Origin of the sequence: Aureimonas sp. AU22 (assembly GCF_001463745.1) — a bacterium.
Taxonomy (GTDB): Bacteria; Pseudomonadota; Alphaproteobacteria; order Rhizobiales; family Rhizobiaceae; genus Aureimonas.
This window is the reverse complement of sequence record NZ_BBWJ01000026.1, coordinates 57,672-113,146: the sequence shown is the minus strand read 5'-3', so window position 1 is coordinate 113,146 and position 55,475 is coordinate 57,672. Positions and strand designations below refer to the sequence as shown.

Genomic DNA, 55,475 nt, shown 5'->3' with positions numbered 1-55,475 from the left:
CCGGGAATGATGCCCTCGGCGATGATCGCGGCGACGCACGCCCCCGCCTGTTCCGAGGTCGGGAAGCCGATCAGAACGGCGCGCGCCGTCTCGGGCTTCTGCAGGATGCGCACCGTCACCTCCGTGACGACGCCGAGCAGCCCCTCCGAGCCGGTCAGGAGGCCGAGAAGATCGTAGCCCTCGGAATCCAGATGCTTGCCGCCGAGGCGGATCACCTCGCCCTCGATCGTGACGAACTCGACGCCGAGGACGTTGTTCGCTGTCAGCCCGTATTTCAGGCAGTGGACGCCGCCGGAATTCTCCGCGACGTTGCCGCCGATCGAGCAGGCGATCTGCGAGGACGGATCGGGCGCATAGTAGAAGCCCTCGTGCTCCACCGCCTTGGTGATGCCGAGGTTGGTCACGCCCGGTTGCACCACGGCGCAGCGGTTGTCGAAGTCGATCTCGAGGATGCGGTTGAAGCGCGACAGAACGAGGAGCACCCCGTCGGCCAGCGGCAGCGAGCCGCCCGACAGCGACGTGCCAGCCCCGCGCGGCACGACGGGCACCTCGTTCGCGTGGCAGTAGCGGAGGATCGCCGCCACCTGCGGCACCGTCTCGGGCAGCACCACGACAAGCGGCATCTGGCGATAGGCGGTGAGCGCGTCGGTCTCGAAGACGCGCATCTCGACGCCCGAATCGACGACGCCCTCGCCCGGCACGATCGCCCGCATCGCCGCGACGATGGCGGCGCGGCGCGCGAGGATCCCCGGGTCCGGCTTCGGCATCGCGATGGTCATCGGCGCCTTCCCTTCTTATGTGTCTTCTCGTTCTTGGGCTCAGATTAGAGCAAACCTAAGCCGCACCGAAACCCGGCAATCGCGAAATGCGAACCGTCGGGCGGCCGAGGAGGACGAGATGACGCAGATCGAAAGAGGCGGCGCCACGATCGAGGTCGTGTGCGGCGACATCACGGAACTGGCGCTCGACGCGATCGTCAACGCGGCCAATTCGAGCCTTCTCGGCGGCGGCGGCGTCGACGGGGCGATCCACCGGGCGGCGGGGCCCGAGCTTCTGGAGGAATGCCGCACGATCGGCGGCTGCCCGGCGGGCGAAGCGCGCATCACGTTCGGCTACCGGCTGCCCGCACCCCGCGTGATCCACACGGTCGGCCCCGTCTGGCACGGGGGCGCGCGGGGCGAGGACGAGGTCCTCGGCCAAGCCTACCGCTCGTCCTTCGTCCTGGCTCGCGACAACGGGGTGCGGTCGATCGCCTTTCCCGCGATCTCGACCGGCGTCTACGGCTTTCCCAAATGCCGGGCGGCCCATATCGCCGCGCGCGAAGCGCTGGCGGCGGCGGACACCGGCGCGTTCCGCCGCATCGTCCTCTGCTGTTTCTCCGAAGGCGACAGGGCGACCTACCGCCGGGCGCTGGAAACCGCCGCGGCAGGAGGCGGAACGGATCACCCGGGCCGAACGCGCTGCCGGACGGCGCAGACCGGCTAGAGGATTTCCAGCGGAAGCCGATCCGGCTTTCGCGTGCGGACAATGCGACGAACAAAGGAACGAGAGCACGGCCGGTGAAACGGAGGTGCTCTAGTTCTGCACCGCCTGCACGGAGCCGCCGTCGACGCGCACGTTCGCGCCGTTGACGAAGGACGCGCGCTCGGAGACGAGAAGCGCGATCACCGCCGCGACCTCCTCGGCCTCGCCGCGCCGCCGCTGGACGATGCCGGGACGCTCTTCCTCGAGGAAGCTTTCGATCGCTTCGTCGAACGACACGCCCTTCTCCGCCGCGCGCTTTTTCATCATCTCGTCGGTCATCGGCGTCGCGATGAAGGCCGGCGCCACCGTGTTGACGAGAACGCCGTCGGCCGCCGCCTTGTAGGACAGGCCCTTCATGAAGGCGGCGAGCGCGGCCTTCGCGGTGTTGTATGTCGCCTCCTCCCAGTAGGGCTGCACGGCGTTCTCGGAGGTCACGCAGACGAAGCGTCCCCAGCCGCCCCGCTTCATGACCGGGATCGCCGCGCGGGCGATGCGCACGGCCGACAGGAAATCGGTCCGATAGGCTTCCTCGTAATCCTCGTCCGTCATCTCCAGCGGATCGCCTTTGGCCCCGGTGATGCCGGCCGTGTGGACCACGATGTCCACCGTGCCGAAATGCTCGACCGCTCGGGCCACGAGCGCATCGACATCCGCCTGCCGGGTCATGTCGGCCTTCACGGCGATGGCACGGTTCCCGAGTTCGGCCGCCTCGCGCTCCAGCGTCTCGGTTTTCACGTCGCTGAGAACCAGGCGGACGCCCTCCTCGGCGAGGATCCTGGCGGTGGCCCAGCCCATTCCGTCGCTGGCGCCGGTGATGATCGCGACGCGTCCGCCGATCTTGAGGTCCATGCGGGGGTCTCCGTGTTGGTTTTTCCCCGCAAGCCGAAACCGGGGCGGGTGGAAATCGGGGTGCCGGTCGCTACAACGACATGAGAACGAGCCGGCCCGTTCGGGTCACAGCCAACTATCGGCAGGCCGTTTGGCTCCGCACGCGCCGTCGAGGAACTGGATGCCCGACTACGATTTTTCTGCTCCGCGCCTCTTTCTCGACTCGGCCCTCGAGCCGGACCGCGCCGTGGAGGCCGACGGTCCCCAGGCGAACTACCTCCTCAACGTCCTGCGCCTCGGCGACGGAGCGAGCGTCCTCGCCTTCAACGGGCGGGACGGCGAATGGGCGGCGCGGCTGCGGCGCGAGGGCAAGAAGCGCCTGTTCCTGGTGCCGGAGGCCCGCCTGCGCGAGCAGACGCCCCCTTCCGACCTTCATTACTGCTTCGCGCCCTTGAAAGCCGCGCGGCTCGACTACACCGTCCAGAAGGCGGTGGAGATGGGGGCGGGCGTCCTCCAGCCGGTGCTGACGCAGCACGTCCAGGCGCCGCGCGTGAACCGCGAGCGCATGCGCGCCAACGCCGTCGAGGCGGCCGAGCAGTGCGGCATCCTGTCCGTGCCCGAATGCCGCGAGGCGCTGCGTTTCGACCGGTTCCTCGCCGAGCGCGAGCCCGAGCGCGTGCTGATCTTCTGCGACGAGCGCGCCGACGCGGCGAGCCCTCTCGACGTCCTCGCACCCCTGCGCGGCCGTCCGCTCGCCGTCCTGATCGGCCCGGAAGGCGGGTTTTCCGCGGACGAGCGCCGCAGTCTCCTCGCCTTGCCCGGGGTCGTGCGCATCTCGCTCGGGCCGCGCATCCTGCGGGCGGACACGGCGGCGGTGGCGGCGCTCGCGCTGATCCAGGCGAGCGCGGGCGACTGGACGACCGGCTGAGGCGTCCGCACCGTTCACGCAAAAGCCCTTGCTTGGCCGAGCGAAAGCGGACAGACACCCGTTCACTGCGCCCGCCTCCCGGGAGGGCCTGCAGCGATCCCGACTTACCGCCGGAGCTTTCGATGGCGCGCGATACCACCGACCTGACCCCCATCCGCTCCGCCGAGGAACTCACCGCCCATATCGCCGAGGGCGAGAAGCCGGCCGAGGCGTTCCGCATCGGCACGGAGCACGAGAAGTTCGGCTTCCACGCGGCGGATCTCTCGCCCGTACCCTACGAGGGGACACGCGGCATCCGCCGCATCCTCGAGGACATGGCCGCCCAGTCCGGCTGGGAGCCGATCCTCGACGAGGGCCGCATCATCGGGCTTGCCGGCGCCGGTGGTCAGGGCGCCATCTCGCTGGAGCCGGGCGGCCAGTTCGAGCTGTCAGGCGCGCCGCTGGAAACCCTGCATCAGACCTGCCGCGAGACCGGCCGTCACCTCGCCGACGTCCGTCAGATCGCCGACCCGCTCGGCATCCGCTTCCTCGGGATCGGGTCGAGCCCGGTCTGGTCGCTTGCCGAAACCCCGGTGATGCCGAAGTCGCGCTACGAGATCATGGCGCGCTACATGCCGAAGGTCGGCACGCGCGGCCTCGACATGATGTTCCGCACCGCCACGATCCAGGTGAACCTCGACTTCTCGTCGCAGGCCGACATGCGGCGCAAGATGCAGGTCGGCATGCGCCTCCAGGCCGTCGCCTCGGCGCTCTTCGCCAACTCGCCCTTCACGGAAGGGCGGCCGAACGGCCTCCTGTCCTGGCGCTCGGACGTCTGGTCCGACGTCGACAACCGGCGCTCCGGCCTTCTGCCCTTCGTGTTCGAGGAGGACTTCGGCTACCGCGACTACGTGGAATGGGCGCTCGACGTGCCGATGTATTTCGTGATGCGCGAGGGGCGTTACTTCGATGCCACCGACATCACCTTCCGCCAGTTCCTGGACGGGGCGCTGCGCGGCCGGATCGCATCGCCCGAGCCCAACATGGGCGACTGGGCCAACCACCTGTCGACGCTGTTCCCCGACGTCCGGCTGAAGCGCTTCATCGAGATGCGCGGCGCGGACGGCGGCCCCTGGCGCGGCATCTGCGCGCTGCCGGCCTACTGGACGGGCCTCCTCTACGACGCGGACGCGCTCGACGAGGTCGAGGCGCTGACCCGCGACATCGATTTCGCCGAGGCCTCGCGCCTGCGCGCCGCCGTTCCCAAGTCCGGCCTCGCCACGCCCTTCCGGGACGGCACGGTGCTGGACCTCGCTCGCCGGACGCTCGACATCTCCCGCCGGGGGCTCGAGGCACGCGCGCGCCTCAACGAGGACGGGCACGACGAGACGATCTTCCTGTCGCCGCTCGAGGACATCCTGGCGCGTGGGGAAACCGCGGCCGAGGAACTCTTGCGTCTGTATCGCAATGCCTGGGACGAACGGCTGGAGCCCCTGTTCGAGCACCTCGCCTACTGAACCGGAAAGGGCGCCCGGCGCGCTTTCTCGGCGGACGGCTTGGCAGCGCCGCGCCGTCGCGTCATGCTGCCCGCCGCGCCCGTGCGGCTGCCGCACGGAACACGGGGGGCCCCTGAATGACCGATTACTTCGACTGGCTCACCGCGACCGACGCGGGCGTCCTCGCCGACCGGCTGGCGAACCAGTTCCGGCTCAGCCAGGAGGAGATGCGGCGCACCACGGATGCGCTGGTGCCCGCCTTCATGCTGGGGTTCCAGCGCTCGATGCTGGACCCGGACGCCTGGGGCCGGCTGCTGCGCGGCTTCGCTCCGGCGCTTCCCTTCGGCCCGTCCGCGAGCCTTCCGCCGCACGAGGCGGGCGAGGCCTTCGTGCGCACCCTGTTCGGCCCGGAACTCGCCGGTGCGGTGGTGCGCCAGGCCTCGCTCCTCAGCGGCCAGGCACCCGACGTCATCGAGAAGATGATGCCGGCGCTCGGCCTCCTGTCGTTCCAGTCCATGCTCCAGACCATGGCGGCCTTCACCCGTCAGGCGCCCGGCGCCTATCCCAGCGATCCCGCCGGTCAGGCCATGGCCGAGGCGATGCGCCGGTCGGCCAACGCGCTCGAAGCCTTCAGCCGTCCGGCCGATGCGCCGCGCTCCTCCACGCAGGCGATGACCGACCTCTTTGCCGGTGCGCTTCGCGGCTGGCCCTGGATGAACGGCCCGGCGGCGACCGCCGTGGACCCGATGGCGCTGATGACGGCCTGGACGACCGGCTGGATGCGATCGGCGACGCCCGCCCCCGCGCCGCAACGCGCGCCGGAGCCGGCACCGGCCGGCCGCGACGCCCAGCCGCCCGCCCCCTTCGCCTTTGCCGGCATGCTGGCCAACGCCCAGTCGCTGCAGGCCGAGTACATGCGCGAGATGCTGAGCGTCTTCGAGCGGCACGGCGCGGGCCCCCGTTCCCCCAAGGCATAGGGACGCCGCGACACGCGGGACGCCCGTAAAGCTCAACGAAACCGGCCGCCCAAGTTTGCACGCGAACGCTATTGGAAGAGCGGGGGCTTGCCGCCTATAATCGCGGCTATCGTCAACAGAGGGACACGCGCTCCCTCACGGATACCGGATGCTAGTCGCAAACCTTCTGATCGTCGTCTTTCTGATTCTTCTCAACGGCTTTTTTGCGATGTCGGAACTGGCGGTGGTCTCATCCCGCCGCGCCCGTCTCCAACAAATGGCACAGAACGGAAAGAGAGGGGCGGAAGGGGCGATCAAGCTGATCGACGACCCGACGAGCTTCCTGTCCACCGTGCAGATCGGCATCACCCTCGTCGGCATCTTCGCCGGTGCCTACGGCGGCTCCGTGTTCGCCGAGCCTCTGGCCCAGTTCCTGGCGCCCCTGCCGGTGATCGGCGCCTATGCGCAAGGGTTCGCCTTCGGTCTCGTCGTCGTCCTCATCACCTACTTCTCGCTGATCCTCGGCGAGTTGGTCCCGAAGCGTTTCGCGCTCGCCAACCCGGAGGCGATCGCCTGCTTCGTGTCCTCGCCGATGCGGGCGCTCGCCAAGATCGGCGCGCCCATCGTCTGGTTCCTGCGCGTGTCCACAGAGACGGTGGGCAAGCTCGTCGGCGCCAACGAGAAGGGCGAGAACGCCGTGACCGAGGAAGAGGTCAAGGCGATGATCGCGGAAGGCACCGAATCGGGCGTCTTCGAGGAGAAGGAGCGCGAGATGATCGAGGGGGTGCTGCGCATCGCCGATCGCAACGTGCGCTCCATCATGGTGCCGCGCCCCGACGTCGCCTGGATCTCGCTCGCCGATACGCCGGACGCGATCCTCGACGAGATCCATTCCTCGGGCCACTCGCGCTTCCCCGTGGCCTCCGAGGACGTCGACGATCTCGTGGGCGTCGTCCAGGCCAAGGAACTTCTCGAGCAGTACCGCAAGACTGGCTCGATCGACGTCAGGGAAGCGGTGCGCGAGCCGCTCTACGTCAACGAGACCATGCCGGTGCTCAAGCTTCTCGACCGGTTCCGCGCGGTCAACATCCACATGGCGATCGTGCTCGACGAGTACGGATCGTTCGAGGGCGTTGTGACGCCGACCGATATCCTGGCCGCCATCGCCGGCTCGCTGCCGGAAGGGGCGGAAGACGACTATTCGGCCGTGCGCCGCGACGACGGCTCCTACCTCATCGACGCCGGCATGCCGATCGACGACGTGGAGCGAACGCTCGGCACCGCCCAGCTGCCGCGCGAGCGCGACTACGAGACGCTCGCCGGCTTCATCCTCGACCAGTTCGGCCATATCCCCGAGGTCGGCGAAGCGATCCAGTACGGCGGCTGGCGCTTCGAGGTCGTCGACCTCGATGGGCGTCGCGTCGATAAGATCCTCGCCGTGCAGACGGGCGAACTCGTGGGGGCCGTGCGCGAGGACGCCTGATCCCCGCCGCGCTCGCCGGAACGAACGAAAAGGGCCGCCGCGATCCGTCGCGGCGGCCCTTTTGCCGGGGAAAGTATCGCGTCGTCAGTCGCGCCAGGGCTGGACACGCCCGCGCCGTCGCGCGGCGGCCAGCGCCAGCTTGAAGGTCGGATCCTCGCGCCAGTCGGCATGCAGCGCCTCGTGCACGTCGTCGCGCTTCAGCCCGATATCCTTGAGAAGGTAGTCGGGAAGCTCGGACACGCGATAGGCGGCGCGGCGATTGAGGAGGGTGCGGACGATCGCGCGAAGGGCGGGAAAGACCAGGCCGTGGGTGGGGCTGAGCATTTCCGTCGCGCGGAAACCGGGCGTCTTCGTAGCGAGCGTCATGGCGGGATCTCCTTTCGAGGGCCATACGGTGGTGTGTCGGACAAGGCGGGGCCGTTCCGGCGGACGGGGTGTCCGGCGGTTTCAATCGGTCTTCGCGGTGTTGACGAGACAGGAGATAGTCCCGCTTGACGGATCAGGCCAACGAATGTTCCTTATGAGCCGCATCATCAAACGTGATGGATCGCCGCCATGGCTTCGCCCCTCGATCTCGACCAGCTTCGCACCTTCGTCGCCATCGTCGACACCGGCAGCTTCACCCGCGCGGCGGAGGAGGTCTTCAAGACCCAGTCGGCCGTCTCCATGCAGGTGCGGCGTCTGGAGGAGCGGCTGGGGGCCGATCTCTTCGAGCGCAACGGACGGACGGTGAAGCTCACCGACGACGGCGCGCGTCTGCTCACCTATGCGCGGCGGATGCTCTCGCTCAGCCAGGAAACGCTGTCGGCCTTCGACGAGGACACGATCGAGGGCCACGTGCGGATCGGCCTGCCCGACGACTATGCCGAACGCTTCCTGCCGGAGATCATGGCCCGCTTCGTGCGCTCCAACCCGCGGGTCGAGCTGCAGATCGCCTGCGAGACGACGTCGAGCCTCATCGAGCATGTCGAGAAGAACCATCTCGACGTCGCTCTCGTCTGCCCGACAAAGACCCATGCCTGGTCCGAAATCGTGCGCACCGAACCCCTGCACTTCGTCACGTCGGCCTCCCATTCCGTCCACCAGGAACCGGTCCTGCCGCTCGCGATCGGCCGGCAGGACTGCGCCTGGCGCCAGCAGGGCATCGAGGCGCTGCGGCGCGTCGGGCGCGAGCACCGCATCCTCTTCACCTCGTGGTCGGCGCAGATCGTCACCTCAGCGGTCCTGGCCGGGCTTGCGGTCAGCGTCCTGCCCGAATGCGCCCTGAGGCCGGGCATGCGCGTCCTCTCCGAAGGCGAGGGGTTCCCGCGCCTTCCCGATGCGCAGATCGCCCTCATGCGCGGGCGCAACGCCCAGTCCTCGGCCGTCACCGCCCTCGTCCAGCACATCCGCGAAAGCCTGCAGAACCTGCCGAGCGCTCCGGTTGCCGCGATCAGCGCACGGATCCCCGAAACGCGCATGATCCGCTCGCAGCGGCTGCGGCCGGGCGTCGGGCTCGCCGGATGGTGAAGCGCGCACGGGCCGCCGTCATGCCTGCCGAGCCGGCGGCGGATCTCGAACCCCAGAGCAACGTCGCCGAATATTCGGTGTCGGAGATCTCCGGCGCGCTCAAGCGCACCGTGGAAGACACGTTCGGCCACGTGCGCGTGCGCGGCGAGATCTCGGGCTATCGCGGGCCGCATTCCTCGGGCCACGCCTATTTCGCGTTGAAGGACGAGCGCTCGCGGCTTGAAGCCGTGGTCTGGCGCACGACCTTCTCCAAGCTCGCCTTCAAGCCGGAAGAAGGGCTGGAGGTCGTCGTCACCGGCAAGCTGACGACCTTCCCCGGCTCCTCGAAGTACCAGATCGTGGTGGAGGCGATGCAGCCGGCGGGTGCCGGCGCGCTGATGGCGCTTCTCAACGAGCGCAAACTCAAGCTGGAAGCGGAAGGCCTGTTCGCCGCGGAGCGAAAGCGCCCGCTCCCGTTCATGCCCCGCGTCGTCGGCGTCGTCACCTCGCCGACGGGCGCGGTGATCCGCGACATCCGCCATCGCATCGCCGACCGCTTTCCGCTGCATGTCCTCGTCTGGCCGGTGCGCGTGCAGGGCGAAACCTGCGGAGAGGAGGTGGCCGCGGCGATCGACGGCTTCAACGCGATCGAGCCCGGCGGCCCCCTGCCCCGGCCGGACGTCCTCATCGTCGCGCGCGGCGGCGGAAGCCTCGAGGACCTCTGGGGTTTCAACGACGAGGGCGTGGTGCGCGCGGCCGCCCGGTCCGCCATCCCGCTGATCTCGGCCGTCGGCCACGAGACGGACTGGACGCTGATCGACCACGCCGCCGACCGGCGCGCCCCGACGCCGACGGGCGCGGCGGAGATGGCGGTGCCCGTTCGCGCCGACCTCGTGGCGGCGCTGGCGGCGCTCGATGCGCGCGCCTCGGCCGCCGTCTCGCGCACGCTGCAGGCCGAGCGGCGGGCCGTCGCGAACCTCGCGCGCGCCCTCCCCTCGCCCGACATCCTCCTCTCGCTGCCGCGCCGCCGGCTGGACGAGGCGGAGACGGCTCTCGGGCGGGCCCTGCGCTTCTACGCCGGCGAACGACGGCGCATGCTCGGCGAGACCGGCGCGCTCCTGTCGCCCGCCCGTCTCGAGTCGGCGATCCGCGACCGGCGCGCCGATCTGCGCCATGCCGAGGGCGCCATCGTGCACGCGCTGTCCACCGCGCTCGCCCGCCACCGCCACCGGCTCGAGCGCCTCGACGCGTCGCTGCGCCCCCACATCGTCTCCGCGCGCTCCGATCAGGCCCGCCTGCGCCTCGCCCAGGCGGGCGAGCGCATGGACCGCGCCTTCCGGGACCTCACCACGCGCCGCCGGACGGCGCTCTCGGGCGCCTGGCGCGTGGCCGCCAGTCTCGATCCGCGCCAGGTCCTGGAACGCGGCTACGCGATCGTGCGCGGGGCGGGCGACGTCCCGATCACGCGGGCGGAGGACCTGAAGCCCGGCACCGCCTTCGAGCTGGAATTCGCGCGCGGCCACCGGCGTGCCGCCATCGCCACGGCGGGCGAAGACGAGGCGCCCCGCGCGGCCAAACCGTCGCGGCGCAAGGCGTCTCCGCTCCAGGCGGACGTGCAGGGCGATCTGTTCTAGGGACGTCGCTCGGCGACGAGCGCCGATCCCGATTCTGGCAGACGGGGTGCCCGTCTCCCGCATCGCCTGCACGGATGGCAGGCAACCCGAGTTGCGCGCAAGGTTTCATCAACAATTCTTGCTGACGCGAATTGCCCTTGCGTCACTCGCCATCCACGCGTGCGATTATATCTCCAGTGCCCATGATCGGGCGCGAGGTTGCGATGCTGGCAGGAACCCTGGTTTGGGAGTTGGGACGCGACACGCTCTCCCTGTCGCCCGAACTTGTCGAACGGCTCGGCTTGATGACGTCCGACCCCGACGCGGTGCATGTTTCGGCCTATCGGGACAGGATCGTCGCGCCCGACGTCGACGGGATCTACGAGCGGCTGGCGCGCAGCTTCCTGCATTCCGAACCGCTGACGAACTTCTACGCCTTGCGTCTTGCCGACGGCACGACGATCAAGGTGCGCAGCAGCAGCCGGTGGGAGCTCGTCGGATCCGACAAGCCGACGCGGCTGATTTCCGTCATCAGCGAGGTCGACGGCGCGATCCATTCCGAGATCGAGGACGAGTTCATCGAGCGCCTGATCGAACTGCGCTTCCTGGCCGAGAAACTGCCCGACAAAAGCTACCGGGCCCTGGTCGACGAACTCCTGGAAGAAGTCTGGAAGCGCCGCCGCCCGGCCTGAGCCGGACGGCGACGGATCGGTCTCAGGCGGCCGTCTTCAGCGTCGCCATGTCGATCACGAAGCGGTACTTCACGTCGCTCTTCAGCATGCGCGCATAGGCCGCCTCGATGTCCTCGATGGCGATCATCTCGATGTCGGAGGTGATGCCGTGCTCGGCGCAGAAGTCGAGCATCTCCTGCGTTTCCGCGATGCCGCCGATCAGCGAACCGGCGAAGGAGCGGCGCTTCCAGATCACCGAGAAGGCCGCGACGGAGAGCGGCTTTTCCGGCGCGCCGACCTGGCACATCGTCCCGTCGCGCTTCAGGAGGTTGAGGTAGGCGTTGACGTCGTGGTCGGCGGCCACGCAATCGAGGATGAAGTCGAAGGAGGTCGCATGCGCCTCCATCTGGGCCGGGTCGGTCGAGACGATCACCTCGTCGGCGCCGAGGCGCTTGGCGTCGGCGGCCTTGTTCGGCGAAGTGGTGAACAGGACGACGTGCGCGCCCATCGCGTGGGCGAGCTTGACGCCCATGTGGCCGAGGCCGCCGAGGCCCACGATGCCGACCTTCTGGCCAGGGCCGACGTTCCAGCGCCGTAGCGGCGAGTAGGTGGTGATCCCCGCGCACAGGAGCGGAGCGACGGCGGCGAGTTCCAGGTTTTCCGGCACCCGCAGCACGAAGCCCTCGTCCACCACCACGGCTTCCGAATAGCCGCCCATGGTGACCTTGCCGGTCTCCTTCTCGATGCCGTTGTAGGTGCCCACGAATCCGTTGTCGCAATACTGCTCGAGGCCGTCCGCGCAGTTCGGGCAGTTCTGGCACGAGCCGACCATGCAGCCGACGCCGGCCAGATCCCCGACCTTGAACTTGGAAACGGCCGAGCCCACCGCCGACACCCGGCCGACGATCTCGTGGCCCGGCAGGCAGGGATACATCGTGTTGTGCCACTCGTTGCGCGCCTGGTGCAGGTCGGAGTGGCAGACGCCGCAGAACAGGATGTCGATCTTGACGTCCCGCTCGCCGACGTCGCGGCGCTCGAAGGAATAGCGCGACAGCGGCTGGTCGGCGGACTCCGTGGCGAAGCCTTCGCAAGCGAACATGGGCATATCTCCATTGGTGATTCGCGATCGAACCTAGCGCCGGATCGACCGCGCGCAAAGGCTCTCCGGTGGATTGCACGAGGTGCCGGAGCTCGATGTCGCCGGGATGACGGGGCGACAGTTTGCAGCAGCCCCTCGCGGAACCGCTTGGCCGGCCAAACTTTAGACAGGCTCGAAATCGGAACGTCTCGCGGAGCCCATGTCCCCAGTTCTCCCGGTACCGGATCGTCCGGCGCTCGTCTTCCTCCATGCCCTCGGTTCGAGCCGCCATGCCATCGACGGCGTGGCAACGCTTCTCGCCGACCGCTTCGATGTCCTTGGGCTCGACCTGCCGGGGTTCGGCGATGCTCCGGTGTGCGACGGCACCGGCGTCGCGGAGATGGTCGCCCACGTGGCCCGGCGCCTCGAAGGCCGCCTGCCGGCTCGCTGGCTCCTGGCGGGTCATTCCATGGGCGGCAAGATCGCCTCCGTCCTCGCCGCCCGGGTCCTCGCAGGGCGCGAGCCGCTGTTCGGCCTCGGCGGCATCGTGCTTCTGGCCGCCTCGCCCCCGAGCCCGGAGCCGATGGAGGAGACGAGGCGCGAGGACATGCTGTCCTGGGTCCGCGGCGGACGGCCGCTGCAGCCGGATGCGATCCGCCGCTTCATCGACGCCAATGTCGGCGAGCCTCTGTCGCCGGCGGACGACGCCCGGATGCAGGAGGACCTCGCGCGCACCACGCCGGAAGCTTGGGCCGCCTGGCTGGAGCGCGGCAGCCGCGAGGACTGGTCCTCGACCGTCGGCACATCGCCCCTGCCCGCGCTGATCCTGGCGGGCGGCGCGGACGGCGACCTCGGCCCCGACGGCCAGCGGCGCACCAACGCCCTGCATTATCCGCGCGCCGAGATGACGGTGCTGGCGGGCGCCGGCCACCTCCTGCCTCTGGAGCGAACGCAGGACGTCGCGCACGCCATACGGCGTTTCTGGGACGAGCGCGCCGGGGTGGAGCCGCCCGTGCCGCTTGCCACCGCCCGTCTCATCGCCTCCGCCCGCGTCAGCGCGCGCACGCGGTCGATCCACGCCCATCGCGTCCTCGCGACCGACCCGGCGCCGCCGTCCGGCTTCCTCACACCGGCGCAACGTCGGACCCTCCACGCGCTCGCGACCCGCGTCGTGCCGCAGGAAGGGCCGCCGATCGATCTGGCCGCGCGCGTCGAGGATCAGATCGGCCGGGGGCGCGGCGACGGATGGCGTGCAGCCGACCTGCCGCCCGACCGGGAGGCCTACGCGGCCGCCCTCGATGGGCTCGCGGGCCTCGAGGACCTGTCGCCGGAGGCTCAGGACGCCCGGATCGGCGAACTCGCCGAGGGCAGGCTGACGGCCGCGGGCGGCCTGACGGCCGAGCAGATGTCGGCCTGGTTCGAGGACGTGCGCACCGATCTCGTGCGCCACTGGCTCGCCCATCCCGCCACCATGGCGCGGATCGGCTTCGACGGCTTCGCCAACGGCGGCGACGGGGAGCGCAAGCAGGGCTACGACCGCCTCGGCGCGGGCGAACGGGAAGCCTGGGAACCGGCTTTGGAGACCATTCGATGAAGCTTGAATCCCAGCGTCGCCACGGCGTCAACGACACGGTGGACGTCGTGGTGGTGGGCACCGGCGCAGGCGGCGCGCCGCTTCTCGCCATGCTCGCCGCCAAGGGCCTCAGCGTCGTCGCGCTGGAAGCCGGGCGCAACTTCGAGCCGGGCGACCATACGCCCGACGAGATGGAGGGCAACGACATCAACTGGATGGAGGAGCGCCTGTCGGGCGGCGAGACCCCGACCGCCTTCGGTCCCAACAATTCCGGGATGGGCGTCGGCGGCTCGACGCTGCACTGGGGCGCCTTCACCCCGCGCCCGAGCGAGGCCGACCTCCGGCTCCGCTCCACCACCGGCGAGGGTCGCGACTGGCCGATCCGGCATGCCGAACTGACGGGCTATATCGAACGGGTGGAGCGCTTCATCGGCGTGTCGGGACCGGCCGACTACCCCTGGGATCCGGCGCGCCGCTATCCCCTGCCGCCGCCCAAGCGCAACGCCTCTGCCGACATGATGATGCGCGGCTGCGAGGCGCTCGGCATCCGTGCCGCCGACGCGCCCGCGGCACTCGTCTCGCGCGACTGGGCGCAGGACGGCGCCCCGGTGCGTCAGGCCTGCATCAATTGCGGCTCCTGCCACCAGGGCTGCCGCAACGGCTCCAAGGCCAGCATGGACACGACCTACCTGCCGCTCGCCGTCTCGATGGGCGCGGAGATCCGCCCGGAGGCGCGCGTCCACACGATCGAGCGCGACGCCGCCGGCCGCGTCACGGCGGTCGTCTATCGCCAGGGCGGCGAGGACCGGCGCCAGCGCTGCCGGCATCTCGTGCTGGCGGCCGGCGGCGTCGAGACGCCGCGCCTTCTCCTGCATTGCGGTCTCGCCAATGCAAGCGGCCAGGTCGGGCGCAACTTCATGGCCCACGGGGCGACGCAGGTCTGGGGCCGCTTCGAGACGGAGATGCGCGGCTGGCGCGGCTATCCGTCCTCGCTTCTGACCGAGGACATGATCCGGCCGGCCGACGCGGACTTTGCCGGCGGCTACCTCATTCAGAGCCTCGGCGTCATGCCACTGACCCTCGCCACCACGCTGACGCGCGGTACCGGGCTCTGGGGTCCCAAACTCGTCGAGGCGATGGACGGCTATCGCTTCATGGGCGGCGTCGGCATCAACACCGAGTGCCTGCCCTACGACGACAACAAGCTGGAACTGTCCGACGAGACCGACGACTTCGGCATGCCGCTGGCCCGCGTCAGCTTCGGCCTGAAGGCCAACGAGCAGGCGATCGACCGGCATGCGGTGCGCGTCATGAAGCGGATCGTCGAGGCGGCGGGGGGCCGGGACATCCGCGTCCTGCCGCGCACCGCGCATACGATCGGCACCTGCCGCATGGGCACCGATCCCGGCGACTGCGTGGTCGATCCGGACGGGCGCTCCCACGAGATCGACAACCTCTGGATATCGGACAACTCGGTGTTCCCGAGCGCCGTGATCGCCAATCCGGCCCTCACCATCATGGCCCTGTCGCTGCGCACCGCCGAGAGGTTCCTGGCGAGGGCCTGATCGGGCCGACCGCGCGCATCAAGACGGCCGGGCGGTCCGGCCGTCTTGCCAAGCGGGCGTTACAGGCCGCCCATGTGAAGGGCCTTGATCTCCAGGTATTCGTCGATGCCGTAGGCCGAACCCTCGCGCCCGAGGCCGGACTGCTTGACGCCGCCGAAGGGGGCCGATTCCATCGACACCGAACCGGTGTTGAGGCCGACCATGCCGAACTCCAGCGCCTCGCCGACACGCCAGGCACGACCGATGTCGCGGGTGTAGAAGTAGGAGGCGAGGCCGAAGGGCGTGTCGTTGGCGATCGCGATCGCCTCCTCCTCGGCGCCGAAGCGGATGAGCGGCGCGAGCGGACCGAAGGTCTCCTCGTTGGCGAGGAGCATCGAGGTGTCGGCCCCGGTGAGCACGGTCGGCGCGACGAAGCGGCCATGGCCCTTGTCCCGGCCGCCCTCGACGAGCCTGGCGCCCTTCGAAAGCGCGTCCTCCATGTGGCGGACCACCTTCTCGGCCGCCGCGTCGTTGATCAGCGGACCGACCGTCACGCCCTCGTCGAAACCGTTGCCGAGCCGCAGCTTGGCGGCCTCGGCCGCCAGCCGCTCGGCGAAGCGGTCGTAGATGCCGTCCTGCACCAGGATGCGGTTGGCGCAGACGCAGGTCTGGCCGGCATTGCGGAACTTCGACATCATCGCGCCCGCCACCGCCTGGTCGAGATCGGCGTCGTCGAAGACGATGAAGGGCGCGTTGCCGCCGAGCTCGAGGGAAAGCCGCTTCAGCGTCTTCGCCGACTGTTCCATCAGGAGCCGCCCGACCGGCGTCGAGCCGGTGAAGGAGAGCTTGCGCACCGTCTCGTTGCCGGTCATCTCGGCGCCGATGGGCTTGGCCTGCCCGGTGACGACGCTGAAGACGCCCTTCGGGACACCGGCCCGCTCGGCGAGCACGGCGAGTGCCAGCGCGCAGAACGGCGTGAGGTCGGCGGGCTTCAGCACCATCGGACAGCCGGCGGCAAAGGCCGGCGCCGCCTTGCGGGTGATCATCGCGATGGGGAAGTTCCAGGGCGTGATCGCGACGCTGACGCCCACCGGCTCGCGCAGCACCAGGATCCGCCGGTCGCCGGCGGGGCCGGTGAAGGCGTCGCCGTAGATGCGCCGCGCCTCTTCCGCGAACCACTTGGCAAAGCTCGCGCCGTAGGCCACCTCGCCCTTCGCCTCGCCAAGCGGCTTGCCCTGCTCGGCCGTCATGATGGCGGCGAGATCGTCGGCGTTCTCGAGGATCAGCTCGTTCCAGCGTTCCAGGATCGCAGCGCGCTTGGCGGGCGGGGTGCGGCGCCACGCCGGGAAGGCCCGCTCCGCCGCCTCGATCGCCGCGCGCGTCTCGGCCGCGCCGCAATCGGGCACGGTGGCGATCACCTCGCCGGTCGCGGGGTCCGTGACCTCGATCGTGCCGCCGGCATCGATCCATTCGCCGCCGACGAAGGCCTGGCTGCGCAGGAGGGAGGGATCCTTCAGGCGGGACTGGAGCTGCATGTCGGCGTTCCTTCAAAGCTCGTGCGGAGGGGCCGGTCGCGGTGTCGCCAGTCGGCGGCCGACCCGCTCGCGGGAAGACATGTCCCACGATGTCGCGCACCGGAACGGCGGGCGCAAGCGGCACGAGGCGGATCGATGCGGGGCGAGGCGAAGCCAGCGCGACAGTCGTTCGGGCGAAGAATCAAACATATCGCACGCAACCTTTCCCCATCACACGGACTTGATAGCCGGCTGCCAGTCCAGGGACCGACCGTTCGGACCCGGCTTCAAAGGACGTGACGCATGAGCACCATCGCCGCCGCGCCCACCGCGCACGCAAAGGAACAGCCGTCGCGCTCCATCCGGGCGCTCGGCGCGGTGAACTTCTTCCTCGCCGACGTGCGGGACGGGCTCGGGCCGTTCCTCGGCATCTTCCTGGTCGGCCAGGGCTGGAACGCCGCCACGATCGGCCTGGTGATGACGATCGGCGGTATCGCCGGCATGCTGGCGACGACGCCGCTCGGCGCGCTCGCCGACGCCTCGCGCGCCAAGCGGTTCATGGTCGGCTTCTGCGCGGCCCTCGTGATCGTCGCCTCGCTCGCCATCCTGTTCGTGCCGACCTTCGCCTTCGTCACCGCCTCGCAGATCGCGACCGGCATCGCGGGCGCGGCCATCGGTCCCGCGCTCGCCGGCCTGACGCTCGGCCTCGTCGGGCAGAACGGCCTCGCCCACCAGCTCGGCCGCAACGAGGCCTGGAACCACGGCGGCAACGTCTTCGCCGCGGCGGGCGCGGGCTTCTTCGGCTACGAGTTCGGCCTGCCCGCCGTGTTCATCCTGATGACGGTGATGGCGGTCGGCTCGATCGTCGCGGTGCTGACCATCCGTCCCGGCGACATCGACCACGACGTCGCGCGCGGTCTCGACCGCAAGGAGGGGGCCGATCGCGAGCCGCCCTCGGGTTTCAGCGTCCTGTGGCGGTCGCGGCCGCTTCTGATCCTCGCCGCGACCCTCATGCTCTTCCACTTCGGCAACGGCGCCATGCTGCCGCTTCTCGGCCAGCAGGTGGCCGCCCAGGCCGAGAACGGCTCCACCGCTGCCCCCGCCGCATCCGACACCTCGACCACCGCCATTCCGCCGGGTTCGGCGACCGCCGGCCGGCCCGCCGCCGAGCCGGCCCGCCAGCCCTCGACGCTGCAGACGCTTCTGGCGGACCCGGTGTCCTACACGGCGGCGACCGTGATCATCGCGCAGTTGACGATGATTCCGATCGCGCTTCTGGCGGCGGGCTTTGCCGGCCGGCGCGGCTATTTCCTGCTTCTCGTCGCAGCGCTCGCCGCCATGCCCTTGCGCGGCCTCATCGCCGGCCTGTGGCCGAGCCCCTACGCGCTGGTGCCGGTGCAGATGCTGGACGGCGTCGGGGCGGGCCTTCTCGGCGTTGCCGTGCCCGGTCTCGTCGCCCGCATGCTGCGCGGCACCGGCCACATCAACGCCGGCCTCGGCGCCGTGATGACCGTCCAGGGCGTCGGCGCCTCCTTGAGCCCCGCGATCGCCGGGATGATCGTGACACGCTTCGGCTATTCCACGGCCTACCTGGCGCTGGCGGGCTTCGCGCTCTGCGGACTCGTGCTATGGCTCGTGTCCTCGCCGAAGGTCGCGGCCGCCTGCTCCGGCGACTGACGCCGGCGACCCGCCACCGCCCGATCCCGACCCTCCGCTTGCGGTGACGAGCCTCGAGCCCTGCCGAGTCCGCCCCGCATGTTCGCCAGCCTCCACATCGCCACCTGGATCGTCAGCGCGCTCACGGTCTTCGGCGTCATCTTCCGGCCGGGCCGGTGGCCGGAATGGGTCTTCGCCGCGGGAGGAGCGGCCCTCCTCGTCGTGGCGGGTCTCCTGCCCTGGCAGGAGGCCGCCCACGGCATCGCCATGGGCACCGACGTCTACCTGTTCCTCGCCGGGATGATGCTTCTGGCGGGCACCGCCCGGCGCGAGGGCCTCTTCGACTACCTCGCGGCCTTCGCCGCGCGCTCGGCCAAGGGCTCGCCGCAGCGCCTCTTCCTCCTGGTCTACGCAATCGGCACGCTGGTCACGGTGTTCCTGTCGAACGATGCGACCGCCGTGGTGCTGACGCCGGCCGTGATCGCCGTGGCGCGCGCGGCCAAGGTCGTCTCGCCCCTGCCCTATCTCCTGATCTGCGCCTTCGTGGCCAACGCGGCGTCCTTCGTGCTGCCGATCTCCAACCCAGCCAATCTCGTGGTGTTCGGCGAGGACCTGCCGCCGCTCGGAGACTGGCTCGCGCGCTTCGCGCTGCCCTCGGCCCTCGCGATCCTCGCCACGTTCTGGATCCTGCGCTGGACGCAGCGCCGGCATCTCGTGGGCGCCACCCGCACCGACATCGCCATCCCCGCGCTCTCGGTTGGCGGGCGCATCGCCGCCATCGGGCTCTGCGCGGCGATCGTCGTCCTCCTCACCGCCTCGACGCTCGGGTTCGAACTCGGCCCCCCGACGCTGATCGCCGGTCTCGTCACGGCGCTGGCGGTGATGATCGGCGAGCGATCGAACCCGCTGCCGCTCGTCCGGGAAGTGTCCTGGGATACGCTGGCGCTCGTCGCCGGCCTCTTCGTGATCGTGCGGGCGCTGGAGGTAAGCGGCCTCCAGACGACGCTGATCGACGCGCTCCAGGGACCGCTCAATGCCGCGCCGGACCTCGGCGCCTTCGCCGCCGGCAGCGCCCTCGCCTTCGGCACCAACCTCACCAACAACCTGCCGCTCGGGCTCCTGGCCGGCGCCTTCACCACGGCGGCGGACCTGCCGCAACGCGTGGTGGATGCGATTGTCGTCGGCATCGACATCGGCCCCAACCTGTCGGTGACCGGTTCGCTGGCGACGATCCTCTGGCTCACCGCGCTGCGGCGCGAGTCCCTCGATTTCGGCGCGCTCGCCTTCCTGCGCCTCGGCTTCCTCGTGATGCCGCCCGCGCTGGCGCTGGCGCTGCTGGCCGTCCTCTATCAGCCCTGGGGCTGAAGCGCGCACGGCCTTGCCGCGAAGCGCTGCCGGGCGCAGGGTATGGCCAAAGGGGAGACCGCGATGTTCCTCGAATACCGCAACTGGCGCCCGCCCGAGCCCATCAAGCCCACCCCGCGCCTGTCCCGGCGCGGGGAGCGGGTCGTCCTGTGGATCCTGGCGCTCAACCTCGCCATGCTGCTGCTCGGGCCGTTTGCCGGAACCAGCGTGTTTCAGGGCCTCTGGGCGCTGATCGCGGGCTGAGCCGGGGACCGGTCAGTCCTCGTCGGCATCCTCGTTGACCGAGCTTTCGGCGAGGTCGGACAGGATGTCGTCCGTGTTCTCCTCCTCGATCAGCGTTTCCTTCAGAAGGTCGGCCGCCTCGTCGAGCTCGAGCTGCTCGGCCCAGGCCAGAAGCGTGCCGTAGCGGGTGATCTCGTAATGCTCGACGGCCTGCGCCGCCGCGATGATGCCGGCATCCAGCGCCTCGGAGCCGGCGAACTCCTCCATCACTTCCTGGCCCTCCGCGATGATGCCGAGGATCGCCTTGCATTCGACGCCCTCGGGCTTGGCATCGACCAGGCCGAACACCTCCTCGAGACGCTTCACCTGCTCGCGGGTCTCTTCGAGATGGACGCCGAGCGCCGACTTGAGGTCGGTCGAGGTCGCCGCATCCATCATCGGCGGCAGGGCCTTCAGGATCGCGTTCTCGGCGAAATACGTGTCCTTCAACTGGTGCAGGAAGAGATCGTTGAGGGTCTTGTCGGCCATTGTTCGTCCTCGTGGCTGAAGGGCGGGCGGGCCGCCCGGATCGTCGGCGGGTCAAGCCGGGGGGCTCGCCCTTCGTTCCCGCCCCTGTTCGTAGCCACCTTCGGAAGTCCGCGCCGCGTGACAATCGACCCCATGGCCTCGCCCGGCCTCCGGCCTATCTCGGACCCTCCTCCTGCCGAAGAGACAAGCCTTTGCCCCTCCGCTTCCTGATCCTTGCCAGCGAGACCCCGGACCAGCGCGAAGCGAGGCGCCGGGAGGTCGGCGCGTCCTCCGACGAGACCTACGCCGAGACGCTGAGGGCGATCGAACCCGGCCTGTCCTGCGACACCCTTTCCTGCGTCGACGGCGACGCCCCGCCGTCGGTCGAGGCCTTGCGCGCCTTCGATGGGATCGTCCTGTCCGGCTCGCCCATCCAGATGCAGGAGGAGACACCCGAGACCCGGTCCGCCGCCGCCTTCATGACGCGCGTCTTCGAGGCGGGGACGCCGGCCTTCGGCTCCTGCGCCGGCCTGCAGATCGCCAGCGTCGCGGCGGGCGGGCGCTGCAAGCCGCGCTCGCCCCGCATGGAGGCGGGCTTCGTGCGCGGCATCGTGGCGACGGAGGCCGGGCGCACCCATCCGCTTCTGGCCGGACGGCCGCTCGCCTGGGACGCCCCCGCCATGCATTCCAGCGAGGTGGCGACCCTTCCCGATGGCGCGACGATCCTGGCGGGCACGCGCACGACACCGGTGCAGGCCATCGAGATCCGCCGCGGCGCCGGCACGTTCTGGGGCGTCCAGTACCATCCCGAGCTTTCGCTCGCCGAAATCGCGGCCGCTCTCCGGCGTCAGGCGGACGACCTTCTGGAAGAGAAGCTGGTGCTCGACGAGGCCGCTCTCGAGGCGCATGCCGCCCGCATCGACGCGCTCGACCGCGAACCGGACCGGCGCGATCTCGCCTGGCAGCTCGGGCTCGACCGGGAAGTGACGGAGCCGGCGCGACGCATGCGCGAACTGCGCAACTTCATCGCCCACATGGCCGCCCGGAAAGCCGCATAATCGTTGCAGATCAGGGGCTTGATACCCATATCGGGGGAACCGGACACCGTCCCCCGAGAGCTTCATGAAACCCGATCTTCTCCATGCCCTCTTCCACGATATCCAGGCCTACGGCTCCGTGCGCCTGCGCAAGTCCAAGCTCCTCTGGATGCTCGGCCGCGTCCTGGAAACGCCCACCGTCTGGGACATGCTGATGCGCGAATGGGCCGAGTTCGGCCAGACCCGGCCGCTTCACGGCTTCCAGCACGGCGACGAGATCACGCTGGCGCTGCACGCGACCGACGACATCGGCGCGCGCTGGACCACGCGCCGCGAGCCGACCTCCCGGCCGATGCCGCTCCTCCAGCATCTCGAGCCGGCGGCCTGACGCCAGCCTAGTCCCTGCCGTGCACCAGGATGGCGCGGAAGTCGTTGACGTTGGTGAAGGTCGGTCCCGTCACCACCAGCCGGTCCAGCGCCGCGAACGGCGTGTAGGCATCGTGCGCCGCGAGATGCGCGGGGAGGTCGATGCCGGCCGCGCGGGCCTGTGCCGTCATCGACGGGTCGAACCAGGCGCCGGCATTGTCCTGCGATCCGTCGATCCCGTCGGTGTCGCAGGCGATGGCCGAGACGCCGGGGTGGCCGTCGAGAGCAAGGCCGAGCGACAGGAGATACTCGCTGTTGCGACCGCCGCGCCCACCGCCAACGCCCCGCCCCACCGTCACCGTTGTCTCGCCGCCCGACAGGAACAGCGTCGGCCGGTCGGAGCGGGCGGCCCGCACCCGGGCGGCGTGCGCGGCACCCACCGCGCTCGCCTCGCCCTCGATGGCATCGCCCCAGATCACCGGCTCGATCCCGAACCCGCGTGACGCCTCGGCCGCCGCCTCCAGCGCCATCATCGGCGTCGCCAGCATGTGGAAGACGCCGGCGTCCCGGCCGGGGACGGTCGCGGCATTGGCCTCGATCGCCCGCACGAGGCGTTCGGCCAGCGCGATGTCGTAGCGAGCGAGGATCGCGAGCGCGGCGTCCGGCCTCGCCGCGTCCCGAACGGTCGGCCCGGAGCCGATCGTGCCGGGGTCGTCGCCCGGCACGTCCGAGATCGCGTAGGTGACGAGCCGCGCCGGGGCGATGGCGGTCGCCAGTCGCCCGCCCTTGATCGCCGACAGCGCCTTGCGCACCGTGTTCATCTCGCCGATCGGCGCGCCGCATGCCAGAAGCGCGCGGTTGACGGCCTGCTTGTCGGCGAGCGTGATGCCCGGCGCCGGCAGCACGAGGAGCGAGGAGGCGCCCCCCGACATCAGCACCACGACGAGGTCGTCCGGCCCGGCGCCCTCCGCCAGCGCCAGGATGCGGAGCGCGGCAGCCTCGCCGGCGGCGTCCGGCACCGGATGCGAGGCTTCCACAACTTCGATCGATCGTGTCGGCACGCCGTGCCCGTAGCGCGTGACGACGAGGCCTTCGCAGGGGGCCTCCCAGGCCGCTTCGAAGGCGGCCGCCATCGAGGCCGCGGCCTTGCCGGCGCCGAGGACGACGGTGCGCCCGCGCGGGCGCTCCGGCAGACGGCCCGCGAACCGCCCGGCGGGCATCGCGTGCCGCAGCGCCGTGTCGAACACCGCGCGCAGGATCGCACCATCGTCCTTACCCATCGTCCCCTCCCTCGTCCGGGCGCCTGGCCCCGGCGCGCATGCCATCCACGAACACGTCCATCAACCGGACCACGTTGCCCTCCCAATCCGGCTCCTTCGCCATGAGGCAAAGGCCGACGAGGGTCTGGAGAAGGTCCTCCGGCCCGATGTCACCCCGGATCTCGCCGGCCTCCACGCAGCGATGCAGGAGCATGCCGACGGCTCGGGTGAGTTCGGTGAACGAAAAGGCGTAGAGTTCGGAACCGCTGTCCACCGCCAGCGCCAGCGCCGTGAGCATGCCGCGCTTGGTGGCGACGAGCCGCACCTCCTCGCGCAGCCACAGGCGAAGCGCGGGAAGTGGCGGCTCACGCGCCGCCAGCGTCTCGGCGAGCCGGGCGAGTTCGCCGACCTCGCGCCGGTAGACCGCCTCGAACAAGGCCTCGCGCGTCGGAAAATGGCGATACAGCGTGCCGATGCCGACCCCCGCCTTGCGGGCCACGGCCTCAAGGCTCGCGCTGCCGTCTGCGGCACGAAAGACCTCGGCGGCGGCGGCCAGCAGGCGCTCGCGGTTCCGCGCCGAATCGGCTCGGATCTTGCGCGTTGCCTTCGGAGGATCGGGCACCATTTCCGGAATTGGAATCGCTCCAGCCTTGTAAACGGAGGGCGCCTCCGTATAATTGGACCCGGCACACGCATCTCCCTTGGAAATGCGCACCCCGTGTCCCGCCTGGCCCGACGTCCGCTCGCCAAACGCGCGGCTCCGGCCTGTCCGGTTCGACATATCACCGAAAGGGTGACGGCATGAACCATTCCCTGCATCTGACGATCAACGGAACGGCGCACGAGATCGTCCTCGACGATCCGCGCGTCACCCTCCTCGACCTCCTGCGCGAGCGGCTCGACCTCACCGGCACCAAGAAGGGCTGCGACCGGGGCCAGTGCGGCGCGTGCACCATCCTGGTCGACGGGCGCCGGGTCGTCTCCTGCCTGTCGCTGGCGCTGTCCTTCGACGGCGCGGACATCCTCACGATCGAGGGCCTGGCCCGAGACGGCGAGTTGCACCCCGTCCAGGCCGCCTTCATCGCCCATGACGGGTTCCAGTGCGGCTACTGCACGCCGGGCCAGATCATGAGCGCCGTCGGCCTGATCAGCGAGGGCCAGGCGGAGGGCGACGTCGAGCGCGTCCGCGAGGGAATGAGCGGCAACCTCTGCCGCTGCGGCGCCTATGCGGGCATCACCGAGGCCGTGATCGAGGCGCACGGCGCGATGACGCAGGCCGACCGGGAGAAGGCGGCATGAACCGCTTCGATTACGTCCGCCCCGCGACGGTGAGCGAGGCGATCGCCGCCGCCGCCCTGCCGGGCTCGGCCTGCCTGGCCGGCGGCACCAATCTCCTCGACCTGATGAAGGGCGGCGTCCTGGCGCCCGAGCGGATCGTCGACCTCACCCGCCTGCCCGGCCTGTCGGCGGTGGAGCATCTGCCCGACGGAACCACCCGCATCGGCGCTCTCGTGCGCAACGCCGACCTCGCGCACGACCGCACCTTCGCCGCGCGCTTTCCGGCCGTGGCCGAGGCGCTTCTGTCGGGCGCCTCGGGGCAGCTGCGCAACGCCGCGACCGCCGGTGGCAACATCCTCCAGCGCACCCGCTGCGCCTGTTTCGCCGACCCGGCCAGCGCCTGCAACAAGCGCGAACCGGGCACGGGCTGCAGCGCCATCGGCGGCGAGAATCGCTCGCATGCGGTGCTGGGCTGGAGCGACCGCTGCATCGCCACACACCCTTCCGACTTCTGCGTTCCCCTCGCCGCGCTCGGCGCGGTGGTGGAACTCGAAGGCCCGGACGGACGGCGCGAGGTGCCGCTCGCCGACTTCCACCGCCTGCCCGGCGAGACGCCGGAGATCGAGACCGAGCGCCGGCCGGGCGAGATCGTCCTCGCTCTGCGCCTGCCCGCCGATGCCGCGGGTTTCCGGGACCACGCGCGCTACCTGAAGCTGCGCGAGCGCACGTCCTACGCCTTCGCGGTCGTCTCGGTCGCCGCGATGCTGCGGATCGAGGGCGGGCGGATCGCGGATGGCCGCATCGCTCTCGGCGGCGTCGCGCTGAAGCCCTGGCGCGCGCGCGAAGCCGAAGCGCTTCTGGCCGGCGCCGAGCCCGGCGGCGACGCCTTCGACCGGGCGGCCGAGGCGGCTCTCGCCGAGGCGCGCCCCTCCGGCGACAACGCCCACAAGATCGAACTCGCCCGGCGCCTCGTCGTGCGGGCGCTGAAGCTCGCCGCGGCCGGCACGCCGGAGCGCGTTCCCGCCCTGCCGGGCTCCCCCTTCGCCCCCGTCCCGGAAGGATCGCTCCATGTCTGAGATCGGCCTCACGAACGACCCCGGCCGCATGCGGCACGGCTCCAACATCGGCCAGCCGATGACGCGCCGCGAGGGCGTCCTCAAGGTGACGGGCTCGGCGACGTTCGCCGCCGACAACCACCCCCCCGGCATGCTCTACGCGGTGCTCGCCACCGCCACGATCGCGCGCGGACGGCTCGTCTCGCTCGACGAGGCGGCGGCGACGGCTCATCCCGGCGTCGTCGCCGTGATGACGACGGCCAACCGGCCGCCGCTCGCCATGGATCCGGACGCCAAGACCAACCCGTTCATGTTCCGCCTCGACCTCCTGCAGAACGACCGGATCCGCTATGCCGGCCAGCCGGTCGCCGTGGTGGTGGCCGAAACGCTGGAGGCGGCGACGGAGGGCGCAGCGCTGCTGTCGCCACGCTTCGAGGCCGAGCCGGCGCGCTCGACGCTCGACGATGCCGACGCATTCGCGCTCGAAACGGTGGGCGCCGGCAATCCGGGGCAAGCCGAGATCGGCGACGTGGAAGCCGGCCTCGACACGGCCGGACGCACGGTGGACGTCACCTACGAGACGCCCGCCCAGTATCACAACGCGATGGAGCCGCACGGCGTCGTCGCCCGCTGGGAGGGCGACCGGCTCGAACTCGACATGCCGACCCAGTCCCTGGCGATGGCGCAGCAGCGCCTTGCCGGCCTCTTCGGCATCGCGCCGACCGACATCCACATCCGCAGCCCGTATCTCGGCGGCGGCTTCGGCTCCAAGGGTTTCCCGGCCGGGCCGCAGGTCCTCGGCATCATGGCGGCGAGGATAACCGGGCGCCCGGTGAAGCTCGTGCTGCGCCGCGAGCAGATGTACGGGCCCGTCGGCCATCGCGCCCCGACGCGCCAGCGCATCCGGCTCGGGATGACGGAAGGCGGCGCGCTGACCGCGATCGAGAACCGCACGCGCACCGCGTCCTCGACCTTCGACGACTTCTTCGAGCCCGCGGCGGACGTCGCCCATACACTCTATGCCAGCCCCGCCATCCGCACCGTGCACGAGGGCGTGCGCCTCGACACCGGCACGCCGCTCTTCATGCGCGCGCCGGGCGAGGCGTCGGGATCGATCGCGCTCGAGAGCGCCATCGACGAGGCGGCGGAAGCGACCGGGATGGACCCGCTCGCCTTCCGCCTCAAGAACTACGCCGAGCGCGAGCCGATCTCCGGCAAGCCCTTCTCGTCCAAGGCCCTGCGCGCCTGCTACGAACAGGGCGCCGCCCGCTTCGGTTGGGCCGGGCGGCCGCTGGAGCCCCGCTCGATGCGCGACGCGGCGGGCCGCCTCCTCGGCTGGGGCATGGGCACCGCGACCTTCCCTGCGCTGATGTTCCAGGCCAAGGCGCGGGCGACGATCCGCGCCGACGGCTCCGGGCTCCTGGAGACGGGGGCCCACGACATGGGCCAGGGCGCCTGGACGGCGCTTGCCCAGATCGCTGCCGATGCGGTGGGCCTGCCGATCGAGCGCGTCGAGTTCCGCGCCGGCACCTCCGACCTGCCGGACGCCGGCATCGCGGGCGGCTCCGGCCACACGGCGACCGCCGGCATGGCGCTCCACGCGGCGGGCGCAGCGGTGATCGCGAGGCTCGCGGAGATCGCCACCGCCGACGAGGCATCGCCGCTCTATGGCGCGGGCAACATCGGCACGCTCGCTCAGAACGGCCGCCTCGTGCGGCGCGACGACGAGACCCGTGGCGAGGACTTCGCCACGATCCTGCGCCGCGCCGGGCTGGACAAGGTCGAGGCCGACGGCCAGTCCGCCGCCGACCCCGCCGCGCGGGACGCCTATGCCATGCACGCGCACGGCGCGGTGTTCGCGGAAGTCTCGGTGGACCCCGACCTCGGCCAGATCCGCGTCACGCGGCTCGTCGGCGCCTTCGCGGCGGGCCGCGTCATCAACCCGCGCATGGTGGAGAGCCAGCTCTTCGGCGGCATGATCTGGGGCCTGTCCTTCGCCCTCCACGAGCATGCCGTGGTGGACCGGCGCACGGGTCGCGTGATGAACGCAGACCTTGCCGAGTACCGCATCCCCGTGAATGCCGACGTGCCCCCGATGGAGGCGATCCTCGTCCACGAGGACGATGCCCACGTCAACGCGCTCGGCATCAAGGGCGTCGGCGAGATCGGCATCACCGGCACGGGGGGCGCCATCGCCAACGCGGTGCGCCATGCCACCGGCCGACGCGTGCGTCGCTTCCCGATCGGGCTGGCCGATCTGATCGGCTAGTCGGAGAGGGTCGACAATCCCGCCCCGCCGGTTGCCGGCGGGGTTCTATTCTGCGAGCTGTCGGCGAACGGGGTCCGTCCCGACAGCGTCGCGGATGCAGGCGCCGGGGCGGGCCGTCGCGCGCCGGCTGCTCAGGCGTCCGGCACGTCCCAGACCTCGCCCGGCAGCATCGGGCGGAAGCGCTCGCGTGCCAGCTCGCGCGCTTTGAGGGCGTCGGCCAGGAGCCGCCCCGGCTCGTCGATCGGCTCGTCGGTCAGCTGGAAGGTCGACCAGTGGTGCCCGGCGGCGAAGCCGGCCTTCGCCAGGACCATGCCCTCCACCGCATCTTCCGGTCCCTGGTGCTGGGCGGCCATGAACCAGCGCGGCGCATAGGCGCCGATCGGCAGGATCGCCAGACGGAAACCGCCGTGCTTCTGCGCGGCCGCACGGTAGTTGATCCCCTCGTGAAAGCCCGTGTCGCCGACATGGTAGATGCGGCCCGCCCGCGTCTCCACGGCGAAGGCCGCCCAGAGCGCCATGCGCCGGTCGTTGATGCCGCGGGCCGACCAGTGGTGGGCGGGCTCGACATGGACGACGGCGCTTGCCGCCTCGATCCGGTCGCCCCAGTCGCCGGTCAGGAGGCGCATGCCGGGCACCGCTTGCCCCACGATCCGGTCGTTGCCGAGCGGCGTGACGACGAGGGGATCGTGCGCGGCCTTGAGCCGGGCGAGCGTATCGGTGTCGAGGTGGTCGTAGTGGTTGTGGCTGAGAAGCACGATGTCGATGGGCGGCAGACGATCGAAGTGGATGCCGGGCTCCACCACGCGCCGGGGCCCGGCGAAGGACACGGGCGAGACGCGCTCGGACCAGACGGGATCGGTCAGGATGTTGAGGCCGCCGGCCTGGACGAGAAGCGTCGCGTGGCCGACCATGGTGACGCGAAGATCCTCGACGCGCGGCTCCGGAACGGCCTGGGGAAACGGGCTCCGGACCTCCCGCGGCCAGACGGCGCGGCTGCCGCCGCCCCCGAACCGCCAGCGTAGGACGTCCGACAGCGATCCGGGCTCGATGCCGCCGGGGTTGAAGAAGCGCGTCCCGTCGAAATGGTCGCTGGCGGGCCCGTCGTAGTAGCGGTTGCGGGCCATGGCCATCCTCGTGCCGCTGCCGGTCGCCAGGGCGCCGAGGCCCAGCGTCGTCAAGATCTGTCGTCGGTTCATGGCTCCGGACCCTAGCGGCACCGCCGTCCGACGCAAGGCCGGCCATCGGTCGCGGACGGGAAACTCGACGTGAACCGTTCGGGGCGATCTGCCGCCGGCAGACGCGTGGAAGCCCTCGTCGCGGCGGTGCTAGACGGGCTTGGCCTTCCGGCGGGTGCCAGGACGATGGCCGGGACGTCGCGACATCCCGCTTGCCCTTCGACGCCGGCGTGCGATGGTTGCGGGCGATCGGCTCGATGGCGGCGAACGAAGAGCGCCGTCCCGTCGTTGACGCGCCGCAGTTCGTATCCGGGGAGACACCATGTTCACGCACGTCATGATCGGCAGCAACGACCTGGAGCGATCCAGGGCCTTCTACGACGCCACCTTCGCGGCCCTGGGCGGCCGGCCCGGGGAGACGGATGCCGGGGGGCGGCTGGTCTATCGCCACGAAGGCGGCCGGCTGATGATCACGACCCCGATCGACGGCAAGCCGGCGACCGCCGCCAATGGCGGGACGATCGGCATTGCCGCCGCAAACCCGGACCATGTCCTCGCCTGGCACAAGGCCGGCACGGCGCATGGCGGAACCGCGGTCGAGAGCCCGCCCACCGAGCGCCCGAACGGTGCCTTCGTCGCCTATCTCCGCGACCCGGACGGCAACAAGCTCTCGGCGCGATCCCCGGCGACGAAGGGGGCCTGAGACGCGTCGCTCCGGCGGCCGCTACGGCCCCTTCGTCACCCGACCGGCGCGGGCTCAGCCGAAGGCGCGCTCATAGGCCTCCGGCCGAAAGCCGACGAGCACGGTCTCGCCCGTCTCCACCACCGGTCGCTTGATGGCGCTGGGATGAGCGAGCATCACGGCGACCGCCCTGTCCTCGTCCAACCCCTCGCGCTCGGCCTCGGGCAGCTTGCGGAACGTCGTCCCAGCGCGGTTCAGCAGCGTCTCCCAGCCCGCGGCCCGGCACCAGCGCCGCAACTGCGCCTCGTCGACCCCTTGCGTCTTGAAGTCGTGGAAGCCGTGAGGGAGCCCGTGCGCGTCCAGCCAGGCGCGGGCGCGCCTCACCGTGTCGCAGTTGCGGATGCCGTGGAGGATGATGGTCAAAACAAGCGCTTCCCCTGAAAACGAAGGAAGGGCGAATCGCTTCGCCCTTCGGATCGGTGACGACGGTTTGGGGTAGACGCTACTCGATCCGGGCGCCGGCCGTCTCGATCACCGGCTTCCAGCGGGCGATCTCCTTGGCGACATGGGCGGCGAGTTCCTCCGGCGTGCCTCCCACCACCGTCGCGCCGACCTCGGCGAGCCGCGACTTCACCGTGGGATCCGCGATCGCCTCGTTGGCGGCCTTGTTCAGCGTCGCGACCACCTCGGGCGGCAGGCCGGCGGGGCCGAAGAACGCGTTCCAGGTGTTGGTCTCGTAGCCCGGCACGCCGGCCTCCTCCATGGTCGGCACGTCAGGGAAATTGGCGGCGCGCTGCTTCGTCGTCACCGCCAGCGGGCGCAGCGCGCCCGACCGGATGAACTCCGTCGAGGAGGGCAGGTTGTCGAAGTTGATCGGCACCGCGCCCGAGATCGCGTCCACCAGCGCGGGGCCCGACCCCTGGTAGGGCACGTGCACCATGTCGGTGCCGGTCATCGACTTGAAGAGTTCGCCCGACAGGTGCAGCGGCGTGCCGTTGCCGGAGGACGAATAGACCTCCTCCCCCGGACGCTCCTTCAGCCGCGCGATGAGCTCCGCCACGGTCTTGGCGGGATAGTCCTTGTTGACGGTGAGGACGTTCGGCACGGTGACCAGCCAGACCACCGGGGTGAAGTCGGCGATCGGGTCGAAGGGCGGCTTGGCGTAGAGCGAGGCCGACAGGGCGTGCGTGGCGATCGTGCCCATCAGGATCGTGTAGCCGTCGGGCGCGGCCTGCGACACGAAGGTCGCGCCGAGGTTTCCGCCCGCTCCGCCCTTGTTGTCGACCAGCACCTGCTGTCCCAGCCGCTCGCTCATCTTCTGCGCGATCGTGCGGGCCACGAGGTCGGTCGAGCCGCCGGCCGCGAACGGAACCACGAGCGTGATCGGCTTGTCGGGATACCCTTGCGCGGCGGTGCCCGAGGCGGCGGCGACAAGAAGCGCGAACGCTCCGGCAATCGTGGATAGGGTCTTCATGCGTCCTCCCTGGAACGGCCCTCCCGGGCAGCGCGCGAAGGATGACCGTCCGGGCGGCGCCGCGCAATCGGCCACGGGCCGCGCCGCTGTCGAAACCCGGTCGCACCGGTCAATTGGCTGTGTCCCCAAGGCAACGGCGTTGCCGGGAAGACTCGGTCGAGGCGCCTCTGCGGTTGAAACGGAACGGCTGGTGCGAAAGATGATCGCAAAGGCGTCCTTGTCGCCACCGGAGTTCGTCATGTCGCATCGTCTTCTCGCCGGCCTCCTGGCTGCCTCGTCCCTCTTGGCAGTGCCCGCTCTCGCCGCCGACGTCGCCGACTACGGCACGGTCGATACGAGCGAAGTGGCGATCGTCAACAATGCCGACCTGATCATCGAGCTGGGCGCCGGCATCTCGACGCAGCCCGCCTATGAAGGCTCGGACGACTACGACGTGTCGGGCTTCCCGATCGTCGGCCTCCAGTACCTCAGCATTCCCGGCCTGTTCGACATCGGCTCGCCGGACGAGCGGCGCGGCGGCCTGCGCATCTCGCCGTCCTTCCGCTTCATCGACAAGCGCAACGCCGACAAGTACCGCGAGCTCGACGGCACGCTGCCGCTGGAGCGCAGCTACCAGCTCGGCCTTCGCGCGGGCTACGAGTTCCCGGTCTACGACACGCTCAACATCGAGATCTACGGCGAGGGCCGCTACGCCTTCAACGAGGGCGAGGGCTTCGTCGGCGGCGCCGGTTTCGACTTCATCTCCCGCCCGACGGCGGAGTGGGAGTTCAAGCTCGGACCGCGCACGACCTTTGCCGATTCCAACTACATGAGCACCTATTTCTCGGTGCGTCCGATCGAGTCGATCGCCTCGGGCGGGCGCCTCGGCGCCTACGACGCGGACGGCGGCTTCAAGTCCGTCGGCGTCGCGGCCTCCGCGCGCTACGAGTTCCGCCCGGACTGGTTCCTGAACGCCAACGCCGCCTACGAGCGCATGGTGGGCGACGCGGCCGACTCGCCGATCGTCAAGGTCGGCTCGGAGGACCAGTTCTTCGCGGGCTTCGGCCTCTCCAAGCGGTTCTCGATCGACCTGTTCTGATCGACGTCCGCCCTTCGGCATCCGGAAGGCCCCGTTCGCTCGCGAGCGGGGCCTTTTGGCATCTTAGCGACGGACTCCGGGGCGCGTCCCGCCGCGTCCGCTTCGCCCTTAACCCCCTGTCAGCCTTCGTTAACGCCCCGTTAAATCGCCGCATTTAGTCTGCACGGCCAACCATGGGAACGGCTGTCGGCGGGTCCGTGCGCGGCTGGAAAGTTCAGCGCGCGTTCAGGCGCTCCGTCCCATGGATCGCATGCAACCGGCAGCATCCGGGGCCGAGCGGCGCCGGGCAGCGGCCGGCGTTCGAAAGACGAGGGGACAGTCGCGATGGCCGCGAGGCGCAAGGGCGAGCGAATCGAGCCGAGCTTCGGCGGGCGGGAGGCCAAGGGCGACGAGATCCGCATCTCGGCCGACGACCGGGCCGTGGCGAGCGCCGCGCGCGCGCCGCGCGGCCGCCAGATCGACGGCGAGGCGACGCGCCGCGCCCGGGACCTTGGCTCCGACAAGCGCGGCGGCCGGCGCGGCTCGGACGGCGGGTCCGGCGGCGGCGACAACGGCGGCAACGACGGGGGCCGGCGCGGCTTCTTCGGACGGCCGCGGCGCCGACGCTCGTTTCTCGGCCACCTCGTGCGCCTGTCGTTCCTGGTCCTGTTCTGGGGCGGGATCGCGGGCCTCGGTGTCATCGGCTACTTCGCGATCAAGCTGCCGCAGGAGGCCTGGGCGATCCCCGACCGGCCGCCCAACGTCAAGATCGTCTCCGTTTCGGGCGAGCTCCTGGCCGACCGGGGCACGACGGGCGGGGAGGCGGTCGCGCTCGACCGGATTTCCCCTTACGTGCCGCAGGCGGTCATGGCGATCGAGGACCGGCGCTTCTACACGCATTGGGGCGTCGATCCCGTCGGCATCTTGCGCGCCTTCTCCGAGAACATCGCCGCCGGCGACACGGTGCAGGGCGGCTCGACGCTGACCCAGCAGCTTGCCAAGAACATCTTCCTGACCCCCGACCAGACCCTGCAGCGCAAGGTGCAGGAGGCGATCCTGGCGCTCTGGCTGGAGACCAAGTTCTCCAAGGACCAGATCCTGGAGATGTACCTCAACCGGGTCTACTTCGGCTCCGGCGCGACCGGCGTCCAGGCTGCCGCCCGGCGCTATTTCGACAAGAACGCGGATGAGCTGACGCTGATCGAGTCGGCGACGCTCGCCGGCCTCCTGAAGGCGCCCTCGCGCCTGTCGCCGGCCCGCGACCCGGAGGCCGCGCGCGCGCGCGCCGGCGTCGTCATCCAGGCGATGCTGGAGGAAGGCAAGATCACCAAGGCCGAGGCCGACGACGCCCTCGCCTCCAAGCCCACCAAGGCCCGCAGCTTCTGGACCGGTCCCGAGCACTACGCCGCCGACATGGTGATGCGCGATCTGCCGCTTCTCGTCGGCGGCGAGATCAAGGAGGACGTCGTCGTCGAGACGACGATCGACCTCACCCTCGAGAAACAAGCGCAGAAGGCGATCGCCGACACGATCGACCGGGCGACCCAGAACGTGACGCAAGGGTCGCTCGTCTCGATCGACGGCACGGGCGCCATCCGCGCCATCGTCGGCGGGCGCGACTACGCCTCCTCGCAGTTCAACCGCGCGGTGGACGCCAAGCGCCAGCCGGGCTCGGCCTTCAAGCCCTTCGTGTACGAGACGGCGCTGGAATACGGCGTCCGGCCGGAGACGGTGATGAACGACGCGCCGGTCAAGATCGGCAACTGGTCGCCCTCGAACTACGACAACCGCTTCCGCGGCCCGGTGACGGTGGCGGACGCGCTGATGCGCTCGCTGAACACGATCGCCGCGCAGCTCACCGCCCAGGTCGGTCCCGCCGCCGTGATCGAGACGGCCAAGCGCATGGGAATCAACTCGCCGCTGGTCGACAACGCGTCGCTGGCGCTCGGCACCTCGGAGGTCTCGCTCCTCGAACTGACCGGCGCCTACGCGACGTTTGCCAACGGCGGCTACCAGGCGACGCCCCATCTCGTTAACAAGGTGACCACGGTCTCGGGCAAGCTGCTCTACCAGCGCGACGACGCGGTGCCGCCCGTGATCGTGACCGCCGACATCGTGGGCATGATGAACGCGATGATGACGCGTGTCGTCTCCTCCGGAACGGGCCGGCGCGCGGCGCTGAAGGGCTGGCAGGTCGCCGGCAAGAGCGGCACGACGCAGGACTTCAAGGACGCCTGGTTCGTCGGCTACACCGCCAATCTCACCACCGGCGTCTGGCTCGGCAACGACAACGGCAAGCCGATGCGTCAGGTGACGGGCGGCTCCCTGCCGGCCGACGCCTGGAAGGAGTTCATGACGGCGGCCCACGAGGGACTGCCAGCCATGCCCCTGCCCGGCGACTACCGCATCGGCGAGCCCGGCAACCAGCCGATGGCGTCGGGCTACGGCGACCGGATCATGGGCTACGATGCGGACGGCAACCCGGTCTACGAGAGCAACGAGCTGCCGGGACCGGGTTCCGACGCACCGGGCATGCCGGGCGCCGACGACGGCAGCCTGCCGCCGATGGCAGCGCCCGGCGGCATCGTGCCGGGACAGGACGGCTATGCCGAGCGCCCGGCGCGCGGCGAGCCCCAGCCCGAACCGCAGTATCGGCGCACGCCGGGCTACCGCGACCTGCCGCCCGAGCCCGAATACGCCCGTCGCCCGCCACCGCGCGGAGACGATCCCTACGGCGACGACGCCTATGGCGGCCCGCCACCGGAATACGACTACGGCGAGCCCGCCCGCATGCGCCCGCCCGCCGACGTCGGCCCGCCGCGCACCGTCGGCCGGCGCCAGCTGCCGCCCGATGCCGTTCTGGAAGGACCGGCGATCGCGGTCAGGCCCGACCAGCTGCCGCCCGACGCGGTCCTGGAGGGGCCGGCCCCGGGGGGACGGGCGAGCGATCGCTCTCTGTTCCGCGGCCTCTTCGGGGGCTGAGGTCTGCTGAAACGCAAAAGGCCGCCGGCAGGTCCTGCCGGCGGCCTTTTCATGTCGCGGGAATGCGTCGCCTCAGCTGAGGCCTTCCTTCTTGGCTTCGTCCTTGGCGGTGCCGTAGGCAGCCTGCGCCACGGAAGAGACCTTCTCGGCGATCGTCTCGCCGCTGCCCCCTTCCGGCTTCAGCCCCTTGGCCTCGGCCTCGGCGCTGCCGGCCTGGTAGGCCTTCTGCGCGACGGTGCCGGCCTTGTCGATCGCCTCGCGGCCGTAGCCGACGGCCTCGTCGCGCAGCCGGTCGCGCGTTTCGCCGAGCCACTCGTCCTCCGTGCGCGTGGAGGGCAGCGCCGCGCCGATCGCCGCGCCGACGGCGAGCGCGACGGCGCCGAGCACCAGCGGCTCGTCCTGCAACGTGTCGAGGAAGGTGCGGCGAGCGCGACGACCGTAGTACGAGGCCTGATCGCCGGCACGCGAAACGCCGCGATAGGACGCGTCTCGGGCACGGGCGGCGGCGTCGCGAGCGTCGTGCGACAGGCGCGAGGCGCTGCCGGAAGCGGACGAGGCGGCATCCGACAGGGTGTCGCCGACCCTGCGGGCGGCATCGCCGACGGCACTGGCCGCATCGGATGCGGCCGAGCCCACCGAGGAGGCGGCATTCGAGGCGCCGGAGCGCGCCGAGGATGCCGCGTCCGACAGGGTCGAGCCGATGCCGGAAGACGACGAGCTGCCGCTCGCGCCGAACGACGAGCTGCCGCTCGCGCCGAGCGACGAGCTGCCGCTCGCGCTGGGATATGGACCCGAGGTCACGCCGCGCGTGCGGTTCGCCTCGTAGCCGCTGTTGTAGCTTTCGAACCGGTTATCGCGATCGTCGTCGGACCAGTCGGACGCGCTCCAGTCGCGGTCGTCGCGATCGCCGAACGTGTCGTCGTAGCGGTCGCGAAGCCGGCGGCCGGTGTCGCGGGCTCCATCCTTCACGCCCTGCCCGAGCATCAGCCAGGCGATGCCGGCGCCCACCAGCCCGAGGGCGAGCGGGTTGTCGCGCACCTGCCGGTTGAGCGTGCGCGCCATGTCGGCGCCCTGCCCCTCGCGCAGGTAGCCCATCGCCTCGTCGACGATCTGGCCCGGCGACAGCTTGCCCTTAAGGCTTTCCAGGGTGGCGTCGAGGCTGGAGCGGCGCTCCTCGGCCTCGCGGGCGAGACGTTCGGTCTCCGTGCTCATCGCGTCTGCTCCTTCACGAGTTGCCCGTCCTTCTGCAGCTGCGCGAGCGAGCGCTCGGGCGCGAGGTTGACGGCTTCAAGGCTTTTCTTGCCGGCGGCGAGGAGAACCACACCGATGACGGCGATCACGACGCCGACGAGGAGTGCGGCCCAAGCGGGGTCCATGATCTTGCCGAGCGCTACGACGAGGGCGCCGGCGAGAACGATGAGCGAGACGAGGAGGCAGATCGCGCCGGCCACCAGCGAACCGCCGGCGAGCTGCACCTGCGTGATCTTGTCGGAAATCTCCGCCCGGATCAGCTTGCCTTCCGTGCGGAAGAGCTCCGTCGTCTCGCGCAGAAGGTCGCCCAGGAGGTCGGGAACGGACCGGCCGGGTTGCGGATCGACGCTCATGAGCGCTCTCCCGTGTTGGTGGACGACGCGCCGGACAGGCCGGTCGTGTTGGTGGAACCCGAGACGCCCGGCTGGTTCAGCGCCGACGTCTGCGGCGAGGCGCTGGGTGCCCGGTAGCCCGTCGCGTCCGCCTGGGACGAGGAGGCCGCGGACGGTGTCGAGGACAGACCGCTCGTGCCGGTGGAGCCGGACGCGCCGGATCGGTTCAACGCCGCATCGGTGGCGGTTGAACTCCCACGCCCGCTCGGCCCTTCGGTCTGGCTCGTGGAACGGTTCGAGAAGGACGAGGCGCCGTGGCGCGGCCCGACGTTCTCGCGACGCCAGTCGTCGTTGTAGCGGTCGGAACGCGAGTGGTCGGCCCCGAGCGGGCCGGCATGGTCGCTCGAGGCGCGAACGAAGCGTCCGAGCGCGACGCCGGCGAGCGCGGCGCCCACCAGGAAGGCGGTCGGCTGGCGGCGGGCGAAGTCGCTGACGGACCGGGTAATCTCCTGCACACTCTGCCCGTTCAGGGCGTCGGCGGCCTGCTCCAGCCCGGATGCCGCCTGACGGGCGAGGCCGGCGGCCATGGACTGGTCACGCTCGCCAAGCTCGTCCGACGCCTTCCGGATCGCGGCGGTGAAGTCGGAGAGGCTGGATGCCGCAGCCGACTTGCCCTGCTCGACGCCCTCGAAGGCCTTCTGCTTGGCGCTGGATGCGAGGTTCGAAGCCTCCTGCCGCACGGTCTCGCCGGCCTTTCCGGCCTGCGCGCGCGCCGAGTCCGCCTCGTTGCGGGCGGCGCCTTCCACCGTCCTGCGGTCGTCGTCGAAGCGCGCGGAGGCGCCCGGGTTTGGTGTGTCGGACATGGGTTGGCTCCTTACCTAAGGCCGAGGAACGACAGAATGGCCAGGACGACCACGATCAAGCCGATGAGGTAGATGATGCTGTTCATGAAACGGCCCTCTTGCGTACGGGTGCCGCCGCTCGGCGGGCTGCGACAACCCGTCCAGCGGACGCTTGGGGGCTCAACAGGCGGAGGCGGGGAGAGTTCCCGATTTCGCCACTTTCACGCGTAGCCGTCGATCCTTCGGACGCGTGCATGCGCGGTGCGCGCGCCGTCTTGCGCGCCCGAAAACCCATTCATATATAGCCCTCAGCCCGCCGGAACGGCTTCATCCGAGCCCTTCGGCGAACCGGAATCCGAATTCCCAGGTGAGGTCCGACGGAACGCCTCGATCGAGGGTCCGGGCCTCACGCTCAACAAGGAGAGACACGACATGGCGAAGGTGATCGGCATCGATCTCGGAACCACCAATTCCTGCGTCGCCGTCATGGACGGCAAGACCGCGAAGGTGATCGAGAACGCGGAAGGCGCGCGCACGACGCCCTCCATCGTCGCCTTCTCGACCGACGGCGAACGCCTCGTCGGCCAGCCGGCCAAGCGCCAGGCGGTGACGAACCCGGAGAACACGCTGTTCGCGGTCAAGCGCCTGATCGGCCGTCGCTACGACGACCCGACCGTGGCCAAGGACAAGGGCCTCGTGCCCTACAAGATCGTCAACGCCTCGAACGGCGACGCCTGGGTCGAGGCACACGGCGACAAGTATTCGCCGAGCCAGGTCTCGGCCATGATCCTTCAGAAGATGAAGGAGACCGCGGAAGCCTATCTCGGCGAGAAGGTCGAGAAGGCCGTCATCACGGTTCCCGCCTACTTCAACGACGCCCAGCGCCAGGCGACCAAGGACGCCGGCAAGATCGCGGGCCTCGACGTCCTGCGCATCATCAACGAGCCGACGGCGGCCGCGCTCGCCTACGGCCTCGAGAAGAACGACGGCAAGACGATCGCGGTCTATGATCTCGGCGGCGGCACGTTCGACGTGTCGGTGCTGGAGATCGGCGACGGCGTCTTCGAGGTGAAGTCGACCAACGGCGACACGTTCCTCGGCGGCGAGGACTTCGACATGCGCCTCGTCGACTACCTCGCTGCCGAGTTCAAGAAGGACCAGGGCATCGATCTGAAGAACGACAAGCTCGCTCTTCAGCGCCTGAAGGAAGCGGCCGAGAAGGCCAAGATCGAGCTGTCGTCGGCTTCGCAGACCGAGATCAACCTGCCCTTCATCACGGCGGACGCCTCCGGCCCGAAGCACCTGACGCTGAAGCTGACGCGCTCGAAGTTCGAGGCGCTGGTGGATGACCTCGTGCAGCGCACGGTCGGCCCGATGAAGGCCGCCCTCAAGGATGCCGGCCTTTCGCAGTCCGACATCGACGAGGTGGTGCTGGTCGGCGGCATGACGCGCATGCCGAAGGTTCAGGAGGTCGTGAAGGCCTTCTTCGGCAAGGAGCCGCACAAGGGCGTCAACCCGGACGAGGTCGTCGCCATGGGCGCCGCGATCCAGGCCGGCGTGCTGCAGGGCGACGTGAAGGACGTGCTCCTTCTCGACGTGACCCCGCTCTCGCTCGGCATCGAGACGCTGGGCGGCGTGTTCACGCGCCTCATCGACCGCAACACCACGATCCCGACGAAGAAGAGCCAGGTCTTCTCGACCGCCGAGGACGGCCAGAACGCCGTGACCATCCAGGTCTACCAGGGCGAGCGCGAGATGGCGGCCGACAACAAGTCGCTCGGTCGCTTCAACCTGGAGGGCATTCCGCCGGCACCGCGCGGCGTGCCGCAGATCGAGGTGACCTTCGACATCGACGCCAACGGCATCGTCAACGTGTCGGCCAAGGACAAGGGCACCAACAAGGAGCAGCGGATCACGATCCAGGCCTCCGGCGGTCTGTCCGACGCCGACATCGAGAAGATGGTGAAGGAAGCCGAGCAGAACGCCGACGCCGACAAGAAGCGCCGCGCCGGCGTCGAGGCCAAGAACCAGGGCGAGAGCCTCGTTCACTCGGCCGAGAAGTCCCTCAAGGACTACGGCGACAAGGTCTCCGAAACCGACCGCCGTGCGATCGAGGATGCCATCGCGGAGCTGCGCGCCGAGCTCGACAAGCCGGACGCCGATGCCGACGCGATCAAGGCCAAGTCGGACAAGCTGGCGGAAGCGTCGATGAAGCTCGGCCAGGCCATGTACGAGGCGAGCCAAGGCGACGAGGACGCCGGCAGCCAGCCGAACGCTTCGTCGCAGGGCGGGCGCGACGACGTGGTGGATGCCGACTTCGAGGAAGTCCAGGACGACGAGCGCAAGAAGTCGGCCTGATCGGCCGGCGCTTCGGGCGACGCGAACAAAAAGGCCCCGGCGGGACATCCCGCCGGGGCCTTTTCCGTTGTGGAATCGCTCGGCGCCACCGGCGATGCAAGGAGGAGAGCCGGGCGCAAGGGGCAACAACGAAATCTTATCGGAAAGCCTCTAGAGATGGCGGCAGCTCTGCTCCGTCTCCCCTTGCGAGGACGCCATGCCATCGATCGCCAGCTCCCTGTCCGCGAAGCTGATCCTGGCGGCGGGCGGCGCCATCACGCTGATCCTCGCCGGTGCCATCACGCTCGTTTCCGCCGACTCGTCGGCGCGGATCGAGGCGATGGCGATCGACCGGGCGACGGCCGAAGCGCGCGCCGTCGCCAACACGATCGGCACCGGCCTCGGCCAGGCCACGGCAGTCGGCAACGCGCTGGCCGGGGCGATCGGCGCGGCACACGAAGCGGGCCTGCGCGACCGCGCGACCTATGTCGCCATGCTCAAACCCGCGATCGGCACCTATCCCAACCTCTTCGGCTCCTGGATGGCGGAAGCGCCGGGCGGCATCGACGGCGTGAGCGATCCCGCAGGCGTCGGCGCCAACAAGGACGGCGCCTTCACCCCCTACTGGACCCGATCGGCGAACGGCACCGCGGAATACAGCACCTTTGGCGCCAAGTACGAGGCGGACTGGTACAAGGAGCCGGTGGCGCGCGGCCGCGGCTATCTCACCGCGCCCTACCTGTCGGAAACCGGCGTCCTGATGTCGTCGGCGGCCTTTCCCGTCCGCTCCGGCGGCCAGTTGATCGGCGTCGCCGGCATCGACGTCGGCATGCAGGAGCTGGCGGCGACCGTCTCGGCCCTCAAGCCCTTCGGCACCGGCCGGGCCCTCCTGGTGACGGGCGACGAGAATTGGCTGGTCGCGCCCGATGCCGCCATGCGCACCAAACCCTACGAGGACGTCGGCGCGGGCGAAATCGCCAAGGCCGTCGCCGACGGCCAGCCGCGCGTGCTGGGGCTTCTGCCGGACGGCTCGACCCGCGTCGTCCTGCCCTTCACCGTGCCCGGCTTCGAGCTGACCTGGGCGACGCTGGTGGACGTGCCGGCGGCCGTGGTGGCGGGGCCGGTGAACGAGGAGCTCACGCTTCTCATCGGAGGCGGCGCGCTTCTCGTCCTCATCGCGCTCGCAACCCTTGCGCTGGCCTCGCACCGCGTCGTGCGCCGGCCGATGCAGCAGCTTCTCCACGATGTCCAGGCCCTCAGCGCCGGCGATTACACCAAGCCGATCGAAGGGCAGCGCAGCCGCGACGAGGCGGGGGCGCTCGCCATCGCGCTGGAAGGCTTCCGGCATGAACTCGCGTCCGGACGTCAGGCCGAAGCGGTGGCCGCGCAGGAACGGGTCCATGCCGAGACCGCCCGCCGCGAAGGCGAGGCGGAGCGCAGCCGCGCGGCGGCGGAGCAGGCCGAAGTCGTCAGCCTCATCGGCGCCGGTCTCGCGCGCCTTTCCGCCGGCGATCTCACGTGCCGCCTGTCGGGGCGCATCGGCGGCGCCTATGCCCAACTCGCGGCCGACTTCGACACGGCGGTCTCCCAGCTTGAGGACACGATCCGCACCGTGGCAGGCGCGGTCGCCAGCATCGACGGCGGAACCGGCGAGATCACCGCGGCGGCGCAGGAGATGGCGCGCCGGATCGAGGGCCAGGCGGCGAGCCTGGAGGAAACCTCCGCCGCGCTCGCCGACATCACCGTGCGCGTCAACGAGAGCGCCGGCCATGCCGCCTCCGCCACCACCACGGTGAAGAGCGCCTGCCAGGCGGCGCAGGCCTCCGACGAGGTGGTGCGCCAGGCCATCGAGGCGATGCGCGCCATCGAGCATTCCTCGGCCCGGATCGCCAAGATCATCGGCGTGATCGACGAGATCACCTTCCAGACCAACCTCCTCGCCCTGAACGCCGGCGTCGAGGCCGCGCGCGCCGGCGAGGCGGGACGCGGGTTCGCGGTCGTGGCGCAGGAAGTGCGCGGCCTCGCGCAGCGTTCGGCCGAAGCCGCCAAGGAGATCAAGGACCTCATCGCCCACGCCTCGCACGAGGTGGAGGTCGGCGTGACCTACGTGGAGCGGGCGGGCACCTCGCTGCAGGGCATCGCCGCCAAGGTGCTGGAGATCGACACCAAGGTCGCGGCGATCGCGCGCGGGGCGGCCGAGCAGTCGACCGGCATCCGAGAGATCAACACGGCCGTCTCGCATATCGACCAGATCACCCAGCAGAACGCCGCCATGCTGGAGGAGGCCGCCGCGTCGAGCCAGTCCCTGCGGGTGGAGGCGGGCGAGTTGAGCGAGCTCGTGGCGCAGTTCGAGATCGGCGAGACCCGGGGCAGGATGCTGCCCCCCCATGTCGGCACGCGCCGCGCCGCCTGATGCGGGGGTCGCGAACGCTGCGGCGTTCGCGCGCCGCCTTGCGCCGGCGCGCCTTGCCCGGCGTGAACGGTTTCCTCACGCCGCGACCGTAAGGCAGGGGCCATCACGCCACGACGAGGACCGTCGATGCATTACCGGATCTTCGATTGCTGGCGCTTCTGCGCGGCGGTTCTCGTGATGGTCTACCATTTCATGTTCTTCGCGCCCGGCACGGACGCCGCCGTCGGACCGGTCCTCATGTACCGGTTCCTTCCGATGCTGGACGCCTTCTTCATGATCTCGGGCTTCGTCATCGCGGCGCGCTATGCGCCCGGGATGACGACGGTGAACGACTACCGCCGCTTCCTGCGCCGGCGTCTCGCCCGCATCTATCCCCTGCACCTCGTCACGCTTCTGTTCTTCGCCGGCCTCGGCCTGGCGGGGCCGCTCGGCCTGATGACGTTCCAGGACCCCGCGCGCTGGGCGTTCTCGGACCTGCCGCTCCACCTCGCGATGGTCCATGCGTGGGGCACGACCGACCATCTCGGCTTCAACTATCCCAGCTGGTCGGTGAGCGCGGAGTTCTTCTGCTATCTCCTGTTTCCCGTCGTGGTCCTGATCTGGCGCGAGGCGGGCCTGCCCGGCCTCTGCCTTCTCCTGTTCGGCTGGATCGCGGTTCTGGAAGTGTGGAGCGCGCAGGGCGTGTTCCCGAGCGGCCACTGGACCGACGCCAACACGTTCGGCGCCTATCGCGCCTTCGCCGATTTCGTGGCGGGAGGCCTTGCCGCGGCGCTGGTCGCGGGCCGCGCGATCGAGGTGCGTTCGCATGTGCCGGGCGGCCTGGCGCTGGCGGCCGCCTTCGCGGTGATGGCCGCCAACCAGTCCGTCCACCTGACGCTCGCACTCCTGTTCCTCGCCATCCTCCTGACCGGTCTGTCGGAAAGCGCGCGGCCGCGCTCGACCGAGTTCCTGGCGCCCGCGATGGGCGTCCTGCGCCTGTCGTTCGGCATCTACCTGCTGCACCCCGTCGCCGAGGCGCTGTTTCTGTCCGTGCTTTGGAACCGCGTCCTCGAGCCGATGGCGGTGGTCGGCTTCTACCCCTATCTCGTCGTGCCGATGGTCGCGACGGTGGCGCTCGCCTGGACCTCCGCCCGCTTCTTCGACGGCCCCCTCGGCCGGCGCATCGCGGGTGTGAAGAGGCCCTCCGCCGCGCCCGCGCCCGCGTCGCTTGCTTCGGCCTGACGGTCGCCGCGCCGGTCGGCCGTGGCGCAGCCCCACCGGCTTTTGCTGAACGCCGTCCTATGGTAACGCGGCCCGTCCACGCCTACATCCGGGCGCGACGGGCCTTCGCCTCGTGAAGCCCGTCCCACGTCATGACCGCACCGGACGCCCCTGTCCGATGCCCTCGAGAACGGTGATACGCTTGTCCGTAAAGGTCGATTACTACGAGACGCTCGGCGTCGTGAAGGGTTGCGACGACAAGACCCTGAAGGCCGCGTTCCGCAAGCTCGCCATGCAGTATCACCCGGACAAGAATCCCGGCGATGCGGCGTCGGAGCTGAAGTTCAAGGAGATCGGCGAAGCCTACGAGGTCCTGAAGGACCCGCAGAAGCGCGCCGCCTACGATCGCTTCGGCCACGCCGCGTTCCAGAACGGGGGCGCGGGCGCCGGGCGCGGCGACTTCGCGTCCTCCATGGCCGACATCTTCGACGACATCTTCGGCGAGATGATGAACGGGCGCGGCGGCGGTCGTCGCCAGGGCGGCGGCCAGTCGGGCCGCGAGCGCGGCTCGGACCTGCGCTACAACATGGAGATCAGCCTCGAGGAGGCCTTCGGCGGCAAGACCGCCGAGATCGGCGTGCCGACCACGATCCAGTGCGACCAGTGCAACGGCACGGGCGCCAAGACGGGCACCGCGCCGAAAGCCTGCCCGACCTGCGGCGGCGTCGGCCGGGTGCGCGCGGCGCAAGGCTTCTTCTCCATCGAGCGCACCTGCCCGACCTGCGCCGGCCGCGGCGAGATCATCGCCGACCCCTGCGGCAAGTGCGGCGGCGACGGGCGCCTGCCGGAGGAGCGCAACCTGTCGGTCAACATCCCGGCCGGCATCGAGGACGGCACGCGCATTCGCCTCGCCGGCGAGGGCGAGGCGGGCCTGCGCGGCGGTCCGGCGGGCGACCTCTACATCTTCCTGTCGGTGAAGCCGCACGAGTTCTTCCAGCGCGACGGGGCGGACCTCTTCTGCAAGGTGCCGATCTCGATGACCACCGCCGCGCTCGGCGGCTCCTTCGAGGTGACGACGCTCGACGGGGCGAAATCGCGCGTCAAGGTTCCCGAAGGCACGCAGTACGGCAAGCAGTTCCGGGTCAAGGGCAAGGGCATGCCGGTGCTGCGCTCGACCCAGACGGGCGACCTCTTCATCCAGATCTCGATCGAGACGCCCCAGAGCCTGTCGCGCCGCCAGCGCGAGCTCCTTCAGGAGTTCGAGGACATTTCCTCCTCGGAGAACTCGCCGCAGTCCACCGGCTTCTTCTCGCGCATGAAGGACTTCTTCGAAGGCCTCAGCGACTGAGACGCCGGGAGGACGCAGCGATGGGAGGGCCCGGCGTGGACGGACGCGAACATCGCTTGCGGACCCAGGCGGACGCCGCCTTCATCCGCGGCTGGCTGCGCAACCCGCTGAAGATCGGGGCGGTCTCGCCCTCGTCTCGCGCGCTCGCTCGCCGCATGGCCGAGGCCGTACCGGCCGAGCCGTCCGATGGCATCGTAGTCGAGCTCGGCCCCGGCACCGGCGTCGTCACCGCCGGCCTTCTCGAGGCCGGCATCGCGCCCGAAAACTTGGTCTGCCTCGAATACCAGCCGGAGTTCTGCACCCTTCTGCGGGCCCGTTTCCCCCGCGTCCACGTACTCCAGGGCGATGCCTACGAGCCGCCGCCCGCGCTCGCCGGCTTCCTGCGCGAGCGACGCTTGCGCGCGGTGGTCTCCAGCCTGCCGCTGATGACCAAGCCGGAGCCCGAACGGGTCCGTGCGGTGGCCGGCTATCTCGACCTCCTGCCGCCCGGCGCCCCGTTCATCCAGTTCTCCTATGCCCTCTCGGCCCCGGTGCGCGCGACACTCGTCGATGCGGACGTCGCGGTCTCGCCCTGGATCAAGCGGAACCTGCCGCCGGCCCGCGTCATCACGTATCGGCGAAACGAGGCCTCGCCGTCGGCCGGAGGATTGCCGGCCTTCGTCGCAGTGCCAAGATGATGGGTTAAGCACGGGGCGCATACGGGCTCGCCGAGCCTTGGGTCGAAAACGGAGACGATCATGAGCGGACGCATGGGACAGGACGCGGCACGGGAGCGCCGGAAGGATCTGGCGCGCTTCTTCGGCACATGGGTCCGCAACCCCATCAAGATGGGCGCCGTCGCTCCCTCGTCGGCGCACTACTGCGCGACCATGGTCGCCTCGGCGACGACCCATGTCGAGGGACCGATCCTGGAACTCGGACCGGGGCTCGGCTGCGTCACCCGGGCGCTTCTGGATGCCGGCGTCGATCCCGCCCGCATCACCTCCATCGAATACGACGCCGAGTTCGCCCGCACGCTGAAGGAGCGCTTTCCGGCGGTCAACGTCGTCCGGGGCGACGGCTTCGACCTCGACGCAACGCTGGGGGACGGGGGCGCCACGAAATTCGCCGCCATCCTCTTCGCCATCCCGATCGTCAAGCTCCCGCAAGGAGAGCGGCAGGCCCTCTTCGGCCGGTATTTCGACCGCCTGCTGCCGGGCGGCAACCTCACGCAGCTGTCCTATCTCTGGAAACCGCCGGTGAAGCCGGTGGCCGGCCGCTTCGACGCCTCCGCCTCCGACATCGTCTGGGACAACATCCCGCCGGCCCGTGTCTGGATCTATTCGCGCACCGGTGCGCGGCCGCTGCATTGATCTCGCGCCTTCTGGTCCTCGCCGGGGACACGGCCGCCGGGTCGCCCGCCGCGCGCCTGGCGCTCGAGGCGACGCGCGCCCTGTCGCTGACCGACGCGGCGCTGACGTCCGCGAGCCTTGCCGATTATCCCCTCCCCTTCTTTGAGGGTGCGGAGAGCGGCGAGGCGCCGCAGAACGCGCGGCTCCTCGCGCAGCGGCTCGCCCTCCAGGACGGGCTCCTCGTCACCTCGCCCGAGATCAACGCGGGGCCGCCCGCCGCCCTCAAGAACGCGCTCGACTAGGCGGCGGCGGCCGGCGCGGCGGACCCTTCGGGACGCCCGCCCTTTGCCCGGCTGGTGGTAGCACTGGCGGGCGTCGGCACGGGAAGCGAGGACGGGCGATCGGCGATCGCGCAGATGCGCGCCGTTTTCGCCGCGCTCGGCGCCGACGTCGTCACCGCCGAGGTCCGCCTCCGCGGGGGCGAGACTGCGTTCGACGCGCGGGGCCGGATCGTCGACCCCCTCGCCCGCCAGCATCTCGACGATCTTCTCGACCGCCTGCTCGACGCCTCGCGCGCGCTCGGCCGGCAGGGCGGCTAGAGCGGCCCGGCTCGAAGCGACGAGGCCGGCCCGGTGGGGCGCAACACGGCGCGGGGAACCATTCCGCCTGCGGAACGTTCGTCGGCCAACGACCGACGAGCCGAAACCCGCACGAGGAAGACCGCACCATGGCCCCTGCCACGCTGACGCCGACGGGCGAACTCGAGCGCGACGTCCGGCGGCATCTCCACAACCACTGGAAAGGCTACAGCGTTCAGGCCGTGCTGATGATCGTCGCCGGTGCGCTCGCGATCCTCGTGCCTTTCGCCGCGACGCTGGCCTCGACGATCTTCTTCGGCTGGCTTCTGGCGGCGCTGGGCGTCGTCGGGCTGGCGGCGACGGTTCGGGCGGGGCGTGAGTTCGGCGGCCGCGGAACCGGTCTCCTCATCGGCATCGTCACGCTGGCGCTCGGCATCCTCATCATCGCCGACCCGTTCGCCGGCGCGGTGGCGCTCACCACGATGCTCGCCGTCTATCTCATGCTTCTCGGCCTTGCGACCTTCGCCATGGCCAACGCCTTCCGCGTCTCGGGCGGCCAGTTCTGGCTCCTGGCGCTGGCCGGCGTCGTCAACATCGGCCTCGCGCTGTTCCTCGTGGTCGGACTGCCCGGCACCGCGGTCTGGGCCGTCGGGCTTTTCCTCGGCATCTCGCTGATCAGCTCCGGCACCAGCCTTCTCTTCGCCGCGCTGCGGGCGCGGTGAGGCTCAGACGTGCTGGCCGCCGTTGATGTGGATCTCGGCCCCGTTCACGTAGGACGCCTGGCCGGAGCAGAGGAAATAGATGATGTCGGCCACTTCCGCGGTCTTGCCGAGGCGGCGCATCGGGATCTGCTCGACGATCTTCTCGGTGCCGGGCGACAGGATCGCCGTGTCGATCTCGCCCGGCGCGATCGCGTTGACGCGGATGCCGTCCGGCCCGAAGTCGGCCGCCATCTCGCGCGTCAACGAGGCCAGCGCGGCCTTCGACGTCGCATAGGCGGTGCCGGCGAAGGGGTGGACGCGGCTGCCGACGATCGACGTCACGTTGACGATCGACCCGCCCGCCGCCGCCAGTTCCTGGTGGAGGCCGCGCGCCAGCATGATGGGGGCGAAGAAGTTCACCTGGAACACGTCGCGCCAGACGTGCATCGGCGTGCGGATCGAGTCCATCCGCGCGCCCTTGTCGGCCTTGGGGCTGATCGCGGCATTGTTGACCAGCGCCTGCAGCTTGCCGCCGCCGGACTGCAGCCGCTGGCGGATCTCCGACACCGCGTAGCCGACGTCCTCGGGGTCCGACAGGTCCACCTTGATGTGGTCCTCGGGGCCTGCCGGCCAGGGACAGTCGGCCGCGAAATCCTGGCGCGAGCAGGTGATCACGCGCCAGCCCTCGCGCGAGAACCGCTTCACCGTCGCATGGCCGATGCCGCGCGAGGCGCCGGTCAGCACCAGCGTCGGGCGGGCACCGGCGGGGGCGGTGGAGGCGGCGTCGACGGTGGGCTGGGACATCGGGTCACTCGCGATTGGGCGTCGGCCGCAAGCCGTTGCCGCGGACCGGACCATCCTTTAGCCGATCCGTCGCCCGGCGCGAACCGTCATTTGATCGCGGGGAGCGGAACATCATGGTAGAGACGGACGGGGAGCGCCCGATGACCGCCAAACCCGGGTCCCACACCTTTCACCGCGCCTTCGTGCGCGGCATGCGCGCGCGCCCCCGGCTCATCATGGCGGCTGTCCTCGCCGTCGCCGTGACCTTTCTGACCCCGCGCGCACTGGACTTCACCACCCGTGTCCTCCTCGGCTGGGACGTCGGCGTCGTGTTCTATCTCGGCGTCATCGCGCACATGATGGTGCGCGCGACGGACACGGGCGACCTGCGCCGCCGCGCAAGGCGTCAGGACGAGGGGCGCCGGGCCATCCTGCTTCTCACCGGCCTTGCGATCGCCGCGAGCTTCTGCGCCATCGCGGCCGAGCTGCACGGGCTGGACGACCACAACCCGGACCCCTGGCGTCTCGCGCTCGCGGGCGCGACCATCCTCCTCTCCTGGACGGCGACGCAGGTGGTGATGACGCTGCACTATGCCGGGGAATTCTATGCGCGGGCCGATGCCGAAGGCGGCCTGGACTTTCCCGGTGGCGACGGAACGCCCGACTACGGCGACTTCCTGTACTTCGCCTTCACCATGGGCGCCGCATGCCAGACCTCGGACGTCGCGGTCACGACCAAGGGCATGCGCGAACTCGTGCTCGCCCACACGATCCTGGCCTTCCTGTTCAACACGACGGTCCTGGCGCTCGCCGTCAACGTGGGCGCCAGCGTGATCTGACGCTTGGCTGGACAAGGTCGCGCCGCCTCATGCACAACGCCGCGATGCCCGCCGCCCCCGCGCTCCCCGCCCTTCCCGTCGCCGCTGTCCTGCCGCAGTTGAGCGCCGCGCTCGCCGCGCACGGGGCCGCCGTCCTCGTCGCGCCGCCCGGCGCCGGCAAGACGACGCTGGTGCCGCTGCACCTTCTCGGCGATCTGCCGCAAGGGCGCATCATCCTCGTCGAGCCGCGCCGGCTCGCCGCGCGCGCGGCGGCCTCGCGCATGGCCGACATCCTGGGCGAGCAGCCCGGCGCCACGGTCGGCTGGCGCATGCGCCTCGACACGCGCGTCTCGGCCGCCACGCGGATCGAGGTCGTGACGGAGGGTGTCGCCACCCGCATGATCCTGTCGGACCCGGAGCTCTCCGGCGTTGCCGCGATCCTCTTCGACGAGTTCCACGAGCGCTCGCTCGACGGCGATTTCGCGCTCGCGCTCGCGCTCGACGTGCGTGAGGCGCTGCGGCCCGACCTCAAGCTCCTCGTCATGTCGGCGACGCTGGACGGCGCGCGCGTGGCCAGGCTCCTCGGGCAGGCGCCGGTGGTGGAAAGCCAGGGACGCGCCTTTCCCGTCGCCGTGCGCCACCGCGACCGGGGACCGACGGAGACGGTGGAGGACGCGGTGGCTGCCTGCGTGCGCGAGGAGATCGCCGCCGGCTCCGGGTCGATCCTCGCCTTCCTGCCCGGCCAGCGCGAGATCGAGCGCACCGCCGAGCGGCTGGAGGGCCGGCTTCCGGCGGACGTCGTCCTCGCCCCGCTCTTCGGCCGCCTGGAGGGGGCCGCCCAGGACCTCGCCATCCGCCCGGCACCGGCGGGCCGCCGCAAGGTCGTGCTCGCCACCACGATCGCGGAAACCTCGATCACCATCGACGGCGTGACGACGGTGGTGGATTCCGGCCTCAAGCGCCAGCCGGTGTTCGAGCCGGCGACCGGGTTGCAGCGGCTGGAAACGGTGCGCGTCTCGCGTGCCTCCGCCGAGCAGCGGGCGGGCCGTGCGGGGCGCACCGCGCCGGGCGAGGCGATCCGCCTGTGGCGGGCCGAGCAGACCGCGGCGCTCGAGCCGTTCGACCGGCCCGAGATCCTGTCGAGCGACCTGTCGGCTCTGGTTCTGGATGCCCTCGCCTTCGGCGTCCGCGAGCCCGCGACGCTCCGCTTCCTCGACCCGCCGCCGGCTCCGGCGGTCGGGGAGGCCCGTGCGCTGCTGCGCGAACTCGGCGCCCTCGATGGCGAAGGCCTGATGACCCCGGTCGGCGAGGCGATGCGCGCCCTGCCCCTGCCGCCGCGCTTGGGCTGCATGGTCGCGGGCGCGGCCGCAGGAAGCGCGCGTCGCGAGGCGGCGCGCCTCGCCGTCCTTCTCACCGAGCCCGGCCTCGGCGGCCCCTCGGTGGATCTTGCCGAGCGGCTGCGCGGCTGGCGCGCCGACCGCAGCCCCCGCGCCCGTTCGGCGGAGGCCCTGGCCGGGCGCATCGCCGCGCTTGCCCTGCTGCCGCTTGCCGACCCATTGGACGACGACGATGCCGGCGCGCTCCTGTCGCTCGCCTATCCCGACCGGGTGGCGCTCGCGCGCGGCGCGCCCGGCTCGTTCCTCCTGTCCAACGGGCGCGGCGGCGTGCTGGAGGCGTCGCACGCCCTGTCGCGCGAGCCGGCGCTGGTGGTGGCCGATCTCGGGGGCGTGTCGACGGGCGCGAGCCAGCGGACGGGGCGCATCCGCGCGGCGGCCGCGATCGACAAGGCGCGGCTCGACCAGCTTCTCGCGCAACGCATCGTGGAGGAGGAAACCCTGTCCTTCGATCCCGCCAGCCGTTCCGTGCGCGCCCGGCGGGTACGCCGCCTCGGCCGCGCGGTGCTGGCCGAGGCCCCCCTGCCGACACCAGCGGGCGAGGCCACGGCGCGCGCCCTGATGGCCGGCATCCGCGAGCTCGGCCTCAGCAGGCTGCCCTGGGGCAAGGACGGCGAACGGCTCCTGGCGCGGCTGCGCTTCCTCCAGCCCGCCTATGGTGCCGAGGCCGGTTGGCCGGACGCGGACGACGAGACGCTGCTGGCGACGCTGGAGGAATGGCTCCTGCCGTTCGCGCCGGGCGCGTCCGCGCTGTCGCAGATCGGCGAAGCGGCGCTGCGCGAGGCGCTTCTCGCCCGCCTGCCGCCCGGCGAGGCGCGCAAGCTGGACGAGCTCGCGCCATCCCACTTCACCGCGCCGACCGGCTCGCACCTGCCGATCCGCTACGAGGCGGAGGGACCGGTGCTCGCCGTGCGGGTGCAGGAGCTCTTCGGCCTCGCCCGCCACCCCGCGATCGCCGGTGGCCGCCTGCCGCTGATCCTGGAACTCCTGTCGCCGGCCCATCGCCCGATCCAGATCACGCGCGACCTGCCGGGGTTCTGGCGCGGCTCCTGGGCCGACGTCCGGGCGGACCTGCGCGGCCGCTACCCGCGCCACCCCTGGCCGGAGGACCCCGCGAGCGCACCTGCCACCAACCGCGCCAAGCCACGGGGCTGACCGACGCTGCGCTACCGCGACGCATCTATGCGCGGCTCCCGGCGCACCTACTTCGCTTACCATGATGACGATCGCCAAGGGCCTCGACCTCGAAGCCGACCTTCCCCCCGAGCGCCGCCTGTCGCGCGAAGGCCAGCGCGTGCGCCTCGCCACGCTCACGCGCCTGCGCTGGCTGTCGATCGCGGGCCAGGCGGCGGCCTGCGTCTTCGTCGCCTGGGGCCTCTGGTATCCCTATCCCGTCTGGCTCTGCTTCGCGCTGATCGGCGTTTCCGTTTGCCTCAACGTCTGGCTCTCCTCGCGCTACTCCAAGGCGGAGCGCCTGTCGGAGCGCCGCACCGCGCTGATCCTCGTCTTCGACGTCGTGCAGCCGACCGGGCTCCTGGTGCTGACCGGCGGCATCCAGAACCCGTTCGCCGTGTTCCTGGTGGTGCCGGCGATGATCGCGGCGGCGACGCAGCCGGCGCGCATCTCCGTCGGGATCGGCGTGCTCGCGGTTCTCTGCGCCACGGCCATCGCCTTCATCCACCAGCCGATCCCCTGGCCGGCGGGCCACAGCCTCGACCTCCCCTTCCCGTATCTCGGCGGCATGTGGTTCGCGCTGGTGACGACGCTGGTGTTCTCGACCTTCTACGTCTACCGCGTGGCGGCCGAGGCGCGGGCTCTCTCCGACGCGCTGGCGGCCACCGAGCTGATGCTCCAGCGCGAGCAGCATCTCTCGGCGCTCGACGGCCTCGCGGCGGCCGCCGCACACGAGCTCGGCACGCCGCTGGCCACCATATCGCTGGTCGCCAAGGAGATGAGCCGAGCGGTGGCGGCGGATCACAACCTTCGCGAGGACATCGACCTCCTCGTCAGCCAGTCCGAGCGCTGCCGGGCGATTCTCGGGCAGCTCGCAAGCCTCTCCAGCGTGTCGGAGGAGCATCTGGCCAAGCTCCCCCTGTCGTCGCTGATCGAGGAGGCGGTGGCCCCGCATCGCGACTTCGGGGTGGAGATCGGGGTGCGGGTCCTGGAAGCCTCCGGCCCCGAGCCGGTGCTGCGCCGAAACGCCGGCGTGATCTACGGGCTCGGCAACCTCATCGAGAACGCGGTGGACTTCGCGCGCGGCGAGGTGGCGATCGGCCTGTCCTGGAACGGGGCTGGCATCGCGATCGAGATCAGCGACGACGGCCCCGGCTTCCCGGCGGAGGTCCTCGCGCGGATCGGCGACCCCTACATGTCCGTGCGCGCGGCCGAACAGCGGCAGTCGGGCGGCGGCCTCGGCCTCGGTCTCTTCATCGCGAAGACGCTGATCGAGCGCTCGGGCGCGCGCATCCGCTTCGACAACCGGCCGGGGCGCGACGTGTCGGGCGCCCGCGTCACCGTGTCGTGGCCGTCGGAAAGCTTCGGTCGTCTGACGGTGGCCCGGCCGGCGGAGCCCGGCGGCTTCGATCTGCCGCCACCGCTCGGTTGAACCCGCGAATCGTTGCCTAGCGCGCGACCTATTGTCTCGCTCGGCCGTTGATATGACGTCAGGACGCCGTATCTTTTCCCGCAAGGAAGGAACGATCCCATGCTCAATGATCAGACCGGAATATCCCCACAGGGCGACGACCGCACGATGCTTCTCGTCGACGACGATCGCCCTTTCGTCGGCCGCCTGGCCCGTGCGATGGAGCAGCGCGGCTTCGAGGTGCGGACCGCCGAGACGGTGTCCGAGGGCCTCGCGGCGCTGAAGTCCGGGGCACCCGCCTATGCGGTGGTGGACCTGAGGCTCGGGCTCGGCAACGGGCTCGACGTGATCGAGGCCCTGCGCCGACAGCGCCCGGGCGCGCGCGCCGTGGTGCTGACCGGCTACGGCAACATCGCGACCGCCGTCAACGCGGTGAAGCTCGGGGCGATCGACTACCTCGCCAAGCCCGCGGATGCCGACGAGGTGATCGCCGCCCTGACGCGCGACCCCGAGATGAAGGCGGAGCCGCCGGAGAACCCGATGTCGGCCGACCGCATCCGCTGGGAGCACATCCAGCGGATCTACGAGATGTGCGACCGCAACGTGTCCGAGACGGCACGCCGCCTCTCCATGCACCGCCGCACGCTCCAGCGCATCCTCGCCAAGCGCGCCCCGCGCTGACGAGGTTCGCGCTGACGAAGCGCGCGCCGGGCCCCGGACGGGATCAGTCGCCGGCCTCGCCGGTCAGGTAGGGGTTGGCGACCCATTCCGCCTGCAGAAGGCGATCGGAGGCCAGGCGCGCGAAGCGCAGGGTCAACGCCTTGCGCGTGGCCGGTGGCATCTTCGTCTCCGGCGCCTCGCGCAGGATCTCCGCGCCGTAGCCGTCCGACAGGATCAGACCGCAGTCCTCGGGAAAGATCTCGGTGGGCACGCCGGGATGCGTGGCGAAATAAAGCCGGTCGCAATGGAGGCGGTAGTCCGGCCACTTGCGATCGACCCGGAAGTCCTCGATCGAGGACTTGATCTCGACGATGGAGAACTCCCCCTTTTCCGACAGGCAAAGGAGGTCGGCGCGGCGGCCGGACACCAGCGGGATCTCGGGCAGGACGGAGACGCGCATCTGGATCATCAGGCGCTGCACGCCGCGCCGGACCAGCATGGCCCGCTCGGACTGGCGGCCGTCGACCAGGGGATCGCGGCGAAAGGGAGAGACGATCGGCATGGGTCTGGACTAGCCGGGAAACTCCAGCCGAATCAAGGCGCCCTGCGAAACGAATCGGCAACATGCCGCTGGCCGGCGGGGGCCTTCGCGCGTCAGAACGCCGGTCGCGGCATCCGGGCACCCTCGTTCGGCACCTCGTCCAGCACCGGCCAGCTGCGCGCAGCGGGCTCGGTGGTCTCGTCGATCAACACGGCCAGCGCCCGGCGCAGCGTGTGGAGCTCGAGGATCTTGCGGTCGATCTCGCTCGCGCGCCGCTGCGCCACGCGTCGGGCCTCGTCGCGCCGGGTGCCCGGTGCGTAGAGGGCCAGGAGCCGCCGCGTCTCGTCGACCGAGAAGCCGAGCGAAACCGATCGCTGCAGGAAGCGCAGGATATGGACGTCCCGTTCCGCATAGTCGCGATAGCCGTTGGCCGCGCGCGCCGGCGCCACCAGCCCCAAATCCTCGTAGTGCCGGATCGTCTTGGCCGGCAGTCCGGAGCGGCGTGCCGCTTCCCCGATATTCATCCGAAGTCCCCGTAATCCTTCGAACTTCGTCCCTGATCCAAGATGTGGAACGGCTGTTCCGGGCGTCAACTGTTGTGGGGCGGCAACAAAGACAATCTTAACCATGTCGGGGTCTACTCAGATGCGTTGCCAGGCGGTTCGCCGCGGCGTACCAGAAGGAGGCCTCCGACGAGGACTGCCTGTCCTGGGAGCCCGTCACGCCTGGCCGTCAAGCCCTCGCAGCCGCACCGGACGCCCCATGAAGACCCGCTCGAATCCCCTTCTGCTCGGCGTTTCGCTCGCCGCCCTGGCCACGCTCGGCGCCTGCACCACGCAGAATCGCGCGTCCATCAATCCCGTCGGCGTGCCGATGGCGCAGGCCTATGTGGCGCCGGCCGAGACTGTCATCTCCGGCGGACCGCTCGGGCCGGTGGAACTCACCGCCTACGGCGCGATGGAAGACGGCGGCTTCAAGCTGCCGGCCATCCCGATCTCCAAGGTGGACGAGAAGTACCGTCGCCAGCGCGTGTTCTACGCGAGCGAGGGCATGGAGCCGGGCACCGTGGTGGTCGATACCGCTAATCATTTCCTCTACGTCGTCGAGCCGCGCGGCACCGCCATGCGCTACGGCATCGGCGTCGGCAAGGCCGGCTTCTCCTGGGCCGGCGAGGCCGACATCAAGGACAAGCAGCACTGGCCGAAGTGGTTTCCGCCGGCCGAGATGATCCAGCGCCGTCCCGAGCTCAAGCCCTACGGCAACGAGGTCGGCATGGAGCCGGGCCTGATGAACCCGCTCGGCG

At 70.6% G+C, this 55,475-nt stretch carries 52 protein-coding genes (2 of these 52 cut by a window edge); 35 read left to right on the top strand and 17 right to left on the bottom strand.

Going from position 1 to position 55,475, the window contains the following annotated elements:
- Positions 1-779, bottom strand: partial view of an FAD-linked oxidase C-terminal domain-containing protein gene (locus AUL34_RS09590; protein ID WP_061933488.1) — the 5' portion only. It extends 715 nt beyond the left edge of the window; the window shows 779 of its 1,494 coding nt (coding positions 1-779); it begins with the start codon at positions 777-779; the stop codon falls past the left edge of the window.
- Positions 780-897: 118 nt separating this feature from the next.
- Here AUL34_RS09590 and AUL34_RS09585 point away from each other — a divergent pair, with 118 nt between their 5' ends.
- Entirely contained in the window at positions 898-1,485 is a 588-nt protein-coding gene (locus AUL34_RS09585) for an O-acetyl-ADP-ribose deacetylase (RefSeq protein WP_061933487.1), read from the top strand.
- A 90-nt stretch (positions 1,486-1,575) separates the two neighbouring features.
- Here AUL34_RS09585 and AUL34_RS09580 read toward each other — a convergent pair whose 3' ends face one another.
- Positions 1,576-2,373: an SDR family NAD(P)-dependent oxidoreductase gene (locus AUL34_RS09580; protein WP_061933486.1), complete on the bottom strand. Its 798-nt coding sequence runs from the start codon at positions 2,371-2,373 to the stop codon at positions 1,576-1,578.
- Between the two features lie 160 nt (positions 2,374-2,533).
- Here AUL34_RS09580 and AUL34_RS09575 point away from each other — a divergent pair, with 160 nt between their 5' ends.
- The 4 genes from AUL34_RS09575 (at position 2,534) to AUL34_RS09560 (ending at position 7,194) form a co-directional block, all read left to right on the top strand.
- Positions 2,534-3,280 (top strand): 16S rRNA (uracil(1498)-N(3))-methyltransferase, encoded by a 747-nt coding sequence (locus AUL34_RS09575; RefSeq protein WP_061933485.1) that lies wholly within the window; start codon positions 2,534-2,536, stop codon positions 3,278-3,280.
- Positions 3,281-3,402: 122 nt separating this feature from the next.
- Positions 3,403-4,776, top strand: a complete 1,374-nt coding sequence (locus AUL34_RS09570; RefSeq protein ID WP_061933484.1) for a glutamate--cysteine ligase — start codon at positions 3,403-3,405, stop codon at positions 4,774-4,776.
- 116 nt (positions 4,777-4,892) lie between these two features.
- Positions 4,893-5,732, top strand: a complete 840-nt coding sequence (locus AUL34_RS09565) for a hypothetical protein (protein WP_061933483.1) — start codon at positions 4,893-4,895, stop codon at positions 5,730-5,732.
- A gap of 148 nt (positions 5,733-5,880) precedes the next feature.
- Positions 5,881-7,194: a hemolysin family protein gene (locus AUL34_RS09560; RefSeq protein ID WP_061933482.1), complete on the top strand. Its 1,314-nt coding sequence runs from the start codon at positions 5,881-5,883 to the stop codon at positions 7,192-7,194.
- An 84-nt stretch (positions 7,195-7,278) separates the two neighbouring features.
- On the opposite strand, the gene AUL34_RS09555 is transcribed toward AUL34_RS09560, so the two are convergent.
- The gene (locus AUL34_RS09555) at positions 7,279-7,560 is read right to left on the bottom strand and encodes a DUF1127 domain-containing protein (RefSeq protein WP_061933481.1); all 282 of its coding nucleotides are present in this window, start codon (positions 7,558-7,560) and stop codon (positions 7,279-7,281) included.
- Between the two features lie 189 nt (positions 7,561-7,749).
- On the opposite strand from AUL34_RS09555, the gene AUL34_RS09550 reads away from it, so the two are divergent.
- From AUL34_RS09550 to AUL34_RS09540, 3 genes are all read left to right on the top strand, one after another.
- Complete coding sequence (locus tag AUL34_RS09550; protein WP_061933480.1) at positions 7,750-8,703, top strand: LysR substrate-binding domain-containing protein; 954 nt, start codon at positions 7,750-7,752, stop codon at positions 8,701-8,703.
- Positions 8,704-8,723: 20 nt separating this feature from the next.
- Entirely contained in the window at positions 8,724-10,316 is a 1,593-nt protein-coding gene (gene xseA, locus AUL34_RS09545; RefSeq protein ID WP_061933479.1) for an exodeoxyribonuclease VII large subunit, read from the top strand.
- A 203-nt stretch (positions 10,317-10,519) separates the two neighbouring features.
- Positions 10,520-10,987: a hypothetical protein gene (locus tag AUL34_RS09540; RefSeq protein WP_156420860.1), complete on the top strand. Its 468-nt coding sequence runs from the start codon at positions 10,520-10,522 to the stop codon at positions 10,985-10,987.
- A gap of 22 nt (positions 10,988-11,009) precedes the next feature.
- Here the strand turns inward: AUL34_RS09540 and AUL34_RS09535 are convergent, their stop codons facing one another.
- Positions 11,010-12,065, bottom strand: a complete 1,056-nt coding sequence (locus AUL34_RS09535) for an NAD(P)-dependent alcohol dehydrogenase (protein ID WP_061933477.1) — start codon at positions 12,063-12,065, stop codon at positions 11,010-11,012.
- A gap of 199 nt (positions 12,066-12,264) precedes the next feature.
- Between AUL34_RS09535 and AUL34_RS09530 the strand changes: the two genes are divergently transcribed.
- Both AUL34_RS09530 and AUL34_RS09525 read left to right on the top strand, forming a co-directional pair.
- A complete protein-coding gene (locus tag AUL34_RS09530; RefSeq protein ID WP_061933476.1) occupies positions 12,265-13,638 on the top strand; it encodes an alpha/beta hydrolase in 1,374 nt (457 codons plus the stop codon).
- Positions 13,635-15,182: a GMC family oxidoreductase gene (locus tag AUL34_RS09525; RefSeq protein ID WP_061933475.1), complete on the top strand. Its 1,548-nt coding sequence runs from the start codon at positions 13,635-13,637 to the stop codon at positions 15,180-15,182. The genes AUL34_RS09530 and AUL34_RS09525 overlap by 4 nt, the downstream gene beginning before the upstream one ends.
- A gap of 59 nt (positions 15,183-15,241) precedes the next feature.
- On the opposite strand, the gene AUL34_RS09520 is transcribed toward AUL34_RS09525, so the two are convergent.
- Positions 15,242-16,696, bottom strand: a complete 1,455-nt coding sequence (locus tag AUL34_RS09520; protein ID WP_061933474.1) for an NAD-dependent succinate-semialdehyde dehydrogenase — start codon at positions 16,694-16,696, stop codon at positions 15,242-15,244.
- A 282-nt stretch (positions 16,697-16,978) separates the two neighbouring features.
- Between AUL34_RS09520 and AUL34_RS09515 the strand changes: the two genes are divergently transcribed.
- From AUL34_RS09515 to AUL34_RS09505, 3 genes are all read left to right on the top strand, one after another.
- Positions 16,979-18,352, top strand: a complete 1,374-nt coding sequence (locus AUL34_RS09515) for an MFS transporter (RefSeq protein WP_061933473.1) — start codon at positions 16,979-16,981, stop codon at positions 18,350-18,352.
- Positions 18,353-18,430: 78 nt separating this feature from the next.
- Complete coding sequence (locus AUL34_RS09510) at positions 18,431-19,696, top strand: arsenic transporter (protein ID WP_061933472.1); 1,266 nt, start codon at positions 18,431-18,433, stop codon at positions 19,694-19,696.
- Between the two features lie 63 nt (positions 19,697-19,759).
- On the top strand, positions 19,760-19,939 hold the full coding sequence (locus AUL34_RS09505) for a hypothetical protein (RefSeq protein ID WP_082653275.1): 180 nt from the start codon (positions 19,760-19,762) through the stop codon (positions 19,937-19,939).
- 12 nt (positions 19,940-19,951) lie between these two features.
- On the opposite strand, the gene AUL34_RS09500 is transcribed toward AUL34_RS09505, so the two are convergent.
- Positions 19,952-20,446: a ferritin-like domain-containing protein gene (locus AUL34_RS09500; RefSeq protein ID WP_061933470.1), complete on the bottom strand. Its 495-nt coding sequence runs from the start codon at positions 20,444-20,446 to the stop codon at positions 19,952-19,954.
- 191 nt (positions 20,447-20,637) lie between these two features.
- On the opposite strand from AUL34_RS09500, the gene AUL34_RS09495 reads away from it, so the two are divergent.
- Positions 20,638-21,483 carry a type 1 glutamine amidotransferase gene (locus AUL34_RS09495; protein WP_061933469.1) on the top strand — a complete coding sequence of 282 codons (846 nt, stop codon included), beginning with the start codon at positions 20,638-20,640 and terminating at the stop codon, positions 21,481-21,483.
- A 64-nt stretch (positions 21,484-21,547) separates the two neighbouring features.
- Positions 21,548-21,850, top strand: coding sequence for a hypothetical protein (locus tag AUL34_RS09490; protein WP_061933468.1), 303 nt, complete (start codon positions 21,548-21,550; stop codon positions 21,848-21,850).
- 7 nt (positions 21,851-21,857) lie between these two features.
- Here the strand turns inward: AUL34_RS09490 and AUL34_RS09485 are convergent, their stop codons facing one another.
- On the bottom strand, positions 21,858-23,108 hold the full coding sequence (locus tag AUL34_RS09485) for a glycerate kinase (RefSeq protein WP_061933467.1): 1,251 nt from the start codon (positions 23,106-23,108) through the stop codon (positions 21,858-21,860).
- On the bottom strand, positions 23,101-23,712 hold the full coding sequence (locus AUL34_RS09480) for a TetR/AcrR family transcriptional regulator (RefSeq protein ID WP_061933466.1): 612 nt from the start codon (positions 23,710-23,712) through the stop codon (positions 23,101-23,103). The genes AUL34_RS09485 and AUL34_RS09480 overlap by 8 nt, the downstream gene beginning before the upstream one ends.
- Before the next feature lie 176 nt (positions 23,713-23,888).
- Between AUL34_RS09480 and AUL34_RS09475 the strand changes: the two genes are divergently transcribed.
- The 3 genes from AUL34_RS09475 to AUL34_RS09465 are packed head-to-tail and all read left to right on the top strand — an operon-like array spanning position 23,889 to position 27,689.
- A complete protein-coding gene (locus AUL34_RS09475; RefSeq protein WP_061933465.1) occupies positions 23,889-24,386 on the top strand; it encodes a (2Fe-2S)-binding protein in 498 nt (165 codons plus the stop codon).
- A complete protein-coding gene (locus AUL34_RS09470) occupies positions 24,383-25,441 on the top strand; it encodes a xanthine dehydrogenase family protein subunit M (RefSeq protein WP_061933464.1) in 1,059 nt (352 codons plus the stop codon). Before AUL34_RS09475 ends, AUL34_RS09470 begins: the two co-directional genes overlap by 4 nt.
- Positions 25,434-27,689, top strand: coding sequence for a xanthine dehydrogenase family protein molybdopterin-binding subunit (locus tag AUL34_RS09465; RefSeq protein ID WP_061933463.1), 2,256 nt, complete (start codon positions 25,434-25,436; stop codon positions 27,687-27,689). Before AUL34_RS09470 ends, AUL34_RS09465 begins: the two co-directional genes overlap by 8 nt.
- A 131-nt stretch (positions 27,690-27,820) precedes the next feature.
- Here the strand turns inward: AUL34_RS09465 and AUL34_RS09460 are convergent, their stop codons facing one another.
- Complete coding sequence (locus AUL34_RS09460) at positions 27,821-28,813, bottom strand: MBL fold metallo-hydrolase (RefSeq protein ID WP_082653274.1); 993 nt, start codon at positions 28,811-28,813, stop codon at positions 27,821-27,823.
- Between the two features lie 373 nt (positions 28,814-29,186).
- Here AUL34_RS09460 and AUL34_RS09455 point away from each other — a divergent pair, with 373 nt between their 5' ends.
- Positions 29,187-29,567 carry a VOC family protein gene (locus AUL34_RS09455; protein ID WP_061933462.1) on the top strand — a complete coding sequence of 127 codons (381 nt, stop codon included), beginning with the start codon at positions 29,187-29,189 and terminating at the stop codon, positions 29,565-29,567.
- Between the two features lie 54 nt (positions 29,568-29,621).
- Here AUL34_RS09455 and AUL34_RS09450 read toward each other — a convergent pair whose 3' ends face one another.
- Together AUL34_RS09450 and AUL34_RS09445 are read right to left on the bottom strand one after the other, a co-directional pair.
- Entirely contained in the window at positions 29,622-29,969 is a 348-nt protein-coding gene (locus AUL34_RS09450; protein ID WP_061933461.1) for an arsenate reductase, read from the bottom strand.
- Between the two features lie 79 nt (positions 29,970-30,048).
- Positions 30,049-31,020: a tripartite tricarboxylate transporter substrate binding protein gene (locus tag AUL34_RS09445; protein WP_061933460.1), complete on the bottom strand. Its 972-nt coding sequence runs from the start codon at positions 31,018-31,020 to the stop codon at positions 30,049-30,051.
- Between the two features lie 238 nt (positions 31,021-31,258).
- On the opposite strand from AUL34_RS09445, the gene AUL34_RS09440 reads away from it, so the two are divergent.
- Together AUL34_RS09440 and AUL34_RS09435 are read left to right on the top strand one after the other, a co-directional pair.
- On the top strand, positions 31,259-32,098 hold the full coding sequence (locus tag AUL34_RS09440; RefSeq protein ID WP_061933518.1) for a MipA/OmpV family protein: 840 nt from the start codon (positions 31,259-31,261) through the stop codon (positions 32,096-32,098).
- A 324-nt stretch (positions 32,099-32,422) separates the two neighbouring features.
- On the top strand, positions 32,423-35,059 hold the full coding sequence (locus AUL34_RS09435; protein ID WP_061933459.1) for a transglycosylase domain-containing protein: 2,637 nt from the start codon (positions 32,423-32,425) through the stop codon (positions 35,057-35,059).
- 72 nt (positions 35,060-35,131) lie between these two features.
- Here AUL34_RS09435 and AUL34_RS09430 read toward each other — a convergent pair whose 3' ends face one another.
- The 3 genes from AUL34_RS09430 to AUL34_RS09420 are packed head-to-tail and all read right to left on the bottom strand — an operon-like array spanning position 35,132 to position 37,505.
- Positions 35,132-36,271 (bottom strand): DUF3618 domain-containing protein, encoded by a 1,140-nt coding sequence (locus tag AUL34_RS09430; protein WP_061933458.1) that lies wholly within the window; start codon positions 36,269-36,271, stop codon positions 35,132-35,134.
- Positions 36,268-36,663, bottom strand: a complete 396-nt coding sequence (locus tag AUL34_RS09425) for a phage holin family protein (RefSeq protein WP_061933457.1) — start codon at positions 36,661-36,663, stop codon at positions 36,268-36,270. Before AUL34_RS09425 ends, AUL34_RS09430 begins: the two co-directional genes overlap by 4 nt.
- On the bottom strand, positions 36,660-37,505 hold the full coding sequence (locus AUL34_RS09420) for a hypothetical protein (RefSeq protein ID WP_061933456.1): 846 nt from the start codon (positions 37,503-37,505) through the stop codon (positions 36,660-36,662). Before AUL34_RS09420 ends, AUL34_RS09425 begins: the two co-directional genes overlap by 4 nt.
- A gap of 369 nt (positions 37,506-37,874) precedes the next feature.
- Here AUL34_RS09420 and dnaK point away from each other — a divergent pair, with 369 nt between their 5' ends.
- The 9 genes from dnaK (at position 37,875) to AUL34_RS09375 (ending at position 47,413) form a co-directional block, all read left to right on the top strand.
- Positions 37,875-39,842, top strand: coding sequence for a molecular chaperone DnaK (gene dnaK, locus AUL34_RS09415; protein ID WP_082653273.1), 1,968 nt, complete (start codon positions 37,875-37,877; stop codon positions 39,840-39,842).
- Positions 39,843-40,038: 196 nt separating this feature from the next.
- Positions 40,039-42,234 (top strand): methyl-accepting chemotaxis protein, encoded by a 2,196-nt coding sequence (locus AUL34_RS09410; RefSeq protein WP_061933454.1) that lies wholly within the window; start codon positions 40,039-40,041, stop codon positions 42,232-42,234.
- A 126-nt stretch (positions 42,235-42,360) separates the two neighbouring features.
- Positions 42,361-43,455 carry an acyltransferase gene (locus AUL34_RS09405; protein ID WP_061933453.1) on the top strand — a complete coding sequence of 365 codons (1,095 nt, stop codon included), beginning with the start codon at positions 42,361-42,363 and terminating at the stop codon, positions 43,453-43,455.
- 181 nt (positions 43,456-43,636) lie between these two features.
- On the top strand, positions 43,637-44,782 hold the full coding sequence (dnaJ, locus tag AUL34_RS09400) for a molecular chaperone DnaJ (protein WP_370539038.1): 1,146 nt from the start codon (positions 43,637-43,639) through the stop codon (positions 44,780-44,782).
- A gap of 35 nt (positions 44,783-44,817) precedes the next feature.
- The gene (locus AUL34_RS09395; RefSeq protein WP_244492504.1) at positions 44,818-45,459 is read left to right on the top strand and encodes a class I SAM-dependent methyltransferase; all 642 of its coding nucleotides are present in this window, start codon (positions 44,818-44,820) and stop codon (positions 45,457-45,459) included.
- A 60-nt stretch (positions 45,460-45,519) separates the two neighbouring features.
- On the top strand, positions 45,520-46,134 hold the full coding sequence (locus AUL34_RS22570; RefSeq protein ID WP_061933450.1) for a class I SAM-dependent methyltransferase: 615 nt from the start codon (positions 45,520-45,522) through the stop codon (positions 46,132-46,134).
- Complete coding sequence (locus tag AUL34_RS22565) at positions 46,131-46,415, top strand: NADPH-dependent FMN reductase (RefSeq protein ID WP_061933449.1); 285 nt, start codon at positions 46,131-46,133, stop codon at positions 46,413-46,415. Before AUL34_RS22570 ends, AUL34_RS22565 begins: the two co-directional genes overlap by 4 nt.
- Before the next feature lie 114 nt (positions 46,416-46,529).
- Complete coding sequence (locus AUL34_RS09380; protein ID WP_156420859.1) at positions 46,530-46,712, top strand: hypothetical protein; 183 nt, start codon at positions 46,530-46,532, stop codon at positions 46,710-46,712.
- A 128-nt stretch (positions 46,713-46,840) separates the two neighbouring features.
- Positions 46,841-47,413 carry an HdeD family acid-resistance protein gene (locus tag AUL34_RS09375; RefSeq protein ID WP_061933447.1) on the top strand — a complete coding sequence of 191 codons (573 nt, stop codon included), beginning with the start codon at positions 46,841-46,843 and terminating at the stop codon, positions 47,411-47,413.
- A 3-nt stretch (positions 47,414-47,416) separates the two neighbouring features.
- Here AUL34_RS09375 and AUL34_RS09370 read toward each other — a convergent pair whose 3' ends face one another.
- Positions 47,417-48,196: an SDR family NAD(P)-dependent oxidoreductase gene (locus AUL34_RS09370; protein ID WP_061933446.1), complete on the bottom strand. Its 780-nt coding sequence runs from the start codon at positions 48,194-48,196 to the stop codon at positions 47,417-47,419.
- A gap of 140 nt (positions 48,197-48,336) precedes the next feature.
- Here AUL34_RS09370 and AUL34_RS09365 point away from each other — a divergent pair, with 140 nt between their 5' ends.
- The 4 genes from AUL34_RS09365 to AUL34_RS09350 all read left to right on the top strand — a co-directional run bounded on the left by AUL34_RS09365 (position 48,337) and on the right by AUL34_RS09350 (position 53,652).
- Positions 48,337-49,014, top strand: a complete 678-nt coding sequence (locus AUL34_RS09365; RefSeq protein ID WP_192845725.1) for a DUF1345 domain-containing protein — start codon at positions 48,337-48,339, stop codon at positions 49,012-49,014.
- 29 nt (positions 49,015-49,043) lie between these two features.
- Positions 49,044-51,542 (top strand): ATP-dependent helicase HrpB, encoded by a 2,499-nt coding sequence (gene hrpB, locus AUL34_RS09360; RefSeq protein WP_244492503.1) that lies wholly within the window; start codon positions 49,044-49,046, stop codon positions 51,540-51,542.
- A 64-nt stretch (positions 51,543-51,606) separates the two neighbouring features.
- Positions 51,607-52,992 carry an ActS/PrrB/RegB family redox-sensitive histidine kinase gene (locus AUL34_RS09355; RefSeq protein WP_061933516.1) on the top strand — a complete coding sequence of 462 codons (1,386 nt, stop codon included), beginning with the start codon at positions 51,607-51,609 and terminating at the stop codon, positions 52,990-52,992.
- Positions 52,993-53,091: 99 nt separating this feature from the next.
- On the top strand, positions 53,092-53,652 hold the full coding sequence (locus AUL34_RS09350; protein WP_061933444.1) for an ActR/PrrA/RegA family redox response regulator transcription factor: 561 nt from the start codon (positions 53,092-53,094) through the stop codon (positions 53,650-53,652).
- Between the two features lie 43 nt (positions 53,653-53,695).
- On the opposite strand, the gene AUL34_RS09345 is transcribed toward AUL34_RS09350, so the two are convergent.
- The gene (locus tag AUL34_RS09345) at positions 53,696-54,193 is read right to left on the bottom strand and encodes an MmcB family DNA repair protein (protein WP_061933443.1); all 498 of its coding nucleotides are present in this window, start codon (positions 54,191-54,193) and stop codon (positions 53,696-53,698) included.
- Positions 54,194-54,285: 92 nt separating this feature from the next.
- On the bottom strand, positions 54,286-54,696 hold the full coding sequence (locus tag AUL34_RS09340; protein WP_061933442.1) for a MerR family transcriptional regulator: 411 nt from the start codon (positions 54,694-54,696) through the stop codon (positions 54,286-54,288).
- A 238-nt stretch (positions 54,697-54,934) separates the two neighbouring features.
- On the opposite strand from AUL34_RS09340, the gene AUL34_RS09335 reads away from it, so the two are divergent.
- A protein-coding gene (locus AUL34_RS09335) for a L,D-transpeptidase (protein ID WP_061933441.1) crosses the window boundary here: on the top strand, positions 54,935-55,475 show its 5' portion. 224 nt of this gene lie beyond the right edge of the window; 541 of the gene's 765 nt are visible here — the first part of the coding sequence; its start codon is at positions 54,935-54,937; the stop codon falls past the right edge of the window.

Excerpts from the sequence above, each read along its gene's own strand:
- AUL34_RS09585 (WP_061933487.1), top strand. The coding sequence starts at position 898 with ATGACGCAGATCGAAAGAGGCGGCGCCACGATCGAGGTCGTGTGCGGC.
- AUL34_RS09580 (WP_061933486.1), bottom strand. The coding sequence starts at position 2,373 with ATGGACCTCAAGATCGGCGGACGCGTCGCGATCATCACCGGCGCCAGC.
- AUL34_RS09575 (WP_061933485.1), top strand. The coding sequence starts at position 2,534 with ATGCCCGACTACGATTTTTCTGCTCCGCGCCTCTTTCTCGACTCGGCC.
- AUL34_RS09570 (WP_061933484.1), top strand. The coding sequence starts at position 3,403 with ATGGCGCGCGATACCACCGACCTGACCCCCATCCGCTCCGCCGAGGAA.
- AUL34_RS09565 (WP_061933483.1), top strand. The coding sequence starts at position 4,893 with ATGACCGATTACTTCGACTGGCTCACCGCGACCGACGCGGGCGTCCTC.
- AUL34_RS09560 (WP_061933482.1), top strand. The coding sequence starts at position 5,881 with ATGCTAGTCGCAAACCTTCTGATCGTCGTCTTTCTGATTCTTCTCAAC.
- AUL34_RS09555 (WP_061933481.1), bottom strand. The coding sequence starts at position 7,560 with ATGACGCTCGCTACGAAGACGCCCGGTTTCCGCGCGACGGAAATGCTC.
- AUL34_RS09550 (WP_061933480.1), top strand. The coding sequence starts at position 7,750 with ATGGCTTCGCCCCTCGATCTCGACCAGCTTCGCACCTTCGTCGCCATC.
- xseA (WP_061933479.1), top strand. The coding sequence starts at position 8,724 with ATGCCTGCCGAGCCGGCGGCGGATCTCGAACCCCAGAGCAACGTCGCC.
- AUL34_RS09540 (WP_156420860.1), top strand. The coding sequence starts at position 10,520 with ATGCTGGCAGGAACCCTGGTTTGGGAGTTGGGACGCGACACGCTCTCC.
- AUL34_RS09535 (WP_061933477.1), bottom strand. The coding sequence starts at position 12,065 with ATGTTCGCTTGCGAAGGCTTCGCCACGGAGTCCGCCGACCAGCCGCTG.
- AUL34_RS09530 (WP_061933476.1), top strand. The coding sequence starts at position 12,265 with ATGTCCCCAGTTCTCCCGGTACCGGATCGTCCGGCGCTCGTCTTCCTC.
- AUL34_RS09525 (WP_061933475.1), top strand. The coding sequence starts at position 13,635 with ATGAAGCTTGAATCCCAGCGTCGCCACGGCGTCAACGACACGGTGGAC.
- AUL34_RS09520 (WP_061933474.1), bottom strand. The coding sequence starts at position 16,696 with ATGCAGCTCCAGTCCCGCCTGAAGGATCCCTCCCTCCTGCGCAGCCAG.
- AUL34_RS09515 (WP_061933473.1), top strand. The coding sequence starts at position 16,979 with ATGAGCACCATCGCCGCCGCGCCCACCGCGCACGCAAAGGAACAGCCG.
- AUL34_RS09510 (WP_061933472.1), top strand. The coding sequence starts at position 18,431 with ATGTTCGCCAGCCTCCACATCGCCACCTGGATCGTCAGCGCGCTCACG.
- AUL34_RS09505 (WP_082653275.1), top strand. The coding sequence starts at position 19,760 with ATGTTCCTCGAATACCGCAACTGGCGCCCGCCCGAGCCCATCAAGCCC.
- AUL34_RS09500 (WP_061933470.1), bottom strand. The coding sequence starts at position 20,446 with ATGGCCGACAAGACCCTCAACGATCTCTTCCTGCACCAGTTGAAGGAC.
- AUL34_RS09490 (WP_061933468.1), top strand. The coding sequence starts at position 21,548 with ATGAAACCCGATCTTCTCCATGCCCTCTTCCACGATATCCAGGCCTAC.
- AUL34_RS09485 (WP_061933467.1), bottom strand. The coding sequence starts at position 23,108 with ATGGGTAAGGACGATGGTGCGATCCTGCGCGCGGTGTTCGACACGGCG.
- AUL34_RS09480 (WP_061933466.1), bottom strand. The coding sequence starts at position 23,712 with ATGGTGCCCGATCCTCCGAAGGCAACGCGCAAGATCCGAGCCGATTCG.
- AUL34_RS09475 (WP_061933465.1), top strand. The coding sequence starts at position 23,889 with ATGAACCATTCCCTGCATCTGACGATCAACGGAACGGCGCACGAGATC.
- AUL34_RS09470 (WP_061933464.1), top strand. The coding sequence starts at position 24,383 with ATGAACCGCTTCGATTACGTCCGCCCCGCGACGGTGAGCGAGGCGATC.
- AUL34_RS09465 (WP_061933463.1), top strand. The coding sequence starts at position 25,434 with ATGTCTGAGATCGGCCTCACGAACGACCCCGGCCGCATGCGGCACGGC.
- AUL34_RS09460 (WP_082653274.1), bottom strand. The coding sequence starts at position 28,813 with ATGGCCCGCAACCGCTACTACGACGGGCCCGCCAGCGACCATTTCGAC.
- AUL34_RS09455 (WP_061933462.1), top strand. The coding sequence starts at position 29,187 with ATGTTCACGCACGTCATGATCGGCAGCAACGACCTGGAGCGATCCAGG.
- AUL34_RS09445 (WP_061933460.1), bottom strand. The coding sequence starts at position 31,020 with ATGAAGACCCTATCCACGATTGCCGGAGCGTTCGCGCTTCTTGTCGCC.
- AUL34_RS09440 (WP_061933518.1), top strand. The coding sequence starts at position 31,259 with ATGTCGCATCGTCTTCTCGCCGGCCTCCTGGCTGCCTCGTCCCTCTTG.
- AUL34_RS09435 (WP_061933459.1), top strand. The coding sequence starts at position 32,423 with ATGGCCGCGAGGCGCAAGGGCGAGCGAATCGAGCCGAGCTTCGGCGGG.
- AUL34_RS09430 (WP_061933458.1), bottom strand. The coding sequence starts at position 36,271 with ATGAGCACGGAGACCGAACGTCTCGCCCGCGAGGCCGAGGAGCGCCGC.
- AUL34_RS09425 (WP_061933457.1), bottom strand. The coding sequence starts at position 36,663 with ATGAGCGTCGATCCGCAACCCGGCCGGTCCGTTCCCGACCTCCTGGGC.
- AUL34_RS09420 (WP_061933456.1), bottom strand. The coding sequence starts at position 37,505 with ATGTCCGACACACCAAACCCGGGCGCCTCCGCGCGCTTCGACGACGAC.
- AUL34_RS09410 (WP_061933454.1), top strand. The coding sequence starts at position 40,039 with ATGCCATCGATCGCCAGCTCCCTGTCCGCGAAGCTGATCCTGGCGGCG.
- AUL34_RS09405 (WP_061933453.1), top strand. The coding sequence starts at position 42,361 with ATGCATTACCGGATCTTCGATTGCTGGCGCTTCTGCGCGGCGGTTCTC.
- AUL34_RS22570 (WP_061933450.1), top strand. The coding sequence starts at position 45,520 with ATGAGCGGACGCATGGGACAGGACGCGGCACGGGAGCGCCGGAAGGAT.
- AUL34_RS09380 (WP_156420859.1), top strand. The coding sequence starts at position 46,530 with ATGCGCGCCGTTTTCGCCGCGCTCGGCGCCGACGTCGTCACCGCCGAG.
- AUL34_RS09375 (WP_061933447.1), top strand. The coding sequence starts at position 46,841 with ATGGCCCCTGCCACGCTGACGCCGACGGGCGAACTCGAGCGCGACGTC.
- AUL34_RS09370 (WP_061933446.1), bottom strand. The coding sequence starts at position 48,196 with ATGTCCCAGCCCACCGTCGACGCCGCCTCCACCGCCCCCGCCGGTGCC.
- AUL34_RS09365 (WP_192845725.1), top strand. The coding sequence starts at position 48,337 with ATGACCGCCAAACCCGGGTCCCACACCTTTCACCGCGCCTTCGTGCGC.
- hrpB (WP_244492503.1), top strand. The coding sequence starts at position 49,044 with ATGCACAACGCCGCGATGCCCGCCGCCCCCGCGCTCCCCGCCCTTCCC.
- AUL34_RS09355 (WP_061933516.1), top strand. The coding sequence starts at position 51,607 with ATGACGATCGCCAAGGGCCTCGACCTCGAAGCCGACCTTCCCCCCGAG.
- AUL34_RS09350 (WP_061933444.1), top strand. The coding sequence starts at position 53,092 with ATGCTCAATGATCAGACCGGAATATCCCCACAGGGCGACGACCGCACG.
- AUL34_RS09345 (WP_061933443.1), bottom strand. The coding sequence starts at position 54,193 with ATGCCGATCGTCTCTCCCTTTCGCCGCGATCCCCTGGTCGACGGCCGC.
- AUL34_RS09340 (WP_061933442.1), bottom strand. The coding sequence starts at position 54,696 with ATGAATATCGGGGAAGCGGCACGCCGCTCCGGACTGCCGGCCAAGACG.